The organism is Trinickia symbiotica, from assembly GCF_002934455.1.
Taxonomy (GTDB): Bacteria; Pseudomonadota; Gammaproteobacteria; order Burkholderiales; family Burkholderiaceae; genus Trinickia; species Trinickia symbiotica.
The window spans coordinates 1-57,671 of sequence record NZ_PTIR01000017.1 but is presented as its reverse complement, the minus strand read 5'-3'; the positions used below and the strand labels follow the sequence as shown (position 1 = coordinate 57,671).

The 57,671-nt window shown below is 61.8% G+C and carries 51 protein-coding genes and 1 pseudogene (1 of these 52 running past the window's edge); 14 read left to right on the top strand and 38 right to left on the bottom strand.

From position 1 onward, the window contains the following. A protein-coding gene (gene treY, locus B0G57_RS22025; RefSeq protein ID WP_018439779.1) for a malto-oligosyltrehalose synthase crosses the window boundary here: on the top strand, positions 1-42 show its end. Its footprint begins 2,958 nt before the window's first position; 42 of the gene's 3,000 nt are visible here — the last part of the coding sequence; its start codon lies beyond the left edge, outside the window; its stop codon occupies positions 40-42. A gap of 36 nt (positions 43-78) precedes the next feature. On the opposite strand, the gene B0G57_RS22020 is transcribed toward treY, so the two are convergent. Next, positions 79-855, bottom strand: coding sequence for a sensor histidine kinase (locus B0G57_RS22020; RefSeq protein ID WP_026229512.1), 777 nt, complete (start codon positions 853-855; stop codon positions 79-81). 187 nt (positions 856-1,042) lie between these two features. Here B0G57_RS22020 and B0G57_RS22015 point away from each other — a divergent pair, with 187 nt between their 5' ends. Together B0G57_RS22015 and B0G57_RS22010 are read left to right on the top strand one after the other, a co-directional pair. Further along, on the top strand, positions 1,043-1,384 hold the full coding sequence (locus tag B0G57_RS22015) for an FKBP-type peptidyl-prolyl cis-trans isomerase (protein WP_018439781.1): 342 nt from the start codon (positions 1,043-1,045) through the stop codon (positions 1,382-1,384). Positions 1,385-1,449: 65 nt separating this feature from the next. Next, positions 1,450-2,232: an AraC family transcriptional regulator gene (locus B0G57_RS22010; RefSeq protein WP_018439782.1), complete on the top strand. Its 783-nt coding sequence runs from the start codon at positions 1,450-1,452 to the stop codon at positions 2,230-2,232. Between the two features lie 82 nt (positions 2,233-2,314). On the opposite strand, the gene B0G57_RS22005 is transcribed toward B0G57_RS22010, so the two are convergent. From B0G57_RS22005 to B0G57_RS21995, 3 genes are all read right to left on the bottom strand, one after another. Further along, entirely contained in the window at positions 2,315-3,505 is a 1,191-nt protein-coding gene (locus tag B0G57_RS22005; protein WP_026229513.1) for an O-succinylhomoserine sulfhydrylase, read from the bottom strand. Positions 3,506-3,623: 118 nt separating this feature from the next. Continuing rightward, positions 3,624-4,484, bottom strand: coding sequence for a 2OG-Fe(II) oxygenase (locus B0G57_RS22000; protein WP_018439784.1), 861 nt, complete (start codon positions 4,482-4,484; stop codon positions 3,624-3,626). A gap of 55 nt (positions 4,485-4,539) precedes the next feature. Then, on the bottom strand, positions 4,540-5,220 hold the full coding sequence (locus B0G57_RS21995) for a hypothetical protein (protein ID WP_146013338.1): 681 nt from the start codon (positions 5,218-5,220) through the stop codon (positions 4,540-4,542). A 292-nt stretch (positions 5,221-5,512) separates the two neighbouring features. Between B0G57_RS21995 and B0G57_RS21990 the strand changes: the two genes are divergently transcribed. After that, positions 5,513-6,472, top strand: coding sequence for a cupin-like domain-containing protein (locus tag B0G57_RS21990; protein WP_223258597.1), 960 nt, complete (start codon positions 5,513-5,515; stop codon positions 6,470-6,472). Between the two features lie 57 nt (positions 6,473-6,529). On the opposite strand, the gene B0G57_RS21985 is transcribed toward B0G57_RS21990, so the two are convergent. From B0G57_RS21985 to leuC, 24 genes are all read right to left on the bottom strand, one after another. Beyond that, on the bottom strand, positions 6,530-7,624 hold the full coding sequence (locus tag B0G57_RS21985; RefSeq protein WP_026229514.1) for an S-adenosylmethionine:tRNA ribosyltransferase-isomerase: 1,095 nt from the start codon (positions 7,622-7,624) through the stop codon (positions 6,530-6,532). Positions 7,625-7,772: 148 nt separating this feature from the next. Next, the gene (locus B0G57_RS31445) at positions 7,773-8,606 is read right to left on the bottom strand and encodes a hypothetical protein (RefSeq protein WP_102606787.1); all 834 of its coding nucleotides are present in this window, start codon (positions 8,604-8,606) and stop codon (positions 7,773-7,775) included. A gap of 87 nt (positions 8,607-8,693) precedes the next feature. Further along, entirely contained in the window at positions 8,694-9,884 is a 1,191-nt protein-coding gene (locus tag B0G57_RS21975) for a hypothetical protein (protein ID WP_018439790.1), read from the bottom strand. 36 nt (positions 9,885-9,920) lie between these two features. After that, complete coding sequence (locus B0G57_RS21970) at positions 9,921-13,421, bottom strand: autotransporter outer membrane beta-barrel domain-containing protein (protein ID WP_018439791.1); 3,501 nt, start codon at positions 13,419-13,421, stop codon at positions 9,921-9,923. Positions 13,422-14,824: 1,403 nt separating this feature from the next. Beyond that, complete coding sequence (locus B0G57_RS21965) at positions 14,825-15,562, bottom strand: hypothetical protein (protein WP_018439794.1); 738 nt, start codon at positions 15,560-15,562, stop codon at positions 14,825-14,827. Beyond that, positions 15,550-17,247 (bottom strand): hypothetical protein, encoded by a 1,698-nt coding sequence (locus B0G57_RS21960; protein ID WP_018439795.1) that lies wholly within the window; start codon positions 17,245-17,247, stop codon positions 15,550-15,552. Before B0G57_RS21960 ends, B0G57_RS21965 begins: the two co-directional genes overlap by 13 nt. A 63-nt stretch (positions 17,248-17,310) precedes the next feature. Continuing rightward, positions 17,311-18,078, bottom strand: coding sequence for a hypothetical protein (locus tag B0G57_RS21955; protein ID WP_018439796.1), 768 nt, complete (start codon positions 18,076-18,078; stop codon positions 17,311-17,313). A gap of 89 nt (positions 18,079-18,167) precedes the next feature. Then, entirely contained in the window at positions 18,168-19,817 is a 1,650-nt protein-coding gene (locus B0G57_RS21950) for a hypothetical protein (protein WP_018439797.1), read from the bottom strand. A 626-nt stretch (positions 19,818-20,443) separates the two neighbouring features. Then, on the bottom strand, positions 20,444-21,991 hold the full coding sequence (purF, locus tag B0G57_RS21945; protein WP_018439798.1) for an amidophosphoribosyltransferase: 1,548 nt from the start codon (positions 21,989-21,991) through the stop codon (positions 20,444-20,446). Between the two features lie 83 nt (positions 21,992-22,074). Further along, positions 22,075-22,569, bottom strand: a complete 495-nt coding sequence (locus tag B0G57_RS21940; protein ID WP_018439799.1) for a CvpA family protein — start codon at positions 22,567-22,569, stop codon at positions 22,075-22,077. Positions 22,570-22,578: 9 nt separating this feature from the next. Continuing rightward, positions 22,579-23,514, bottom strand: coding sequence for an SPOR domain-containing protein (locus B0G57_RS21935; RefSeq protein WP_018439800.1), 936 nt, complete (start codon positions 23,512-23,514; stop codon positions 22,579-22,581). Positions 23,515-23,547: 33 nt separating this feature from the next. Next, on the bottom strand, positions 23,548-24,858 hold the full coding sequence (folC, locus tag B0G57_RS21930; protein WP_018439801.1) for a bifunctional tetrahydrofolate synthase/dihydrofolate synthase: 1,311 nt from the start codon (positions 24,856-24,858) through the stop codon (positions 23,548-23,550). 12 nt (positions 24,859-24,870) lie between these two features. After that, complete coding sequence (gene accD, locus B0G57_RS21925) at positions 24,871-25,743, bottom strand: acetyl-CoA carboxylase, carboxyltransferase subunit beta (RefSeq protein ID WP_020566089.1); 873 nt, start codon at positions 25,741-25,743, stop codon at positions 24,871-24,873. Between the two features lie 28 nt (positions 25,744-25,771). Beyond that, positions 25,772-26,572, bottom strand: coding sequence for a tryptophan synthase subunit alpha (gene trpA / locus B0G57_RS21920; RefSeq protein WP_018439803.1), 801 nt, complete (start codon positions 26,570-26,572; stop codon positions 25,772-25,774). Between the two features lie 77 nt (positions 26,573-26,649). After that, the gene (locus B0G57_RS21915; RefSeq protein ID WP_018439804.1) at positions 26,650-27,504 is read right to left on the bottom strand and encodes a DNA-methyltransferase; all 855 of its coding nucleotides are present in this window, start codon (positions 27,502-27,504) and stop codon (positions 26,650-26,652) included. A gap of 11 nt (positions 27,505-27,515) precedes the next feature. Further along, on the bottom strand, positions 27,516-28,709 hold the full coding sequence (gene trpB / locus B0G57_RS21910; protein WP_018439805.1) for a tryptophan synthase subunit beta: 1,194 nt from the start codon (positions 28,707-28,709) through the stop codon (positions 27,516-27,518). Positions 28,710-28,776: 67 nt separating this feature from the next. Further along, entirely contained in the window at positions 28,777-29,487 is a 711-nt protein-coding gene (locus tag B0G57_RS21905; RefSeq protein WP_018439806.1) for a phosphoribosylanthranilate isomerase, read from the bottom strand. A 55-nt stretch (positions 29,488-29,542) separates the two neighbouring features. Then, positions 29,543-30,340 (bottom strand): tRNA pseudouridine(38-40) synthase TruA, encoded by a 798-nt coding sequence (gene truA / locus B0G57_RS21900; protein ID WP_018439807.1) that lies wholly within the window; start codon positions 30,338-30,340, stop codon positions 29,543-29,545. A gap of 20 nt (positions 30,341-30,360) precedes the next feature. Beyond that, positions 30,361-33,096, bottom strand: a complete 2,736-nt coding sequence (locus B0G57_RS21895) for a FimV/HubP family polar landmark protein (RefSeq protein ID WP_018439808.1) — start codon at positions 33,094-33,096, stop codon at positions 30,361-30,363. 167 nt (positions 33,097-33,263) lie between these two features. After that, positions 33,264-34,385: an aspartate-semialdehyde dehydrogenase gene (gene asd / locus B0G57_RS21890; protein ID WP_018439809.1), complete on the bottom strand. Its 1,122-nt coding sequence runs from the start codon at positions 34,383-34,385 to the stop codon at positions 33,264-33,266. A gap of 340 nt (positions 34,386-34,725) precedes the next feature. Then, entirely contained in the window at positions 34,726-35,793 is a 1,068-nt protein-coding gene (leuB, locus tag B0G57_RS21885) for a 3-isopropylmalate dehydrogenase (RefSeq protein WP_018439811.1), read from the bottom strand. A gap of 135 nt (positions 35,794-35,928) precedes the next feature. Then, positions 35,929-36,579: a 3-isopropylmalate dehydratase small subunit gene (gene leuD / locus B0G57_RS21880; protein ID WP_018439812.1), complete on the bottom strand. Its 651-nt coding sequence runs from the start codon at positions 36,577-36,579 to the stop codon at positions 35,929-35,931. A gap of 100 nt (positions 36,580-36,679) precedes the next feature. After that, on the bottom strand, positions 36,680-36,820 hold the full coding sequence (locus tag B0G57_RS31440; protein ID WP_018439813.1) for a hypothetical protein: 141 nt from the start codon (positions 36,818-36,820) through the stop codon (positions 36,680-36,682). A 3-nt stretch (positions 36,821-36,823) separates the two neighbouring features. Then, on the bottom strand, positions 36,824-38,233 hold the full coding sequence (leuC, locus tag B0G57_RS21875) for a 3-isopropylmalate dehydratase large subunit (RefSeq protein WP_018439814.1): 1,410 nt from the start codon (positions 38,231-38,233) through the stop codon (positions 36,824-36,826). 402 nt (positions 38,234-38,635) lie between these two features. Between leuC and B0G57_RS30965 the strand changes: the two genes are divergently transcribed. The 4 genes and pseudogenes from B0G57_RS30965 to B0G57_RS32390 form a co-directional block, all read left to right on the top strand. After that, positions 38,636-38,869 carry a hypothetical protein gene (locus B0G57_RS30965; protein WP_102606788.1) on the top strand — a complete coding sequence of 78 codons (234 nt, stop codon included), beginning with the start codon at positions 38,636-38,638 and terminating at the stop codon, positions 38,867-38,869. A 768-nt stretch (positions 38,870-39,637) separates the two neighbouring features. After that, complete coding sequence (locus B0G57_RS21865) at positions 39,638-40,918, top strand: YqcI/YcgG family protein (RefSeq protein ID WP_020566092.1); 1,281 nt, start codon at positions 39,638-39,640, stop codon at positions 40,916-40,918. 97 nt (positions 40,919-41,015) lie between these two features. Further along, on the top strand, positions 41,016-41,633 hold the full coding sequence (locus B0G57_RS21860) for an HD domain-containing protein (protein WP_020566093.1): 618 nt from the start codon (positions 41,016-41,018) through the stop codon (positions 41,631-41,633). A 214-nt stretch (positions 41,634-41,847) separates the two neighbouring features. Beyond that, a pseudogene (locus B0G57_RS32390) lies at positions 41,848-42,261 on the top strand (hypothetical protein); the annotation flags it as partial. A 116-nt stretch (positions 42,262-42,377) separates the two neighbouring features. Here B0G57_RS32390 and B0G57_RS21850 read toward each other — a convergent pair. Genes B0G57_RS21850 through B0G57_RS21840 form a run of 3 tightly spaced genes read right to left on the bottom strand, consistent with a single transcriptional unit; the run spans position 42,378 to position 45,421 of the window. Next, positions 42,378-43,484 (bottom strand): MBL fold metallo-hydrolase, encoded by a 1,107-nt coding sequence (locus B0G57_RS21850; protein WP_018439820.1) that lies wholly within the window; start codon positions 43,482-43,484, stop codon positions 42,378-42,380. Positions 43,485-43,493: 9 nt separating this feature from the next. Then, positions 43,494-44,387, bottom strand: coding sequence for a quinoprotein dehydrogenase-associated SoxYZ-like carrier (locus tag B0G57_RS21845; protein WP_018439821.1), 894 nt, complete (start codon positions 44,385-44,387; stop codon positions 43,494-43,496). Positions 44,388-44,431: 44 nt separating this feature from the next. Beyond that, complete coding sequence (locus tag B0G57_RS21840; protein ID WP_018439822.1) at positions 44,432-45,421, bottom strand: quinoprotein relay system zinc metallohydrolase 2; 990 nt, start codon at positions 45,419-45,421, stop codon at positions 44,432-44,434. A gap of 224 nt (positions 45,422-45,645) precedes the next feature. On the opposite strand from B0G57_RS21840, the gene B0G57_RS21835 reads away from it, so the two are divergent. The 3 genes from B0G57_RS21835 to B0G57_RS21825 all read left to right on the top strand — a co-directional run bounded on the left by B0G57_RS21835 (position 45,646) and on the right by B0G57_RS21825 (position 48,779). Continuing rightward, positions 45,646-47,022, top strand: a complete 1,377-nt coding sequence (locus B0G57_RS21835) for a protoporphyrinogen/coproporphyrinogen oxidase (protein ID WP_035468401.1) — start codon at positions 45,646-45,648, stop codon at positions 47,020-47,022. 57 nt (positions 47,023-47,079) lie between these two features. Then, complete coding sequence (locus B0G57_RS21830; protein ID WP_018439824.1) at positions 47,080-47,667, top strand: AfsA-related hotdog domain-containing protein; 588 nt, start codon at positions 47,080-47,082, stop codon at positions 47,665-47,667. A 302-nt stretch (positions 47,668-47,969) separates the two neighbouring features. Then, on the top strand, positions 47,970-48,779 hold the full coding sequence (locus B0G57_RS21825) for a hypothetical protein (protein WP_018439825.1): 810 nt from the start codon (positions 47,970-47,972) through the stop codon (positions 48,777-48,779). A 99-nt stretch (positions 48,780-48,878) separates the two neighbouring features. Here B0G57_RS21825 and gltA read toward each other — a convergent pair whose 3' ends face one another. The 7 genes from gltA to B0G57_RS21790 all read right to left on the bottom strand — a co-directional run bounded on the left by gltA (position 48,879) and on the right by B0G57_RS21790 (position 54,779). Further along, on the bottom strand, positions 48,879-50,180 hold the full coding sequence (gene gltA, locus B0G57_RS21820) for a citrate synthase (protein WP_018439826.1): 1,302 nt from the start codon (positions 50,178-50,180) through the stop codon (positions 48,879-48,881). Positions 50,181-50,246: 66 nt separating this feature from the next. Next, positions 50,247-50,516, bottom strand: coding sequence for an FAD assembly factor SdhE (locus B0G57_RS21815; protein WP_018439827.1), 270 nt, complete (start codon positions 50,514-50,516; stop codon positions 50,247-50,249). A 12-nt stretch (positions 50,517-50,528) separates the two neighbouring features. Then, positions 50,529-51,230: a succinate dehydrogenase iron-sulfur subunit gene (locus tag B0G57_RS21810; RefSeq protein ID WP_018439828.1), complete on the bottom strand. Its 702-nt coding sequence runs from the start codon at positions 51,228-51,230 to the stop codon at positions 50,529-50,531. Positions 51,231-51,258: 28 nt separating this feature from the next. After that, a complete protein-coding gene (gene sdhA, locus B0G57_RS21805) occupies positions 51,259-53,034 on the bottom strand; it encodes a succinate dehydrogenase flavoprotein subunit (RefSeq protein WP_018439829.1) in 1,776 nt (591 codons plus the stop codon). Between the two features lie 4 nt (positions 53,035-53,038). Then, positions 53,039-53,407: a succinate dehydrogenase, hydrophobic membrane anchor protein gene (gene sdhD / locus B0G57_RS21800; RefSeq protein ID WP_018439830.1), complete on the bottom strand. Its 369-nt coding sequence runs from the start codon at positions 53,405-53,407 to the stop codon at positions 53,039-53,041. A 4-nt stretch (positions 53,408-53,411) separates the two neighbouring features. Further along, on the bottom strand, positions 53,412-53,825 hold the full coding sequence (gene sdhC, locus B0G57_RS21795; RefSeq protein ID WP_018439831.1) for a succinate dehydrogenase, cytochrome b556 subunit: 414 nt from the start codon (positions 53,823-53,825) through the stop codon (positions 53,412-53,414). A gap of 156 nt (positions 53,826-53,981) precedes the next feature. Then, positions 53,982-54,779 carry a GntR family transcriptional regulator gene (locus B0G57_RS21790; RefSeq protein ID WP_018439832.1) on the bottom strand — a complete coding sequence of 266 codons (798 nt, stop codon included), beginning with the start codon at positions 54,777-54,779 and terminating at the stop codon, positions 53,982-53,984. A gap of 334 nt (positions 54,780-55,113) precedes the next feature. Between B0G57_RS21790 and B0G57_RS21785 the strand changes: the two genes are divergently transcribed. The 3 genes from B0G57_RS21785 to B0G57_RS21775 form a co-directional block, all read left to right on the top strand. Continuing rightward, on the top strand, positions 55,114-56,097 hold the full coding sequence (locus B0G57_RS21785; protein ID WP_018439833.1) for a malate dehydrogenase: 984 nt from the start codon (positions 55,114-55,116) through the stop codon (positions 56,095-56,097). Between the two features lie 72 nt (positions 56,098-56,169). Next, on the top strand, positions 56,170-57,171 hold the full coding sequence (locus tag B0G57_RS21780) for an HpcH/HpaI aldolase/citrate lyase family protein (protein WP_018439834.1): 1,002 nt from the start codon (positions 56,170-56,172) through the stop codon (positions 57,169-57,171). A gap of 27 nt (positions 57,172-57,198) precedes the next feature. Then, positions 57,199-57,671: citrate/2-methylcitrate synthase (locus B0G57_RS21775; protein ID WP_332888233.1), on the top strand; the 473-nt coding region annotated here is incomplete at its 3' end.

The window sequence follows — 57,671 nt, the reverse complement described above, 5'->3', positions numbered from 1 at the left end:
CCCGTCGCACTACTCGTCGAGGAGGGCGTGCCGGGGCGGTGACGTTGTGAGCTATCCGCTTCGCCCTGCCCGCGAACATCAAACCGCCACGAGCGGCACGCGTAGAGAAAGCGTCGACGGTTGCCCGTCGAGCGTGTCGCCTTGCTCGAACATCCCGCCATGCGCCGAGGCTACGCGCTGCGGCAGCGCAAGCACCCAGGCGATGCGCCCCGCTTCGCGCGCAAGCATCGCCTGCTTGCGGGAGAAAGCGTCGAACGCGTGCGGCAGCTCCGCATCGCTCAACGCGGCGAAACTCGTCGTATAGGCGACGTCGACACGCCACGAACCGGACTCGACACTGCTCGCGAGCGCCACGGAGCTCCCCGGCGCGCTGGCTTCGACGGCAAATGCCAGCATCACCCATATCGCCTGCGAAAGCCGCTCGCGGTCGCCATCGCACTGCTCGGCATCGAGCTGCGAATCGAGCTTGATCGTGACCCCGCGCGCATCGGCCAGCGCGCGCCGGACATCGTCGAGCGAGCGGTCGAGAGCCTGCCTCATGGCGAACGGCGCACGCGTGAGCGGCAGCGCTTTCGTCTCGGCGCGCGTGCTGTCGACGGCTTCCTCCAGCAGCTTCACTTGTTGATCGACGCCCGACCGGATGCCTGCCAGCGCGCGTTGCGCCGCGGCGTCGTTCGGGTCCAGCTTGCGTTCGAGCACATACGCCCAGCTATGGATTGCGTTCAGAGGACTCCGCAGATCGTGGGATACGATCGACAGCACGTGGTCGCGCATAAAAAGCGCCGTCTCGGCGCGCATACGCGCAAAGCGTTCGTCGGATGTGGCAGCGGCAACGGCACTGAAAGACGTCGACACGATCGGCCCCTCGTATGAAGCGCTCGACGGCCCATTGATCGCCGCGCCGTCGGGGCACGGCATTTGCTCAGCCTCGCGGCGATGGGCAGGACCGGGTAGCACGTTGATGAGACTGACATTATAGGCACCGATGCCAACGGTGAGCGCCTACAATGGCGCTTTTAACCGTGATTCGAGGAGTTCTCCCATGTCGATCGTGACAACCGCTTCCGGCCTCAAGTATGAAGACCTGACCGAGGGCGCCGGCGCCGAAGCCACCGCCGGCCGCACCGTCAGCGTCCACTACACGGGCTGGCTCACCGACGGGCAGAAGTTCGATTCGAGCAAGGACCGCAACGATCCGTTCGCGTTCGTGCTCGGCGGCGGCATGGTCATCAAGGGCTGGGACGAAGGCGTGCAGGGCATGAAGGTGGGCGGCGTGCGGCGGCTCACCATCCCGCCTCAGCTCGGGTACGGTGCGCGCGGCGCGGGCGGCGTCATTCCGCCGAATGCGACGCTCGTGTTCGAAGTCGAATTGCTCGAAGCGTGATTGAGCACGCGGGGCCGGAATGCCAGCCGCGCGTGAAGACGTAACGTGAAGAGACTGAGAGACGCATGAGCAGGCAGGCGATCCGTGCGCCGAGCGTGACGCTGCGCTGCTTCGAGGAAGCGAGCGCGGCTGACGAGCACGATTTCCATCAAGTCGTGCTCGGGCTCGACGGCGCAATGGAGATGGCCGTGGACGGTGTTGCGCAACGCATCGACAAGCGCTATGCGTGGCTGATACCGGCGGGTTCGCGGCACGAATACGCGGGAATCGGCGAGAACCGACAAGTCGTGCTCGATTTGTCGCCCGCCTCGCTCGCGATACCCGAGCGGCTTTTTGCTCGCCCGCTCGTGGTCACCCTCGATGACGCGTTTGCCCGACTCGTCATGGACGTGGCAACGGGCGGTGCGCCGATGGCGAAACCCGCGTCGACGCTCGGGGCGTCGCACGCCCGACAATTCGCGTGGGATACCGCGACGCGTCTCGCTGCCGCACTCGCCACGGCAATCGGCATCGAACCACCCGCTGTCGGGCTCGATTTTCCTCGTATCGACAAGTGGCTGCGGACGAATTTGTCCGAGCCATTGCGGGTGCCCGATCTTGCGGCACATTGCGGATTCGGCACGCGGCGCTTCCATCAGTTGTTCGAAGAAGCGTTCGGCACGACACCGCATCGCTATTTGCAGCGCCTGCGGCTCGACACGGCCCTCGCGTTGCTGCGCGATCCTCGCAACACGCTGACTGACGTCGCGCTGGCCGTCGGCTTTGGCGATCAGAGCGCGTTCACGCATGCGTTCACGCGTCGATTCGGGCTTGCACCCGGGCAGTGGCGGGCGATGCGCGCTCATTGAGCGCGCACGCGTCGCTGTGCGCTCCTTTGTTGACACCGAGGCTAATCGGGGCCGGTTGACACAGCGTCGTCAGCAGTCCAAATCAGCGGTTCAGTCCTCGACCGAGGTCCGCGCAGATATCGTCCGCATCCTCGAGCCCCACCGCCACGCGCAGCAGCGCTTCGGTAATGCCGGCCTGCGCGCGCGCTTCCGGGGTGATGCGGCTGTGCGTCGTCGTTGCCGGATGCGTAATCGTCGTACGCGTATCGCCGACGTTGGCCGTGATCGAGCAGAGCTTCGTGTTGTCGATCACACGCCAAGCATTTTCACGTTGTTGCTCGGGTGTCTCGCCGACCACCTCGAATGCCAGCACCGAACCGCCCGAGCGTTGCTGCCGCTTTGCCAGTTCATACTGCGGATGCGATTCGAGCCCGGGATAAAAAACGCGCTTCACCGTGGGATGCGCCTCGAGCCACCGGGCGACGGTCAACGAGGAGGCGGAATGGCGCTCCGCACGCAGTGCAAGCGTCTCCATCCCTTTGAGCAGGATCCATGCGTTGAACGCGGACATCGTCGGCCCAGCGGTGCGGACGAACGGGAACACTTTCTCGATGATGAACTGGCGCGTGCCGACGAGGGCGCCACCCAGCACCCTGCCCTGCCCATCGATGAGCTTCGTGGCCGAATGCATGACGACGTCGGCGCCGAGCTTCAACGGTTGCTGAACGGCCGGACTGCAAAACGTGTTGTCTACCACGTAAATCGCGCCCGCCGCTTTCGCGATCTTGCCGACGGCTTCGATATCGCAAAGCTCCGTCATTGGATTCGAAGGCGTTTCGACGAAGAACATCTTCGTTTCAGGCCGTACGGCGGCTTTCCATGCATCGAGGTCGACGGGGTCGACGTACGTCGTTGTAATCCCGAAGCGCGAGAAAATCTGCGAGAACATGCCGAGCGTCGAGCCGAAAAGCGCGCGCGAGCTGACGATATGGTCGCCCGCCTGCATCGCGGCCATGACGACGGAGAGAATCGCGCTCATGCCCGAGGCGGTCGCGATGCAAGCCTCGCCGCCTTCAAGCGCGGCGAGGCGCTCCTGGAACATCGTGACCGTCGGGTTCGTGAAGCGGGAATACGTGTAGTAGTCCTCGGAATGCTTGAAGCGCTCGGCAGCTTCGGCGGCGCTTGTAAAGCAAAAACTCGAGGTTAGAAATAGCGCTTCCGAGTGCTCGTTGAAGTCTGTCCGCACCGTGCCGGCGCGCACGGCAAGGGTGTCGAAATTGAAAGAGTCGTCCATGTTCTCAATGCCTGCGAGGTCCGTTTGGTTCGGAGAGCGAAGTGCCTTGCCGTCCGGCAGCAAACCCGAAATCGCTCAATGCGCCGATTTTGACACAGTCCGCGCTTGGATCGTGCCGCTAAACGTACGCTCGCTCCCGTACCCACTTCGTCATGATCCATTTTTCGCCGGCAATGACGGGGGCGCCCCCGTGCAACGTCGTCGGATCGACCTGCCGCGAGCCGTTCGCATACCGGAAATAGACGGCGCAGCCGCGGCGCGGCGCCACCGATAGTCCGACTTCGGGAAAGATCGTTTCCCCGCCGGCTTCGACGTCATTCAGATAAACGATGAGCGTGGCGACACGCTGCCCTCCGTGAGCCAGGTGGACGTTGCTGCCTGCTTGCCCCGGCGGGAAATAATCGAAATGAGGACGATATTCGTCGCCGATGCCGTATCGGAGAACCTGCAGGCCTTCGCCGTTCTCGACGGGCCAATTCATCAAGCTGGCGAAACGCTGCTCGATTCGCGAGATAAAGGCGTCCTCCCCGCGCTGAAAGCAAATTCCCTTGCTCGACCGATTGGGGATGACGTCGAAGGTGCCGGTCGTGGGGTTGACCGTTGTCGAAGGTCGCAGGCGATCGCGCGAGCGCACAATCAATTCTTCGCATTCGTCATCAGCGAGCAAATCTGCAAACGTCATCAGCTGCGGTCGCTTGCAACGCATCAGCACTTTGACGTCACGATCGCTCGCGCGGACAACATTGCCGCTTCCAACGGGCGATGGGTCGTATTGATACTCGGCCGAAACCAGCTCCGCGGGCAATGAGTCGGTATGGTCTTCGCGACCGTGCAAGTCCATGAGCCGATGCACCGCCGCATTCGCCGCATTGGGATCGAAACCGGCCTGCATCATGGCCTCGATCATCGATTCCGGCGTGCAGCCACGATTCTTGTTGAGCGTCAGCCAATTTTTCCAAGTCTCGTCCAAAACGGCCATATTTCCTCCTTTTCCACATCGCATGCTCGCAGCGCTATCTTCAGTGCTGCCACCGTTATGCCTGACACCACGGTAGCCGTTCAAAAAATGCGCGCTCGTTGCCCGAATAATAGTGCGCCAGCACGGCATCATGTGGTGCCAGACACTCGCCACCCTGAACGACATCGCTTGGCGAAAAAGTATCGTGCGTCAAACCGCGGACGCCCCCAAGCGTCAACCAAATCGCGACCTGCTCGACAATCCACGCGTTACGCGACGGATACGGCAAGGCTTCCCGCCAGTCGTTGGAAGTGACGTGTGCGCGCAGAATCGACAGCGGCAACTCATACTGGCACTCGTAAGCTCGAGGCCAACGACACTGTCCCAACAAGAGGCGCCAAGTGAAGGCGAGGATGTCGTTCGCATGCTCGAGAAGGGATTCCCATAGCCGGTGGTTCATCAGGAAGCAACCCGTGCTGTACGGCATGACGGGCTCGCGAAGTACGGTCCGCGCGACTTGCTCCAGCAGCGATTCGTCGACATAGTCGCGATCGTAGCCGAACGGGCCGCGCGACGAGCTGGGTTCTTCACGGGCGTACCACTGCGCTCCCGAATACCGATCGAAAAGCTGCGCCACGTCGCTAAAGAAATATGTGTCGCAATCGAGGTAAAGAATCTGCTCGGCGTTTTCCAGCGGACAATGTCGCAGCGACAATATGCGCTCGTTATAGCGCCGCAAACTGCGAATGCTTTCCATGCACTGCGTCTCACACCGGGATCCCGCCATGCAGGCGATCGAATAGTAGACGAGTCGCATCGTTGTGTTGTGCAACCAGTATGGCAAATGCGGTATCGATTCGCGTTTCGCTTATCATTGGCTTCGAGCTCGAATGATGCCAGTAAACGACGCGCGCTTGCCTATCAGTTCTGATAGGCAATTAGCGTCGTCGGCTCCGATAGAGTCATCAATGCGAACTCACACCCAATGGACGAAATAGATGCCGCACGGGACAGTAGATGATGAGTGGCGGCGTTGGATTGCCGAGAACTTGACGCTCGGCCGCTCGGAAGAGTCGATCGTCCGCGAGATGGTTTCGAATGGCGTCGCTTCCGACGACGCACGACATGAAGTCAGAGCGGCGCTGATACATCCCTATGTGCAGGGGAGCAGGCGTTTGCGCGAGCGCTTAAAAAAGCGCGACTGGATTCTCGGCGTGTACCGTAGGCTATCGGTGATGCACAGGGAGGCCACCGATATAGAGCGCCGGGACGGGCTTGATCGGGAGGAGTTCTTCGAGCGCTTTTACTATGCGAATCGTCCCGTGATTATTGCCGGCATGTTGGACGAATGGCCTGCGCTCAGGCGGTGGAGCTGCGCCATTTTCCGCGAGCGTTGGGGCGAGCGGGAGGTGGAAGTCCAATTCGGTCGGGAAAGCGATCCCGACTTCGAGATCAACAAAGGCTTATTGACGAAGAAGATGCGCTTTGGCGATTACGTCGATCTCATCGAGCGGTCATCGCCCACCAACGATTTCTATATGACGGCGAGCAATCATTCGCTTAACCGCCGAGCGCTCGCCGAGCTTTGGGATGACCTCAAGCCGCTGCCGCCTTACCTGGATCCAAGGTCGCCCGACGATGGCTTTCTTTGGTTCGGCCCTGCGGGAACGATCACGCCGTTCCATCATGACCTGACGAACAATTTACTAGCGCAGGTTGTGGGCCGCAAGCGCATTCTGCTCGTGCCGCTTCACGATACGCCGTTCATGTATAACCATCTGCACTGCTTTTCAACGGTTGACGGCAAACGGCCGAACCTCGAGGTGACACCCGCGTTCGCCAATGCTCGATTCATGCAATGCACGCTCGAGCCGGGTGAACTGCTGTTTCTGCCCATCGGCTGGTGGCACTATGTGGAGGCGATTGAAGTATCGATAACCGTGGCCTTTACGAACTTTGCCGCACCGAACGATTTCTTTGTCGACTACACAACGTTCGGAGGTGTTTGAATCCGTCGTCGGCCTTCGCATTGAGAACGCGTTTCGCGTGTTGGCGCTATCGGGCCACTAAACGATCAGCATGCTGTCGCCGAACATATCGAACTCGTAGCCGCCCGCGGCAATCATCTCGGCATAGCTTTTCATCACCAGGTCGTAGCCGCCAAACGCCGCCGTCAGTACGAGGTGAGTCGACCTGGGCCGGTGAAGATTCGTGAGCAATGCATCCGCGACGTTGAAGCGAAAACCGGGGTAAATGTAAAGACCGGTCCATCCCGTCTGCGGTTCTATTGCCGCCTTTGACGTGTTGCCGACCGCCAATGTTTCCAGAGTCCGCAAAACGGTCGTCCCGACCGCAACAACGCGCCGCCCTTCGTCCATCGCCCGGTTGATCTGAGCCGCGGCTATTGGACCGACAGAGAAAAACTCCGGTCTCACCTGGTGCTGTTCGATTTCAGGCTCGCCAATGGCACGCACGGAGAGAAGTTCAGTCGCGCCCACGTGCAGCGTGATGTACGCGATTTCGACACCCTTGCCCGCTAAGCGCCCCAGCAACGCCTCGGAAAAGTGAAGGCCCGCCGATGGAATGTGCAGCGAGCCCGGCGTCTTCGCATAGACCGAACGATATGCAGCGGGCGTCGAACGCCAGGACGACGGCACGGGGCTTGTATCCACCATGCCGCGCTCCGCCGGCAAGGCCGAGCGGTAAAAGCGCTGCCCGTACTGCTCCAACGTCTGCGTCAGTCGGTCCATAGGATCGAACGTAGCCCTCCAAAGCCCACGCGGCAGCGGCGCGGTCAAAGTGCATCGAAGCCGGTCGTCGTCCGCCGACACCAGAACAAGGCCGGATTCGGGTACGTCGATCGGCCGGATGGCGACGATGGCCGTAGCCTCCGGCTCATGACCGCAGATGATCACCCACGCCGCATGATTGCCGTTCTGGAACAAAAGCATGTTCGGCAATACGTAGCTGTCGTTCAGAACGAGAAGGTCGCCACCGCGAACATGATCGCAAATGGACGAAAACACCTCATGCGCGATTGTCCCGCATTCCCTGTCGAGCACGATCATCCTCCCGCTATCGCGCTGGTGGCCGCGCAATTCGACAGGGAACTCTGGTACGAGGGCCGGCTCGAGTGTGAAGTAGAAGTCCTCGGTTCTCACAATGCACCCCTCTCTATCGTCCGCAGCCGATCATTCGCGCAGGGCACAGCGCGCGAACGTGTCGCGCGCTGCCCGCCCTTCACCACGCCCGGATACGACGTGGTTGGGCGGTGGAGCGCATCAGCTCGAAGATGTTGCAGCATCTTCGTCAGTACAAGACTGCGGTTTGCGAAGCATGTGCCAGCACCGTGTGCTGACCGTCGTCAGGCGGATACGACACAGTGATGTTGCATGTCTCCCCATCGCCCTTGCTATCGGACACGTCCGAAGGGTTGTAAAAGATCGTAAAGGACACCTGTCCTTTGTCGTCGGTCACCTGTTGCGGTAGCAGACATTGCAATGGGCTCTCGTAGTGAATTCCGCACAAAACGCCCTTCACAGGATCACCGAAAAGCCCCCCGTCCTTCAAAGTCGCCGTCACCGTGTAGCTATGGTTTTCATCAAACTGCGGAAAAAGCGGCCATAGCGTCAAGGAATAGCTTGGCGTTGGCGTTGGCGTTGGTGTCGGCGTTGGTGTCGGCGTTGGTGTCGGTGTCGGTGTCGGTGTCGGTGTCGGTGTCGGTGTCGGTGTCGGTGTCGGTGTCGGTGTCGGTGTCGGCACCTCCGTGAACGCGAAAGGTTTTTTGTCCGACACCCCTGTTTGCACCCATACGCCCTTTACATTTACATCATTTCCGTCCTCTGCGGTCCGACTGCAAAGCAACACATCGGGCTTGACAGTAGATCCAGTGGCGCTGTCGCAATCCCTTGTTGCAGTCTTGCTAGGTCCCCCGTCCTCGTTGAAGTATGCGAACCCCGAGTCTTCGATGGTGAACTGAACTTGCTGGCCGTCCCCCGGTAAATTAAGCACGCCGCCGTCGTCATACGCAATTTTGGCACTGACGACGATCGAGCTATTACCATCCGCTGGCTGTGGACTGCCCTTCACCTTGACGACAATCTCAGGCGTCTGGTTTTTCTGGTTCTTCTGATTCTTCCCCATGGCAATCTCCCAGCAGTATGCGGTCAATCACAATGTCAAAACGAAAACCTGCTGTCTGATGCGCGACGACGCCTGTCACCTACCTCTTCACCACGCGCCGCTCACCTTGGGAGGGGAGACAAACGACGGATACGCATAGATGCTATCTTCCTGTCCCGTCGGATCTGAAATCTGCACCTCCACCGCGCCCGGCAACTGACTGCCATCGCCTTTCACGCCAACAATTACCCAACCCGAGGGGTTTAGCTGCGGGGTAAAGGATTTCTGTCCGTTTTCGAATACGCCCGGGCCTGAGTTGATTGCCATCTTGACTGAGCCGTTCTCCGGACCGAAGACGCTGATTTGGCATTGCGATGTGCCATCGCATGGTGCGGCACGCGTATAGCCGTAGCTCAAGACGTAATCCACATCCATACCCGCAGACTGCATCGGGAGGAAGGGCACCATTTTTTGCACTGGCGTGATCGACCCCAACATCGCCAACGCGTTTTTATCTGCGCTGCCCTGATAGAACGGCGCAACGGCAACCGTTGCGAGCCAGCTCTTAGCGGTACCAGGCATCTGAATACTGCGTTGCCAAGTCCCATCGTCACCGATCGTGAAGTTCTCCTTGGTCGGCTCGACGTCCTGCCCGACAATTGTGGCGCCGTTGCCGACCACCAGCACACAGCGCAACTTGGGCGGGCCATACACCGTCAGCACACTCGATGGTTGCCAGTCCGGATGATGGGCTTCGTCGAGCGGAGGACTGCCGTAAGCAGCCACCACGTCGAGCAAAAGCGCCGTCTGCGTGGACGCATGGCTGTCGACATACGCCTTGGAGACCAAGCTGTCGGAGCCCGACGGGTTCGAGGGATTATCGATGCGGCCGATTAGGTTTCCATCGACATAGAAGTCGTAAGTGAATCCGGTCTGTACGGCCCAGTTGAGCGCAGAGCTGGACAGGTTGAGTCCGTTCGTGTTCTTCGTGGGCGGTTTCCATGGAGTCTTCACCGAAAAATTGACATCGCTCTTGAAGTTGACATCGCTCTTGAAGAAATGTGGATTGGTCCACTGCGGCGAAATGCTCTGATCCAAGCCCGGCGTCGCATCCGAGCGCATGTACGTCGTCGCGCTACCGTCTTTGGGCTCCAGGTTCACGTAACCTGTCGGAGCGCCGGGTTTGACGCTGCCCCCGCTCGACCCTCCCTTGACATGCAGTGTGCCGTCGGGGTCCATGGTGAAGTCATCACTTAGCTTGATGGCACCCAAATCTTCGTTCGTGGCTACCGGCAACATTTGCTTTCTCCTTGAATCGCCTCTGGCTGTTAAGCGTTAGAACGTATAGCGCAACCCCAGCGTCGCTCCGATGCTGTCGAAGCCATGACCGAGCCGCTGTTTTCCGCTCACTTCTCCATACGCCGACAGATTCGGCGTAATCATCCCGGCGGCGCCAATACCGAGTTGCACGGCACTGCCCGGCGTGGCAACCTCGAACGTCTGACCCGACATCGTTAGATTGGGCGAGTTCATCCAGGTGTGCAGGAAATCGACGCGCATGTACGGCTTCCACGAAACCGTCCAAGGAACAGGCATCGACATCCGCACTCCAAGAAGCCCCGTGAAAGCGAACAAGTCGCCTGTATTGACGTTGATGCCGTCGTTGTCTTGCCTGCCCTCGAAGTGCAGCAATTGCGCGAGCACCTGCGCATGCGGCTCAATCTCGAGACCATTGTTGAGCGTGATGCTGCGGCCGCTCTCCATCGAAACATCAAAGCCGTTGGCTGCGATGCGACCTATCTCTCCACGCTGCGATGTACTAATGGCCCCGCTATAACGCCCTGCCGAAACGACGCCATCGACGTACCAGCCATTGCGGTTCTGCCACGTTCCCGTCAATGCGAGGTTGTAAGTGTCGATCGAGGCGGAGCTCGACTCGACGGCAGCCGCCTGCGGATCCACCGATGTGTGCCCCAGCGTGACCGCGCCTCCGAGACGCAGCTCGTGATCTCCGCTGACTCGCTTCAGCCAATTGCCGCCGAACTGAAGTGCTTCGATGTCCTGATTGAAGTCGTAGCCGTAATTTTGAAAACCGAGGTTGCTGTGGTAAAAGCTGCGACTGTCGATCGTTCTCGCAAAGACCTCCTCGGTCTGCCCCGATGAGTCCGAGATGCCGTGACGAACATCGCCGAGGCGGCGATAGAGATTGTCGATTACCGTTGCTTCATAGTTTTGCAGAGCCAACGGAGCAGTCAGATAGGTGCTGCCTTGCGGAACGATCGCGGGGCGCCCACCTCCGCCGCCGTCGGGCTCTCCCGGGTGCGGCAGCCCGCTCGAATCAATGTAGGACGTCTGAAGACGATAGTCCCATTGCGGCGTCTGCCCGTTCGGCAAGAGGCTTTGCGAGGGGTCAGGCGTCGCGTTGCTGCCAGGACCGTATGCAAAGAGTCGATACTGATAGGGACTCCCAGACGCAACAACGTACCCCCCGGCCAGCGAAAACGCAATTGCCGTGGATTGTGCGCCTACCTGCACCAACGAAATCCCCTCGGTCGGAATAGGCTGATTGTTGAGCGCCGTGTTGGTGTTCGCGCCGGTGCCGGACGTCGTCAAATTCAATGACGTCTGTCCGCTAGCATTGCCCGTAACGAGGAGACGATCGGTATTCTGATTCGCAAGAGCGCCGCCGACATTCAGTTCGGTACGCATCTTCACTGTGCCGCCGCCCTGGTAATTGCCGTTGACCGTCAGCGTCTGGTAGTTGGTCACACCCGCCGCGCGCGCCGACACGCCGCTCGCGGCCTGCGACCCGAAGACGATCGTTCCTTGGTTAGTCAACTGGGTGAGCAACGCATCGCCCGTCATGTTCCAGGTGCTCGTGCTGTCAGTCGTCAGCGCCGCCGTTGCGCCGCCCTGCAGTTCGGGCACACCGGTATAGGAACTGCCGTTCGACAAGTTGACATTGAGCTGCGTGCCTGCACCATCCGCGCGCAAGCCGCCCGACAATACCTCCTGCGAGGCATTGAGCGTACCGGTACCGTTAATGACGTGATAAAGGGCGCTGCCTGCTCCTACCGAGACACTCGTTCCGTTCGCGAGGTTCAAGGTACTCGTATCGTTCGCGAGAATGCCGTCGCCGTTGCTCGACACCGCACCGCCCGAAAGACTGACAGTCGTGCCGACTTCCTGCGTGATTGCCGGCGCAGCCGTAGTAGTCGTCGTTGCGTCGACGGTCGCGCGACCCAGATCGAGCGTGCCTTGCTTCACGTCGGCGCCCGCCAGCTTGCTCACGCCCGTGAACGTCAGCGAACCGTTGCCCAATTTCGTCAGCGTGGCGTTAGCACCCGGCGATTGATCGACGATGCTGTCCCACGTCGTCGAAACACCGTCGTCGACGATCACCCCGCCGCTCGTCGGCTGAGTGCCGTTGGCCTGTAACTGAATCTGCCGGTGCGAGGCAAAGCTGCCGGCAACCTCGAGGTTGCCGCCGTTGAGCACCACTTCACGCTCACAAGCCGAATGTCCGGCGCAGTCGGTCTCGCCGAGGTTGCTATCCTGGGAGACCTTCAAGGTTCCGCCTAGAATGCGCGTCGATCCCACGTAGTGATTGACGCCGGTCAACCAGAGTGTATTGGTGCCTGTCTTTACGACGTAGACACCTTGTCGACCAACAACGGTTCCGTCTCCGCCTATCTGCGCCTCTGCAGTTTGATCGTCACCGTTCTCGCCGAGCCAAATGCCGTCGTCGCCGCCGATGATGCCGCCGTTTTTCGCGTCCTTTCCGTACTTCAAGTGCAGTTGTTGCCATTGATTCGCCGAAGCACCCGTCGAATCGAACGCTGTCGGATCGGAAAGATCAAGCCAGCCGCCGTTCAACTCGAAGTCATGGTTGAACTGCGAAGCGTCTCCCATATTGCGGATCAACAGCGTTCCGCCCTCGATGAACGTTGTGCCCGTAAATCCGAATGCCGAGGTACCCGACAAGGTCTGATTACCCGCGTTTTGCTTGATGACGTTGCCGTAACCCGAGATCGAACCATGAAAGACGTAGGTCCCGTTGCCGGCGAGTTTGAGATCGGCCGTCGATCCGCTGCTGGTTCCGAGTCGAACGGCCGCAGTCGTCGTAACTGGGTTCTGTGCGATGAGGCCTGCCAACGTAAAGCCGCCGTTGCTGACGTCGAGCGTGCCGCCGGTGTGCGATCCGTCGTCGAAAGTGAACCGATCGTTGTGAACGTTGCTTCCGCTCGCTCCGCCCACCGCCAACGTGCCGGATGAAATCGTCGTATCGCCCGCGTAGTCGAAGACGTTCGAGCCGGACAGCGTCTGCGTGCCGCTGCCGACCATCGTCAGACCGCCGCTGCCCGTAATGGAGCCCGAGAATGTCTGCGACCCCGAGCCTTCCAGGACGAGGTCCGAACTCGAGCCGCTGCTTGCGGTCTTGACCGTGCCGCTTCCCGAAATGCCGCCCAGCTGAAAGCTGCCGCCGTTCGCGCTGATATCGAGGGTGCCGGACGCGTCGATGGTGAAGGTCTTCCACGTGCTGCGAACGTCGCGCCCGACAGCGCCGCCGGCGACAGCCAGCGTTCCGCCGTTGACATTCGTCGCCCCCGTGTAGTCGAAGACATGCGCGCCCGATAGCACCTGCGTGCCCGTGCCGTTCAGTGTGAGTCCGCCCGATCCTTGGATATTGCCGGAATAGGTCGTGGAGCCTCCGCTTGCGCCATCGAGGATGAGATCGTTCGCACCAAGATTGACCGTGCCGGCATTCGTACCGCTGCCGCCGGACTCGAGCAATCCCGCCGTCAGTGTCGAGGTCCTGCCGCTCAGGTCGAGCAATCCTCCGGTCGCGCCGGCGTCGATCCTGATGATCGATCCTGACGCATCGGAGGTGCTGTCGTTGAAAGTGCGCGCCGACGCCGTTTGTCGTAATTGAGTTCTGCTGCGGTATGCCCGAGGTCGGGTCGCACGCCGTCGGACTAGCGCCGCCATTGGTTCCGCAAAAGAGCACGGGACTGCTCGACGGATTGTCGTCGATGAGAAGACCATACACGTTGTCGCGATTGGTTACGATCTGGACGCCGGAGGCCTTCACGCTACCGCCGCTGGTATCGATGGCCGCGGCGTAGTTTCCGGAACCGCTGTGCGGAGGCGCGCTCGTGTTTGTGGAGTTGTCGGAACTCAACTGCACGTCGTCGAGCACGACAGCGCCAGTCGTATCTATGCTGAATGCGGCTGACGCCGCGCTCGGGCCCGAATTCTGCAACGTGACCGTCGCATGCTTCAGCGTCAACGACGCATCGTTGATGACCACAAATACCGATTGAAGGCGATCTGCTCCCAGCGGGGTATTTGCCCCCTGCGAGACAAAGTGACTGAGACTTCCCGCTCCGAGACCGCTCCCGTCGAGCGTCACTGTACCGCCTTGCGCCAGAACGCTCACGGCACTCGTGTAGAGAGAGACAGGGCCGGTGAGTGCCACCGAGGTCGCGATTTGCGTCCAAATACCAATTCCCTGCGAAACGTCGCCGGCGGATACTCCAACATTCAGCGCCCCGCTTCCGGAAACCTGGGCTCCGTTTTGCACATAGAGCGCGATGCTTGGACTTGCCGTTGCGCTTGGCGACGCCAACTGGATGCTCAACGTTCCGTCCAATTGCAGCTTCGCCAGCGAGCCAGTGGCCGCTCTAATGAGCGTAATGCCCTCCTGATAGGCGGCTTCTGCAGGACCGAAGATCGCCACGTTTGCCTGAGAATCGATGGTGAATTGCGCCACGGCCTGCGCGGAGTTCGACGACTGGACCAGCACTCCTCGCCAGTTGTTCTTGTACGCACCCGTCTCCTGTATCGTCTGGTTTCCGTCGACGGCGAACACAAGTGTGGATGGCTGCGCATTGCCGATCACAATGGTGCTCATATTGCTGCCATTTCCGTGATCGTCATAAGCGTTATCGCCGGCGGCTGAGACGGTTACGTTCGATGACTGCCCTTGCAGATTGACGACCGGATTGCCGCCGAGCGTGTTGCTCCCATCGATATTGGTGCATGTGGGGATGTTGTTGCCTTGGGCGGCAATCGTCCACGGCGCAGTGACCGAGTTCGGCGACGTGCAAACCGCGTGTGCGGTTGCCGGTACCGCGCCGCCAAAGAGGATAAGGAGCGCGCCATAGACCGCTTTCAGGCGCGCAGGAGGTAAGTCAAGATCGGAAGACAAACAACGAATTGCCATTCTATGGAATTGGTTATAACGAAACTGAGAATGCAAGCCACGCGGGCGGGCCCGGTGGCACTTCGATCGAAAGGAGGTCTCCTGTTTGGAGATCGACATCGTCGAAGATATCGATCTTCCATTCATGGACATCCGCGTCGAACGTGATTTCGCCGATTTGCGACGTCTGATCCGTCGGCGTTCGCCTTCCGATCGGGAGTGTCGGGGGATTGGAAACGCGTGCCGCGGGACCCATGGTGCGAATGACGGGCGCATCCCTCAGCAGACGGCAATCGGTCGGCAACACCCATGCATCTAGGAAACCGGAAACATACGTCCCGTAGAAGCTGCCTGCATGCATGCACGAAGCCGATGCCGACGAAGAGTCGCGCAACGCAATCGTCACCTGCGACGAAAGGTCCCGGAATGAGCACGACACGACGCACGAATCGGAAAGCGCCGGCAGTTCGTTCCTTTGAAAAAGGACATCGTTGACAAAGCGACGCGCACTTCCCGCTTTCGCATCTTTCTCTGTGTCTCCAAACGTCACGACGAAGTGCTCATCGGCGACGGCATCGGGCAACAGCACGCTGACCACAACCGGGTCGCGAGGATCGATATTGATCAAGTCGAGCACCAGGTCGGGCGCTTGAAACAGCCATGGGGACACAAGCGTTTGCGCTTGATTCACTGCAACGTTCAATCGCGTGCCCTCGAATCGCGTGCCCTCGGGCAGCAACGAATGGCTGTACTTGCCGCTTACATTTCGCATATGGAAGCCTCGGAAAACCTCTGACTCCTGCCGTCATCCCAACCCGCCGGCGCAATGGTGTCCAAAGGCAGCAACAGAATCTCCGACGTATAAAGCGGCGTTGCTGCATCGACGCTGACCAACGCCGGCTGCGTCAAGGAAGACTCGTATATTCGGTATTGCGCCTGAAATGTCCCCAGATCACCCTCACTTGATTGCCCGTAGCCCATCAACGTGCGACTGGGAAACCACCATTCGGCATAGCCGAGCTGCAGCATCTTTCCATTCAAACGCCATCCAACCGGTCCGTTGGCGATGGCGCCCCTCGGCTGATCGTCGAAAGGATCCGGGCGGGAGCCGTTCAGGTAGACCGTGAGCCAAACGGTATAGCCAAGCCCGACATTGAGGCCGCCGAGCGGTATCCGCAGTCGTATGCCTTTCGATACGCGGTCACAATTGAGCGGGAGCCCCAATTCGTCTCCAACCACGTATGGAGCAGGCGCCGTGAATATGGCCTCCGGCGGCGTAGCGCAAGGTAGCGGTCCCTTTGCTCGGAACCAGTTAGTCATCGAATAAAACGCTTGGTCAGCTTGCGAGACGACGTAGGCAACGCTGTTTTCCGGCTGAACCTCGTCGTAATCGATACTCCTCAAGGCAAAACACCCAGCTTGGATCTTCCCAACAGGATCCTTGGTCGCATCCTGCACGAGCAGGTCCCCCTGATATTCGCCATTGCAAAACAGATAGACATGGTCGTTCTTATTGACTCCTTGATAATGCGGAATCTGCACGTCAAATGTCGTCGAGGTGCCGTCGAGCGTCAGCTCGTCGCCGTCCTGTAAAATCGGCTGGGGGCCGGCGACGGTGCCGCCTCCACCGTCTGGCACGTTGGCAACGACGAATATCGTCAAGCTGTTCATACCGTACGCTCCGACGGTGGATTGCAACGTGCCCAACGCAGGCAAGCTCGCCTTTGCACATACGAAGACGTCCGCGCATCCGAATTCGTCAGTGCATATATCGGCGCCCCAGCCGAGTGCCGAGTCTTTGTAGACAGGCAGCGCGTGCGAAACATCGGCATCGTATTCGCGGTATAAAAGCAGTTGTGTCACCCACCATGCGTCGATGTCATCGCCCCGTGCGCCGAGCCGTACACGCATGTTCGTCAACGGACCGCCATCTCCGTCGAGTACGCAAACCGAGCAATAGGCAAAGCTCCCATCGGACGGGACGGTATTCCTCTGCGACAATGGCACGAAACGCCCCGAGCGACCGGTCGTGGCGAACACGATCGGCTTCGATACAGTGAACTCCAGCGGATCGGAAGTCACATCGCCTATCCACGTTTTCGCGGAGACCTGATACGGCCCGCCGGTCGCGCCGCCCACCCATACGCTCAACTGAGCCACGCCTCGACCGTAACCCGTGCGCTGCAATGTGACGGAGACGCTCCCCGTCTTCGAATCTGGCGCGCAATTCTGGTCAGCCGGAAAAACGACAAACTCGAAAGTCGAGTTCTGAATCGACTGCTGCGGCGAAGCGATCTTGGAGAAGACGATTTCTTGTCCATTCAGCACATCCGCGCCGCCCCCCTTCGTCAGCGTCGCCGTAAGAACAACAACCTGGCTGGAGTAGAACGTATACGCGCCGCCCTCTCCAGACGTCGCCCCCACATCGGCCGTAAGCGTCAAGGTGTCGCCCGACATCCCATTACCTCCTTTCGATTCAAGCGCGGAAGCGTCGGGCAACTCGCGAAGAAAGACTAACCGCTACATCGCCAGTGCCACATAGATTGCCGCGTCCTTCTGGTTCTCGAGCCTGACGGTAACGAGATCGGAACGCTCAAATTGCATCGTGCCGTTGCGATCCGGTGTCCAGTGCGCGCCATCGGCCGAACTGAAATTCGCGAACAACTGATCACCAGCATTGGGCGGCGTTCGATAGACGCCGAGCGTGACATTCGAATCGGATCGCTTATCACCAATCGACCGAATAATGAAGTCGTTAGGAGCCAGCGTCCGCTCGTTCGCCACCACCCCGCTCGCAATCACTCCCGGCACATAGGTCCCATAAAAGCCCGCCTGGAAAACCCATCCCGCCGCGCCCGGCGTACCTACAACTTCGACGGGCACCCGTTCGGACAACGACGAATTGCCAGACCGACTCGTGACCATATAAAAAACCTCGTACTCGCACGACGGCAGCGACTGAAGCGGTTGTAAGAACACCGAATACTCATAGTCGGGTGGATCCGCCCGCGGGTCCGCGAGATATCGATACCTGTGGATCTTGTGCGCCAAGCCCTCGTTTGCCTGCGCATCCACGCGGTCGAAAACGACCGTGATCGAATCGCCCAGGCTACGCTCGCTGTACCGCGGGACCCGTATCTCCACCGCGCCTGCGGAGGCGACAGCCTCCGACCCGAGATCGAGCCTATACGTGCCACCGGCCTGCTGCTCTGCTTGCGGCAGACGAGGGCCTTTGAGGACCGCCTGCCCTGTCTCGCCCACCGCGATACCCACACTCTTCAGCGACATCGACCCGCCTCCCGTCGCGCGGCATGCAAAGCAATGACTTTCGTTAGGGGACCTTGCGTGACTGTCGCATGCCGGATAGGACTGATTTCTCAGCCAATCCCTGTTCCCACCGAAATCGTGTTGAACTGAAATTCAAAGACACCCGAGTACACGGCTGTACTCGGAGCAGCGCCGTCATGGACTACGCTGTATTGAACGGACATCGTGGGTTCGTCACCGCTACTCTTGAAATCCTGACCGTACTCGGCAAACCGGTCCGGAGGAACCGGCAGCGTAATGCTTCTCTTGTTGCCATCGATGTCGTTGGTCTGATCCAGAACATGAGATAACGAAGGCGTTCCCAGCGGCTTTGGTGCACCGGTCGCATCCCACCCGTTCAGGTAGAAGGTCACGGTAATCTGATCCTTGTCCTGCGGTGTCCAGTCGCTTCCATCGGTGCTCCACGGCACCTCAACGTTGAGTCCCTGCGCGATGATGTTCGCGGTCAGGATGGCAACCGAGGCAGTCTGGGGAATCTTGGGCGCTCCGTACTTTGAATTGGTTTGAGGCGGTATGCCCTGCGTAAATCCCGGGTCAATGGAGTACCAAAGCGTGCTCGGCGTCGAGAGAACCGGGGCCGACGGCAAGCCAGCTTGATTACGCCATGCGACGTATTGAACGGTGTTCTCCGTCGGTTGATCCGATGTTGGAGGGATCAGTCGGAAATCATTCGACGGAATGGTGAATACAGTAACGTAATCGTTTGGTGTATAGCTAATAGTTGGCACCGTGGAAGGCGACTGGCCATTCACGAGCAACACCAGACTGTCGCCGCTTTCGAGCGCTCCCTGCTCGGGGGTCGGAATATAGAAGTGCAAGTAGTACATATCCTGTGTGACATGAACGACCTCGTCCGACGCCTCTTTAACTTTTGGCCCAGGCAAATACCCAGAAGCCTCCCCGGTGATGAGATCCGCAATCACTATCGTCCCGACTGGCGCATCGACATCATTGCCCAGCTTCATATTGAGTCGATAGACAGCGTTATCGTTCGTCGCAGCAACTACCCAAACTTTCAATTGTTGGTTGTCGCTAGTCAAGGTGTCCAGCGCGATGGTTTTACCATCCGATGAAACTGTGGAAACTTGCGTGGATGCCGTTTCGTTGTCGCCCGAGTAAAATGCGACGCCGGACAACGCTTGGCCATTCTGATCGGTAACCAAGGGGGCGAATTTGCCGGTAATTGCCGTTGCGGAATTGGCCTTGTCCTGGATCCTGGCACTAATGCCCAACTGTTGGGTACCATCTACGGTTGGCTGCGACGGTGACGAGACGCTTTGCAACAGGACCGTTCTTGGAACTACGGCGTCCTGGAGCTTGACTGGCTTGCCCCTTCCGACGTCAGGCAGCGCCCCCCTCGGATTGCTCGAATCTTGGAGATTGCTGTCATAGATCATGCCTCGCATGGTAATCGAATCCTGGCCATTCGGATTGACGATGCCATCACAGGTCCAAGGGCCAGAGAGGTTCGAACTGATATCCTGCGTGAGCTGACTTTCCGCGGATGGATAGGCGATGATTCCAACAAACGGGGAACTTATTTGGAACTGCAGATTTTTTCCGTATGTCGGCAAATCGACCGCCTTGCTCGGCGTAATGGACATCTTCACCTTTTGGCCACTGTAAGGTGTGGATTGATCCAGCGATGCAGTGATTTTCAAGTCACCTTTCACAGGCTTCGGATTTTCTCTCACGTCCATACCCACCTCCGCGTTCTCATTCAATCAGTAAGCGCACGCACACCGAGGGGCTCTATTGTAAAAAATCGCCCAGCACCCATAAAGCTGCCCCAAGAACTCTGGCCTGCGCCGCTCGGCGCATACCGCCAGAAAAAAATATCACTCCATAGAAAGGATACCAATCCTAAATCAATCATCAAAAAACGATACGATCGATAGACATTCCGAGCTCATTATTGCATTGCATCAATTATCTGGGAATGCGAAAGTTCTCATCATGAGTTTCGCAATTCACCGTCCTGCGATAAAGGATACTACCGGCTCGCTTGGCAATACCTGATAGTTCTGATAGTGGGAGGCAGTGGAGCCGCGTGTTAATGCGACTCCGGAGGAGTGGGATTCGCCTTAGCGGGTGCGACGATCCCGCCGTCGAGTCTCGCCGACTGGGCGCCGCTGAACAGATCGGAATGGAATACCCACCCCCGATTGGCTCGCTTGGATATCATGGGTACCGCATCGAGCATAGGCACGTAGCTCAACGAGGATGCCCGAATAACGACAAGCCCGCTCGGCATAAGCCGAAGCGGGCTTGCAAAAAAGACAGCGCCTGATTACGCGCGCTCGGTTGCGCTGCTAAAAGCTGCCAACTACTCCACCGACAACTGCAAATGCAGCTGAGACCGCGTCACCGTACTATCGGTGACATCGCCGGCCGAATCACGATCGGCTTGAGAAGCCGGCGCTGTACGGGCGCGTTCGATGACGTCGAGATATTCAGTCGTCACGTCGCCAGTGATGTAATCGCCATCGAAGCAGGACGCCTCGAACCGCGACAGCGACGGATTGATATCGCGCACCGCCTGCTTCAGCGCATCGACGTCCTGATACACGAGGTAATCGGCGCCGATGATCTTCGCGACCTCATCATCCGTCCGCCCATGCGCGACCAGCTCGCCGCGCGTCGGCATATCGATGCCATAGACATTCGGAAACTTCACGGGCGGCGCCGCCGAAGCGAAGATCACCTTGTTCGCGCCCGCATCGCGCGCCATCTGGACGATCTCGTGCGAAGTCGTGCCGCGCACGATCGAATCGTCGACGATCAGTACATTCTTACCCTTGAACTCGATCGCCATCGCATTGAGCTTCTGGCGTACCGACTTCTTGCGCACAGCCTGTCCCGGCATGATGAACGTGCGGCCGACATAGCGGTTCTTGAAAAACCCTTCCCGGTATTCAACGCCAAGCTTCGCCGCCACCTGCATGGCAGCGGGACGCGATGAATCGGGAATCGGCATCACCACATCGATCTTCACGTCGGGCAGCTCACGCTTGATCTTCTCGGCGAGATAGTCGCCCATGCGCAGCCGCACGTTGTAGACGGGCACGCCGTCGAGCACCGAATCGGGACGCGCGAGATAGACGTACTCGAAGATGCAGGGGTTCAGGCTCGGCTTCTCCGCGCATTGCTGGCTATGCAGGTGGCCGTCGTTGTCGATGAAGATCGCCTCGCCCGGCGCGACGTCGCGCACGAACTCGAAACCGATGCCTTCCACGGCCACCGATTCGGACGCCACGATCCACTCCACGCCCTCGTTCGTTTCCTGCTTGCCGATACAAAGCGGCCGGATGCCGAACGGATCACGGAATGCAAGCAAACCGTAGCCCGCAATCAGCGAAACGATCGCATAGGAGCCGCGCACTCGCCGATGAACACCGGCCACCGCCTTGAACACGGTCTCGGGATCGAGTTGGAGACCCGAAGTCGCAAGCTGCATCTCGTGGGCGAGCACGTTCAGCAATACTTCAGTGTCCGAATCGGTGTTCACATGACGGCGGTCGATACGGAACATTTCGTCCTTCAACTGCCGCCAATTCGTGAGATTGCCGTTATGCGCGAGGATGATGCCGAACGGCGCGTTCACGTAAAACGGCTGCGCTTCCTCTTCGCTCGTCGCCGAGCCAGCCGTCGGGTAGCGCACCTGGCCGATGCCCACGGTGCCGGGCAGGCTGCGCATGTTGCGCGTGCGGAACACATCGCGCACCATGCCGTTCGCCTTGTACATGTGGAATGTGCTGCCGTTCGCCGTGGCGATGCCGGCTGCATCCTGACCCCGATGCTGCAACAGCAGGAGGCTGTCGTAGATCAGCTGGTTGACCGGGGAGTGGGAGACTACGCCTACGATGCCGCACATGGCAGGTCCTTCAAGAATACGAAAATCAGGTTGGCGCACGCGCCTCGGAGCCCTGAGGCCCGGAGGGCCCGCCCGTCACCGCCTCAGATCCGCACGTACTCGGCGAGCGCCTGAGGCAGGAACGGTTTCAGCTTGTGCACGCCGTCCACGGCATAGGGCCGCAGCAGCGCGTCACGCCAGAATTCCTTTGTCGGCAGCTCGGTCAGCCCCGCCAGCGCGACGAGCACGAGCACCATCGCCACGCCGCGCGCAAAGCCGAACATCAGGCCGAGCGACCGATCGACGCCGTTCAGCCCGCTAGCCGCCACGACGCGCGTGACGAGCGCGCCGAGCACGCCCGCGACGATCACCACGCCGACCATGACCGCGGCGAAAGCCAGCAGCCACTGCGTCAACGCACCGCCGGGCCAGTCAGCTGGAATATAGGGCACCAAACGGTCGACGTAACGGCACGCCACAAAAAAAGCCGCGATCCAGCCGATCAGGCCAAAAATCTCCGACAGCAACCCGCGCCAGGCTCCGCGCAGCGCCGAGAGCAAGATGACGGCCAGTGCGGCGTAGTCGAACGCGGTCAGCATGCTCACGCGTTACTGCGCCGCATTGGCCGTGAGCCCCGCCTCGCGCACTTTGGCGATGGCGGCCGAGGCCGCGGCGCGGTCGGGGAACGGCCCGGCGCGCAACAGTGCGCGCGTGGATCCGTCGGCTTGCTTGCGGTTTTCGATGTATGCCGGAACGCCCGCCGCCTTCAGCTTGCTTTCCCAGCGGCGCGCGCTTGCGTCGTCGGAGAAGATACCGAGCTGAACGGCAAAACGCGCGCCGGGAGGCGCCGCCGGCGTGCCCGAATCGGCATTTGCCGCGCTCGGCGCGGGCATCGGAGTGGGCTTCGCGGTCTGCGCTTGCGTCTGAGCCTGCGGTTTCGCGGCCGGCGCAACGGGCGCCTGCTGCGCGGGCTGCCCGGCTCGGGCAGTGGCACGCGGCGGCGTTGCCGCCTTGGCCGATTGCGTCGATTCAGTCGATTTGGTCGATTGGGCTGCGGAGTGCGCTGACTGTTCCGCCTTCGATTGAGTCGATGCCTGGGCTTCCGATGCCTTTCCCGCATCGGCGCTCGGCGGCGTCACGCCTGCCGCGGCCTGCGCGCCGGTATCGGAATCGGGCGCGACGCCTGCCTGCGTGTCGGCCTGGTCGTCCGCCGCGCGGCGCGGCACGCTGATGGGCCGGTTTGGAATATCGATGGCGATGTCGTCGGTTACGGGCTTCGGGTGCGAATCGAGCACCATCGGCAGCACGACCACCGCCGCAATCACGAGCGCGATCGCGCCAACCAGCCGGCGGCGCGCACGCTGCTTTTCAGGCAGCGTCGGGTCGAGCAGCATCGCATCGGCGTCGTAACCGGTATTGCCCGAGGCGCTCTCGCCGCTGCGCTCCGTGCGGCGACGACGCGGCTCGCCGCGCGCGGAGGATTTGGCATTGCCGCCGCGCCGGCGCGGCGCGTCGTCTTTATTGCCGAACGAGAAAAATCCCATGAATCGCTGAATTCCTGGCGCGCCTCGGAACCGTCAATGTTGCCGCGACTTGCGGTAGGCCATCACGCCGCCCACCGTATAGAAACTGCCGAAAACCAAGATTCTATCATCGTCTGTCGCTCGGCTCATGGCATCCTGGAAGGCGTCGGCGGGGGTCGCGAAGCGCGTCACGCTGCTGTCGGACTCATCCGTGACGCCGGCGCGGCGCAATTCGGCCTCGAGCAGCTCCGCTGAAGCCGCGCGCCCGATCGGCAAATCCGTCACACACCAGTGATCGATTTCGCCCTTCAACAGTCCGACGATACCCTCGATGTCCTTGTCACGCATGGCGCCGAAGACGGCGTACGTGTACCGGTAAAAGCCCATGCTACCGAGGTTCTGGGCAAGAACCGCGGCCGCATGCGGATTGTGGGCCACGTCGAGAATGATCGCCGGTCGGCCCGGCAGCACCTGGAAGCGCCCAGGCAATTCGACATTGGCAAGACCCAGCCGCACGTCCTGCGCGGAAACCGGCAGTTGCCCGCGCAGTGCTTCGAGCGCCGCGAGCGCCGCCGACGTATTGATGAGCTGGTTCGCGCCGCGCAGCGCCGGATAAGCGAGCGACGATCGCCGCAGACCACGCCCGACGTAGCTCCATTGTTGCCGCTCGCTGCCGGCCTGGCCTTCGTAGCGGAAGTCCCGTCCGAAGAGCCACAGATCGGCGCCGATCGCGTCAGCGTGGTCGACGAGCGTGTGCGGGGCGGCGGGATCGGCGCAAATCGCCGGCTTCCCCGACCGGAAAATCCCGGCCTTCTCGAGCGCGATCTTTTCGCGCGTGTCGCCGAGGTACTCGGTATGGTCGAGATCGATGCTCGTCACAATCGCACAGTCGGTATCGATGACGTTCACCGCATCGAGCCGGCCGCCCAAGCCTACTTCGAGAATGACCGCGTCGAGCCCGCGCGACGCGAAAAGGTGGAGGATCGCCAGCGTCGTGAACTCGAAATAAGTCAGCGAAACGGGCTCCGGCAGGCTTCGGCGCGCGGCTTCGACGGCTTCGAAATGCGGGAGCAACTCGGCATCGGTGGCGTTTTGCCCGTCGATGCGCGCGCGCTCGTTGAACTCGAGCAGGTGCGGCGAAGTGTGGCAGCCGATATGGTAGCCGGCGGCGAGCAGGATCGATTCGAGGATCGCGCAGGTCGAGCCCTTGCCGTTCGTGCCGCCGACGGTGATGACCGGACATGGGAGCGTCAACCGCAGCGCATCCTTCACCTTGCCGATGCGGGCGAGCCCCATGTCGATGCCGACTGGGTGCGCCGACTCGAGATGCGCGAGCCAGGCGTCGAGCGTCGAAAAAGTAGTCACAACGTCGTCGATTTACGCCACTGCGTCGGCCGGCTGCCGTGTCATCAGCGCGATGAGTCTGGCGATCTCTTCGCGCAGCTTGCGGCGATCGACGATCATGTCGATCGCTCCCTTTTGCAGCAGGAATTCGGCGCGCTGGAAGCCCTCGGGTAGCTTCTCACGCACGGTCTGCTCGATCACGCGCGGTCCGGCGAAGCCGATCAGCGCCTTCGGCTCGGCGATGACGACATCGCCGAGGAACGCGAAGCTCGCCGAGACACCGCCCATCGTCGGATCGGTCAGCACGGAAATGAACGGCAGCTTCGCATCGGAGAGCTTCGTCAGCAACGCCGTGGTCTTCGCCATCTGCATCAGCGAAAGCAGGCTTTCCTGCATGCGCGCGCCGCCCGAAGCCGTGACGCAGATAAAAGGCACCTGTTGCTCGAGCGCATTCGTCGCGCCGCGCACGAAGCGCTCGCCGACCACCGAGCCCATCGAGCCGCCCATGAACGAGAATTCGAAGCAGGCCACGACGACGGGCAGCGTATGAATCGCGCCGCCCATGACGACCATGGCGTCGGTTTCTCCCGTCTCGTCCATCGCATCCTTGATGCGATCGGGATATTTGCGGCTGTCCTTGAACTTGAGCGCGTCGACGGGCACGATTTCCTGGCCGATCTCGTAGCGTCCTTCTGCGTCGAGCAGCGCGTCGAGCCGCGCGCGTGCGCCGATCCGCATGTGGTGGCTGCATTTCGGGCACACATGCAGATTCGCCTCGACGTCGTTGCGGTAGAGCACCGCCTCGCACGACGGACACTTGACCCACAGGCCCTCGGGGATCCCCTTGCGGCTTTTCGGGTCGGTCTGCTTGATCTTCGGCGGCAGCAGTTTATCGAGCCAGCTCATCGTCGTTCCTTTTAATTGGTCTTGGAAGTCACGCCCCGTCGAGCGCACGCCGCACTTCGGCGATGAATTCCGTCAGCGTCGTCACGGCCGCTTCGGGCGGCGTTTCTTCCAGCAGCTGCACGATACGGCTGCCGATCACCACGGCATCGGCCACTTCGGCCACCGCGCGCGCCGTTCGCGCGTCGCGAATACCGAAACCGACGCCCACCGGCAGGGGCACATGCGACTTGATGGCCGGGATTTTACTCGCGATGCTGGAAACGTCCAGATGCGCCGCGCCCGTCACCCCTTTGAGCGACACATAGTAGACGTAACCGCTCGCCACCTGGCTGACGGCCGCGATGCGCGCGTCGGTCGACGTCGGCGCGAGCAGGAAGATCGGATCGACGCCGGCCGCGCGCATGCGCTCGGCGAAATCGGCCGATTCCTCAGGCGGATAGTCGACGACAAGGACCCCGTCGACACCCGCGTCCACCGCCGCGGCCGCGAAGGCGTCGATGCCCATGCATTCGATCGGGTTCGCATAGCCCATCAGCACGACGGGCGTCTTGTCATCGCGCTCGCGAAAGCGCTTGACGTCGGCCAGCACCTGGCGCAACGAGACGCCGCGCGCGAGCGCCCGCTCCGACGAACGCTGGATCACCGGACCGTCCGCCATCGGATCGGAAAACGGCACGCCGAGTTCAATGACGTCGGCGCCGCCCGCGGCGAGCGCGTGCATGAAGTCGACCGTTTTCGACGGGTCCGGATCGCCGGCCGTGATGAACGGGATCAACCCTTTTCTCTGTTGCGCGGCGAGCGCCGCAAAAGTCTTTTCGATACGGGACATGATTTTTTCTCTTGAATCAAGATTGCATCGGCCGAGCCTTCGGTCGTCGGGCTCTTTGCATCGAGCCCGCGTCCAGTTCAGGCGACGGCACTCGCGCCGGAGCGCTCGCCGCAGGCCGCGGCCACGCGCTCGCGCGCGATCGCGCAATAGCTTTCGTTGATCTCGTAGCCGACGAACGCGCGCCCATGACGCGCGCATGCGACAGCCGTCGTACCGCTGCCCATGAACGGATCGAGCACGCGGCCGCCCGGCGGGCAGCTTGAGAGCACCATCCGTTCGACGATCTCGAGCGGCTTTTGCGTCGGGTGGTCGACGCGCTCGGCATGTTGCCGATGCAAGCGCGAAACCGACCAGACGTCCTTCGGGTTGTAGCCGAGCTCGAGCCATCTGCTGCCCTCGAAGAGCTTGCGCGAGCGCGCCTTCTTCGTTGCGGCGTCGTACGGGATGCGCACCGGATCGAGATCGAAGTAGTAATCCCTCGAAACCGCGAAGAAGCCGATGTTGTCGTGCACCGACGTGAAGCGGCGCGTCGTGCCACCCATGCTCGGCACGCGACGGTCCCAGATGATCTCGTTCACCATCTTCAGCTTCGTCTTCAGGAACGAGAAGATCTCGGGCGCGTACTGCCACGTGCAGAAAACATAGAGCGACCCGCTCTCCTTCAGCTTCGGAATCGCCAGCTCGAGCCATTGGCGCGTCCACGACAAAAACGCCTCCCCTGCCAGCATGTCCGAATCGTTGCCGTAGTCCTTGCCGAGCCCATAGGGCGGGTCGGCAACGATCAGGTCGATCGAGGCATCGGCGACGTTCGCGGCATCGGCTAGAAAATCGCGATGACGCAAATCGATCCGGGCAGGCACGGCCGCGACCCGCGCGGGCGCACTGCCCGCGGCCGGCTGCGGTTCGTCGAAGTCGTCGAGGACGTCGCGCATCGCGGCGAGGCTCAGAAGTGAATACCCGAACGCTCGGCGACGGTATGCATGTCTTTGTCGCCACGCCCCGAGAGGTTCACGAGCAGATGCTTGTCGCGTCCGAGCGTCGGCGCGAGCTTTGCCGCATACGCCAGCGCATGGCTCGACTCGAGCGCTGGAATGATGCCCTCGATGCGACAGCAATCGTGAAAAGCCTTCAGCGCCTCTTCGTCCGTGATCGTCACGTACTGAGCACGCCCGCTATCCTTGAGCCACGCGTGCTCGGGACCGACGCCCGGATAGTCGAGCCCTGCCGAAACCGAATGCGTCTCGATGATCTGCCCGTTCTCGTCTTGCAGAAGGTACGTCCGGTTGCCGTGCAGCACGCCAGGGCGGCCGCCCGTCAGCGACGCCGCGTGACGCCCCGTCTCGAGCCCATCCCCGGCCGCCTCGACGCCGACGAGCTTGACCGCCTCGTCATCGATGTACGGATAGAAGATGCCCATCGCGTTCGATCCACCGCCGACGCAGGCAATGACGATGTCGGGCTGACGCCCCGTCATCTCGGGCATCTGCACGCGGCACTCGTCGCCGATCACGCGTTGGAAGTCGCGCACCATCATCGGATATGGATGTGGTCCCGCCACGGTGCCAATGATGTAAAACGTGCTTTCGACGTTGGTCACCCAGTCGCGCATCGCTTCGTTGAGCGCGTCCTTGAGCGTGCGCGAGCCGGACTCTACCGGTACCACCGTCGCGCCGAGCAGCTTCATCCGGTAGACGTTGGCCGCCTGCCGGCGCACGTCCTCGGCGCCCATGTAGACGACGCACTCCATGCCGAAGCGGGCGGCGATCGTCGCCGTCGCGACGCCGTGCTGGCCCGCGCCAGTCTCGGCGATCACGCGCGGCTTGCCCATGCGCTTGGCGAGCAGCGCCTGACCGATGACGTTGTTGACCTTGTGCGCGCCCGTGTGATTGAGGTCTTCACGCTTCAGATAGACTTTCGCGCCGCCGAGCAGCTCGCTCCAACGCTGCGCGTGATAGATCGGCGACGGCCGGCCGACGAAGTGCTTCAGCTCGCGCTCGTATTCGGCGACGAACGCCGGATCCACGCGGAACTTCTCATAGGCGAGGCGCAGTTCGTCGAGGGCATGGACGAGCGTTTCCGCCACGAACGTGCCGCCGTAGGGGCCGAAATGGCCTCTTTGATCGGGAAGGTTGTACATATTCGTCACTCCGATGAGCGGCGGCGCCGGCGCTCTGCCGGGACATCCGTGCCGCGCCGCCTTCGATTCATCCGGCGTCCGCGTCGCGCACCGCGCGTACGAACGCCGCCATCCGGGCGGGATCCTTCACGCCCTTGGCGCCCGGCACTTCGATGCCGCTCGAGACATCGACAGCGAACGGGCGCACGCGACGAATCGCGTCACCGACGTTTTGCGCGTTCAAGCCACCACTCAAAACGGCCCGACGCCCGAGCTCTTCGGGGATAAGTGACCAATCGAAAATCTTCCCGCCGCCGCCGTACCCTTCGACGTGCGTATCGAAGAGCAGGCCGCCGGCTGCTGAATAATTAAGCGCCGATTCTACCAAATCGGCGCGCTTCGTATCGGCGCCGACGCGCAGCGCCCGCAGCCACGGCAGGCCGGCGAGGTTGGCAAGCGCCTCGCATTGCGCGGGCGTCTCGTCGCCGTGGAACTGCAGCATCGCGAGCGGCACGTTGCTCGTCACCTCGCTCATCCATTCGGGCGATGCGTTGACGAAGAGGCCGACCGCGGAAACGAACGGCGGCAGCCGCTTCACGAGATCGATGGCTTCGGCCACGCCGACGAAACGCGGGCTCTGCGGATAGAAGACGAGGCCGATCGCATCGGCGCCGAGCTCGACGGCCAGCTCGACATCGGATTCGCGCGAAAGGCCGCATAGCTTGACCCGCGTGCGGTGCGGGATGTCGCCGGCAAACGGCGACGGTGAGGGTGTCGATGAGGGGGCGGTTGCGTTCATGGTCTCGTCTTCGCGGGCTTCAGATTACCTTGCTTTCGATGGGATTGCGTCAGCATCAGTCGGTCCAAACAACGCTCCACGGCACGCTGCCGAGGTTCGCGGCCGGCACGCCGAACGTTTCCGGATAGCCGACGTGCGCGAGATAGAGCCCCTCGGGCATGAACGTCGGCGCGGCGCGGTCCCGGTCGCGGCTGGCCAGGACCTCGGCGAGCCACGACACGGGGTAGCGCCCTCGGCCCACCGCGACGAGGCATCCCATCAGGTTGCGCACCATATGATGCAGGAACGCATTGGCCCGGAAGCGGAAGTGGATCAGGTCGCCGGCACGACGGATGTCGATCTGATACAGGTGCTTGACGGGTGTCTTCGCCTGACATTCGGACGAGCGGAACGCCGAGAAGTCGTGCTCGCCGATGAGGCAGGCCGCCGCCGCGCGCATCGCGTCGATATCGAGCGGCGTATGGACCCAGCCGGCGCGGCCCGCGAGCATCGGCGAGCGGACCGGGTGCACGTGCAGCGCGTAGTAGTAGGTCCGCTCGAATGCCGAAAACCGCGCATGAAACGTCTCCGGCATCGGCTTCGCCCACTGCACCGCCACCTCGGGCGGCAGGAACGCATTCGTTCCGCGCACCCACGAAAAATCGGCGCGCTCAAGCTCGGTGTCGAAATGCACGACTTGGCCAAGCCCGTGCACGCCTGTGTCGGTGCGTCCGGCCACGATCGTGTGGATCGGCGTGCACGCGAAATCGGCGAGCGCGCGCTCGAGCACATCCTGCACCGTCTTGCCGTGCGGCTGCGATTGCCAGCCGCAGAACGCCGTGCCGTCGTATTGGATGCCTAAGGCGATGCGCATCGGGCGGCCGTCTTTGCCGATCAGGACAGTGGAGCGAGCGTGGCGAGCAGCGCATGCGCTTCGGCGCGCGTGCCCGCGTCGTTCGATTCGATCACTTCGTGGATCAACGTCCGCGCGCCGCCCACGTCGCCGAGCGCGATGTACTCGTGCGCCAGCTCGAGCTTATTGCGGGCGATTTTGGCGATCTCCTCGGCCGAGAACATCGGTTGCGCGGGCGTGGCCACCGTCGTCGGCGAGCCCTGCCCGTCACCGGGCAAATCGAGGTCGAACGCCAGGTTCAGGCCGCCGAAGCGTGCAGCGCCGAGGCCCGCTACCGCGGGCGGCGGGGGCATCGGCTCGCCTTCAGGCTCGCCGTGGGGCTCGTGCGCCTCGTGTACCTCACGCGCCTCGTGCGCATTCTGGCCATCGTGCATCCGGTTTACGTCGGGCGCCTCGTGTGCGGGAGCGGCGGCGTGATCCTCGCCGGAATCGGAGGCTCGAGCCCTCTCGATCTCACTATCGCCAAGGTGCGACTGCTCCTCGGGGAGCGGGCTATGCAAGAACTCGTCGAGCTCCAGCTCCTCGTCAGCCGAGTCTGCCGCACCGGCGCCAGCTGCCGGGTCCGGCGCCGAGGCAACATCGTCTACCTGAGACCGATCGTAGCCTTCAGCGCGAGGCGGCAAGGCCATATCGAGATCGTTCAGCGCATCGACGGCCTCCACAGGCAGTACAGTGTGCGGCGGTTCGGATTCGCTGACATTTGCGACCGGCGGATTGTCCGCCTCGGCTTGCGCGGCGTGCTCCGTCGCGTCGCGCCCGTCGGGCGTCACCGCTGCCGCCTCGGCCCCTGCCGCGGCATCGGCGGTTGATGCATCGACGGTTGACGCGTCATCAGCAATGGCAGCAGCACTCGTCTCGTGCGTTTCTTCACGTACAGGCGACCCCTGCTCATCGCGCTGCGCAATGGCTTCGCTTGCACGCGCAGCGGGCGGCTCGTCCTCCGCCGCCGGCGGCGTTGCGCGAACCTCATCTCGAACCGGCGAATGAGACGTCTGCTCATGCGAGGTCGAAGTATCGGGAAGGCCTTCCTCGGCGACGGGCGGCCCTGCGTCCTGATCGGCGGACTGACGTTGCACGGCGGCGGCCGAATGCTCGGGCAACGCACCTTCCTCGCGCTCATCGAGCACTGCCGGCGCAGCCGCTTCCCGCCCCTCGTCCGAAGGCGCGAACAGTGGGTTGTCGGGGTCGAGCTGGCGCCCGAGCAAGGCAATATGCAACCAATTGGGACCCTGACCGCCCGACAGATGCCAGATTCGCTGTGCGATTTCGTCGAAGCCCTTGATATTGCGACGCTCGGCGTAATGGCCGGCGAGCCCCATCAGCGCGCGTTTGCTCGTCGGTGTCCGCGCTAGAGCGGCGAGGTACTCGGCTTCGACGGGATCCTGGCTCGATGTATCGGCCACGAAGGGCTTCGCGGCGTCGCTTCCTTGCGGCGATGCTGCGCCGCCGGCGGCGGCCACTTCCGCCGACGCTGCCGCGCGTGCCGCTCGGCGTTTGCGGCCACCGATCGAAAAGCCGACGGCGAGCACGAGCAACGCCGCGACGACGGCCGAAGCCACGGCTGCGACGACCGGAATAGAACCGTGAGGGACGCGGATGCCGTAGTCCCCAATGCCGATGAACTGCTCGCCAACGGCCGACCCGCGAGCATTCGGGACATGAACGGGCGCCGGCGGCATGCCCGCCTGCGGCGCCGAGCCGCCTTGCGGCGCGCCTGTTGCTCCGCTCGCCGCATTCTCGCTGCTCGCCGATGATTCATGGGATTGCTTGGAAGCAAATCCATGCCGCTGCAGGTCCATCAGCACGCGGTTCTTCAGCGCGAGCAACTGCTGCAAACTCGAAAAACGCGGATGCGGCGTGCTGGCGGGTGATGCACCCGAGACTGGCGCGGCGGCTGCACCTGTGGCGGATGACGCCGCTCCGGGCGTCGGCGCAACGGCGGTGCTGCCTGTTGCACTAACCGGCGCTGGCGCGGCGACCGCGGGTGCTTCGCCGGTTCCGCTTGCTGGGGCCTGCGCGGAAGTGGCGGGCGCCGACTGGATCGTGCCGGTCCAGGCATGTCCCGTTGTGCCACTTGCTGCCAGCGGCGCGCTTGCCGAAGCAGCCGCCGCTTGCGAATGCGGTGTCGATTGCGCGGCGCTGCTGGCCGCCGCGGCAGTCGTCGCCGCGGCCGTAGTGGAAGCCGGCGCAAGGCTCGCATCCACGGATTGGCCTGCCGATGCCCCCGCGGCTTTCTGCGCTGCGCTCGCTGACGCGCCAGCGGCCACACCCGCGGACGCCGGATGCGAGGCGGTAGCCGAGGCCGTGCCAGCCGCCCCGGCACTCGCGCCTGCCGCCGCAGGCGCCGATGCGCCGCCAGCCACGGGTGCGCCCGACGCATCGAGCGGCGGCACGTTGAGCACGGCGCCGAGCTTCATGAGGCTCGGATCGCCGCGCATGAACGCGGACGGATTGGCGTCGAAAATCGCTTTCGCGGCGCGTGCGAGGATGGCTTTGTCGTGCGATTGCGTCGCGGCGATGGCGACATCGTTGAGCGATTGCCCGGGCTTGACCGTGTATTGCGTCGTGGCGGTGGCGGAGGCTGCAGCAGCGGCGCTCGCCGCATCGTCGGCGCGCGCGGCCGACGCGCCGAGCGCGCCCAAGAGCGCGCACGCGGCGACAGTCGAACGGCCAACAACACGCACGGCCCGCAGGCGGAGCGTCGAACGTACCGTCATGAATGCATTCCGCGCCACGAAGCGCGGCCTTGATTGGCGTTGTGGGAAGACAAGATTCGGTTCGGAGCGGCATCGAAAAAGGCGCCGCGGTGCGGCGCCTTTGCGGCTTTACGCGCCAGTCAGCGCGTAGTTTACGCGAGGACGGCCGGCAAGGCCACGCCATCGCCTCACTTGTCGAGCAGGATGCGCAGCATGCGGCGCAGCGGCTCGGCGGCGCCCCACAGCAATTGATCGCCGACGGTAAAGGCGGACAGATACTCGCCGCCCATCGCGAGCTTGCGCAACCGGCCGACCGGCACCGTCAGCGTGCCCGTCACGACGGCCGGCGACAAATCACGCATCGAGGCTTCGCGTTCGTTCGGCACGACCTTCACCCAATCGTTGCCCGAGGCGAGAATCGCGTTCACTTCGTCAAGCGGCACGTCCTTCGTGAGCTTGATCGTGAGCGCCTGCGAGTGGCAGCGCATCGCGCCGATCCGCACGCAGAGGCCATCGACGGGAATCGAGCCCGGCGCGCCCATAGCCGGCCTGCCGAGGATTTTGTTCGTCTCGGCGCCGCCCTTCCATTCCTCCTTCGACATGCCGTTGCCGAGGTCCTTGTCGATCCAGGGGATCAACGAGCCCGCGAGCGGCACGCCGAAGTGCTCGGTCGGCATCGCATCGCCATTCATGGCGGCGAGCACGCGGCGGTCGATATCGAGAATCGCCGAGGACGGATCCTTGAGCTCGTCCTTCACGGCGCCGTTGAGCGTGCCCATCTGCGCGAGCAGCTCGCGCATGTTTTGTGCGCCGGCGCCCGAGGCCGCCTGATAGGTCATCGCCGTCATCCACTCGATGAGGTTCTCGCGGAAGAGCCCGCCGAGCGCCATCAACATCAAGCTGACCGTGCAGTTGCCGCCGATGAAGTTCTTCGTGCCCTTGACGAGCGCGTCCTTGATCACGTTCAGGTTGACCGGATCGAGCACGATGACCGCATCGTCCTTCATCCGCAGCGACGAAGCTGCATCAATCCAATAGCCGTTCCAGCCCGCCGCGCGCAGCTTCGGGAACACTTCGTTCGTGTAGTCGCCACCCTGGCAGGTGATGATGACGTCGCACTTCTTCAGATCGTCGATGCTGGCGGCGTCTTTGAGCTTGGTCTCGTTCTTGGCGAACGACGGGGCGGCGCCGCCCGCATTGCTCGTGCTGAAGAACACCGGTTCGATCAGGTCGAAGTCGCCCTCCTGCTGCATCCGCTGCATCAGGACGCTGCCGACCATGCCGCGCCAACCTACGAGACCTACATTCATGATTTACCCTTCGAGTGGACGCTTCCCCGCAATCTTGCCCGGCGTGACCGCGCGGGGAAGACGGGCGGGCACGGCGGTCGATCAGCGTTTCGTCGTGATCGTTTTGGGGGTAATCGATTTGATCGAAATAATGCCGGCCGCGCCGATGGCGCCGGCAATGGCGAACCCGCCCGCACGAACAGTCATGCCGTGCAGGTTTGAAATCGAGGGGATTTGGGGGATTCGCGCCATCGCGACAGTCTACACGAAAATGCCGATTTTGCGTCGATTTTACGCAAAATCGGCATTAGATTCCGATCATCCGGCGCGCACCCGCACCGGTTTCGACTGGCGTCGGCTCCTACAGAGCAGCGAGAACAGCATCGCCCATTTCGACGGTGCCGACCTGCTTGCCTCCGGGCGTCGCGATATCGGCCGTGCGGTAGCCCGCTTCGAGCACTTTTTGCACCGCTTTCTCGATCCGATCGGCCTGCTCGGCCTTATTGAGCGAGTAACGCAGCATCATCGCGGCCGAGAGAATCGTCGCGAGCGGATTCGCGATGCCCTTGCCGGCAATGTCGGGCGCGGAGCCGTGCGACGGTTCGTAGAGGCCCTTGTTATTCTTGTCGAGCGAGGCCGACGGCAACATGCCGATCGAACCCGTCAACATGGCGGCTTCATCGGAGAGAATGTCGCCGAACATATTGCCCGTCACGATGACGTCGAACGATTTTGGCGCCTTGACGAGTTGCATGGCCGCGTTGTCGACGTACATGTGTGAGAGCTCGACGTCGGCGTACTCCTTCGCCACGTCGATCATCGCCTCTTTCCAGAGCTGCGACGTTTCGAGCACATTCGCCTTGTCGACCGACGTCAACCGCTTGCCGCGCTTTTGCGCCGCCTGGAAGGCAACGTGCGCGATACGGCGCACTTCAGGCTCCGAATAGCGCATCGTATCGAATCCTTCGCGCGCGCCTTCGAAGGCGCCGTCCGGCGCCTGGCGGATTCCACGCGGCGAGCCGAAATAGATGTCCCCGTTCAGCTCGCGCACGATCAGAATGTCGAGCCCCGAAACGATCTCGGGCTTCAACGACGAAGCGCCCGTCAACTGCGGATAGCAGATCGCCGGACGGAAGTTCGCGAAGAGCTGCAGATGCTTGCGCAGGCCAAGAATGGCCTGCTCGGGGCGCAGTGCGCGCTCGAGCGAGTCGTACTTCCAGTCTCCGACGGCGCCGAACAGGATAGCGTCCGCTTCCTTCGCGAGCGCGAGCGTCGAATCGGGCAGCGGGTGCCCCTTCGCTTCATAACCGGCACCGCCGACGGGCGCCTCCTCGAGCTCAAACTTCTCACCGAGCGCGTTGAGTACCTTTACCGCTTCCTTGACGATTTCGGGGCCGATGCCGTCGCCGGGCAGCACTGCGATCTTCATGCGTAATTCCTGTATTGCGTTGTTCGTTGAGATTCCGTAGTCAATCTCGAACCAGAGACGGCAGCAGCGGAGCAAGTAACGACCGCTTCGATCCGAGCCGCGGACATCGACCGACGAGCCCGCCGAGGATGTGCGTCAGCGGACGATCCGATGGCCGAGCCACGGCTGCTTCGCGATCCGCTCCGCTTCGAAGGCGCGAATCTTGTCCGCGTGCCGAAGCGTCAGGCCGATGTCGTCGAAGCCGTTCAGCAAGCAGTACTTGCGGAATGCGTCCACTTCGAACGGGTATTCGCGACCATCAGGACTCCGAACGACTTGCGCGGCGAGATCGATGGTCAACTGATAGCCGTTGAAGGCATACGTCTCGTTGAACAGATGATCGACCTGCTGCTCCGAAAGCACGATCGGCAGCAAGCCGTTCTTGAAGCAGTTGTTATAGAAGATGTCCGCGAAGCTCGGCGCGATCAACGCGCGAAAGCCATACTGCTGCAGCGCCCAGGGCGCATGCTCGCGCGAGCTCCCGCAACCGAAGTTCTTGCGCGCAAGCAGCACCGACGCGCCTTGGTAGCGCGGCTGATTGAGCACGAAGTCGGGATTGAGCGGGCGACACGAGTTGTCCTGGCCCGGCTCGCCATGATCGAGGTAGCGCCACTCGTCGAAGAGATTGGGGCCGAAGCCCGAGCGCTTGATCGATTTCAGAAACTGCTTCGGAATGATCGCGTCCGTATCGACGTTCTCGCGATCGAGCGGCGCGGCAACGCCGGTATGCACGATGAATTTTTCCATGATCCGTCATCCAGATGGATATCGCCTCGGTTATGCAAGGCACCGCCAGCCCGGGCGTTGCCGGACCGGCGCGAGAATAAGCAACGTCAAATCGGGAACGTCATAGGGCGTGCTGAACGGTGCGGGCCGAATCGTGGATGTCCTGGCCGAAGCCCGCCACGGTATTGCAGCCCGCCATCGACATCAACGCTGCCAGCAGCAGAATCAGCGCTGCGCCGCGACCGAAAACACGAGCCTTCATCTGTCACCCCAGCCTGCGAATGTCGACGAAATGCCCTTCGATCGCCGCTGCCGCCGCCATCGCCGGGCTCACGAGATGCGTGCGCCCGCCCGCGCCCTGGCGCCCTTCGAAATTGCGGTTCGACGTCGATGCGCAGCGCTCGCCGGGCTCGAGCCGATCCGCGTTCATCGCGAGGCACATCGAGCACCCCGGTTCGCGCCATTCGAAGCCCGCCTCCGCGAAGACCTTGTCGAGTCCTTCGCGCTCGGCCTGTGCCTTGACGAGCCCGGAGCCCGGCACGACCAGCGCGAGCCGAATGTTCGAGGCGACGCGGCGCCCCAGCTTCTTCACGACGTAGGCCGCTGCGCGCAGATCTTCGATACGCGCGTTCGTGCAGGAACCGATGAATATCTTGTCGAGCTTGATCGACTCGATGGGCGTATTCGGCTCGAGCGCCATGTATTGCAGCGCGCGCTCCATCGCGCCGCGCTTGACCGCGTCTTTCTCGCGCTCGGGATCGGGCACGCGGCCATCGACCGATGTGACCATTTCCGGTGAGGTGCCCCAGGTGACCTGCGGCACGATCTCAGCCGCATTGAGCTCGACGACGCGATCGAAATGCGCATCCGGGTCGGACGTGAACGTCTTCCAGTATTCGACCGCCTGATCCCACTCGACACCCTGCGGCGAGAACGGACGCCCCTTCAGGTACTCGATCGTCGTATCGTCGACGGCGACCATGCCTGCGCGCGCGCCCGCTTCGATCGCCATGTTGCAGACGGTCATGCGGCCCTCCATCGAGAGCGCGCGGATCGTCGAGCCGCCGAACTCGATGGCGTAGCCCGTACCGCCGGCTGTACCGATCTTGCCGATGATCGCGAGCACGATGTCCTTCGCCGTACAGCCGCGCGGCAGCGAGCCCTCGACCTTCACGAGCATGTTCTTGCTCTTCTTCTGCAAGAGCGTTTGCGTGGCCAGCACGTGCTCGACCTCGGATGTGCCGATGCCGTGCGCGAGCGCGCCGAAGGCACCGTGCGTCGAGGTGTGGGAATCGCCGCAGACGATCGTCATGCCCGGCAGCGTCGCGCCCTGCTCGGGACCGATGATATGGACGATGCCCTGGCGCATGTCGTTCATCTTGAACTGCGTGATGCCGTAGGCGTCGCAGTTCGCGTCGAGCGTGTCGACCTGCAGCTTCGAGATCGGGTCGGCGATGCCGTGGCTGCGATCCGTCGTCGGCACGTTATGGTCCGAGACGGCGAGGTTTGCGCTGACGCGCCAGAGCGGCCGCTCGTTGAGCTTCAGGCCTTCGAACGCCTGTGGGCTCGTGACTTCGTGCAGGAGATGGCGATCGATGTAGAGCAACGTGGTGCCGTCGTCTTCCGTGTGGACGACGTGCGAATCCCACAGCTTGTCGTAGAGGGTCTTTGGCATGGCTATGCGGGGTGGTTATACGACGGTTCGACTGTGGTCGATTATGCCACCGTATTCGGCCACATGCATCCCCGACGCGAAAAAACCCTGAAAAAACAGAGAGTTGGGTGGTAGTTTCACTACCTGGATATGGTGACTGGTGATGATTAGTCGCACCCAAGTCGATTGCAGTGATGCAGCGACCAGATCAGGTTGACACCCAAAACTGTTCGCGCCAGAAGCTAGCCAACTGTAGCGGCCGCGAGCGCTTGCGTCGACTAGTCGTCCTCATGTTCCATAGCTTCTTTAACCCTTCGCTGACGCGCTATTGCGTAACGCGCGTCCTTGAGGAGTGCGTCATACAGGTCAAAGGCAGGCTCGGCTCTCTATTCCGGTCTGTGACCTTCGATCGCTGGAGGCGCCATGGCGCACAACTCACGCTCGAACCGCGGCAGAGGGGTGTCAGGCCGCTCCTCGCCTGACGACCCGTATTGCGGTTTTACTGATGATCGTGAGCGCCGCCATGCGCTGGTGTCCCGTGACGTCCGCATCGTCGGTTGCCGATTCGTCACCGTGGTCGGGCTCGTTACGCTCGCGCTCTACGCTCCAGCCAGCAGCATTGTCGCGCTCATTGTTCGTCTGCTCGGGCGCTTCTAGCCTAAACGCCCTGCCGCTCGGTGACACCGTATGGCAACTCGTTCTTCTCGGACGCCCACAGGGACAAAGTCCTTCGCAACGCAATCGAAGGTTACGTCCGCCTGCTCAATCACGACGGCCTAGTCAAGACGTGTGGCATGCCGTGGAAAGATCCACGCCTCTACTTTCGCGGCTGAAAGCAGCCGGGCTTTGTGCTCCGGTCCCGGTATCCACAACTGATCGCGCATGCAGCGGCGGGGCAGGCTGCCATTGCCCCAATTTCGCCTTCGTTCCTTGACCTAGCGGTCACCGCCAGATTTCCTTTGCAAGTGAAACGCTTGCGCCAATGCATCTACACGTGAATGCGGCTTGTATCCGGATCTGATCTGTTCGAAAGGGCTGGCCCCGCTTCGCGCGAAGAAGCCCCCTCCCGAGCGCCGTCATCGTTTTACCCCACTAAGCCGTCCTGATGTCGCGCCAAATTTGTCAGCATGTCGGCCGCGACCTCGCATGTCGTCGGTCTGCGTCTATCGAGACCGGGTTCCCTTCCTCTTCCGTTGGTCCGAAAAATCGCGTCAAGAGATCGCCGCCCTGGAAGGCCGCCATACCTTCCGACGACGGGCGAAGCTGGCACGCATCTCTCCGCGCTTCCGCCCGTGAGAGGCCTTCAGCGCAACTGGTTGCTTCTGCTGTTTGGAGCGATGCGGGAACCGCTGCAGACGAATTAACGCAGACCGTCCTGGATCCTGTCCAACAGAGGATAAGTAGCGGTCGAATCGAGGAATGCGTATGAACATGGACGTCACATCCATTTCTGCCGAAATGGAAAACCTCCAGTTTGAGGTAAGAGATACGGTCTTGACATTGGGCGGCTATTGGCGCCCATTATCAGCCGTTGCCCGACTGCTCGAAGAGCTAGGAGAGATCGGCGAGATTCTGACCAACGACGATCTTGACCTCAATTCCCTAAACATGGAATTGGCGGATGTCTTTATAATAGCTACTTGCATCGCTGATCAATATTGCGCAAATCTAGCCCGCAGCTACCGGCATCTAGATTTTGATGTAAGCGAGGCCGCCCTGTCGCATGCATGCCCTGCAACACTTCGCATCACGCTATCCCGACTGATCGACCGCGCAGGCCATTTGGCGCGCCTAATAAACCATCTAGAAGGAGATAAACCGATCAAGAAAACTGAGACCGTCTCTAACGTGGAAGCTGAAGTCACCCGTATTCACGCTACGTTGCTTCATGTTACTACCCTGATCGGCCATGACCTATTCCGCGCGGTCCGCGACGCGCTGGAAGCTAGCGCTCGACGAGATTGCAACAGGTTCAGCGTGTGCTGGGACCCCTCGACCGCAACATCGTTGATTCGATTTCGACAAGTCATCAGAGTCACGCCGTGCCCATTTTCAGAGAGGGCTCGCGTCTGGGGCGCCCCAGACTATGACAACTCAAAATCAATCCATCAAAATGCTTTTGCCATTTCGAATGTGTTGGCGAGGTTCTGTAGAGTCGCCCCGTACGAGGGACTCGATGGTTACGTAATAGAGCTCAACGAGCCTAGTCAAATCAATGATGTGCGATCACTGTCGCGCACTCTACTGACCGTGCTGACAGTTCTCGGCGAAATCGACAAAGCGGCTGGTCGCATCAACTGTATGGAAGGTGATTTGCTTTCCCCCGATTGGCGGTTCAGTTTCGCAAACCTAACATTCTTCATCTCCACCTTTGCGCCGTTCTACGATCCTAAGCATCCCCGTTATTCTCAGATGGCCGACGCGGCCTTTATCTTTATGCAACCCGAATTCTCTTTTTATCTGCACGGCATCCATCGTGGAAACTCAAATCGAGATTCGATAAAGATCGCGATTCGACATGCGTTCGACAGGCATACCTTGGGCTACTCGACCGCTCTCGTGGAGCAACCTGTCGAAGCGCTCAAATACATCAAGCCTCTTGACAAATACGCTGCCCCGGTGCGGTGGTGGCAAATGGATGAACTGTCCTCTTCTACCAATCCTCCCAAACAGGTAGACAGTCCCTCCGGCAGTCGTCAAAACTGAGCCCACATCTATAGAGGGGCACTGGCGTGCACATACTTCGACATCGACCGGCGCCCCTTCGTTTGGAAATCCCAGACTATGAGAAGGAGCAATAGAGATGCAAGCAGTTAAGCAAATATTATCGGTGATCCGATTAGCCGAGCAACTGAAACGGACGTTACGACATAGCTGGTTGTCAGATGGGCGCGCAGAGAGTGTTGCCGAGCATACGTGGCGTGTATCGTTGATGGCGCTCCTCGTCGCTCCGCACCTTGACGAGCAGGTCGATGTTGAGCGCTTGCTCAAGATCGTCATTATTCATGACCTCGTGGAAGCTATCGCAGGAGACATTCCGGCATTCGAACTTATGCGTAGCGCAGAAAGCCGTACCACAAAGAGAGATGAAGAACAAGCGGCGATATCCGCAATTGCTGAAATGCTACCCGATGTCAACGGCATTGAGATCCTCTCACTTTGGAGAGAATTCGAGTCAAAAAACACTCTCGAATCAAAGGTGGCCAATGCTCTAGATAAGTTGGAGGCACAAATTCAGCATAATGAGGCTTCTCTCGCAACGTGGCTAGACATTGAGAAGGGGCTCATGCATCTTCTCGATCAACATACATTTTTTGATACTTTTCTCGACGAATTGCGGAACCAGGTGGTGCAGGAAACGACGCGGAAGCTCGCATCCGAAGGACCAGCTACTACCTTCCCGGAGGATCGAAAGATATGAGTGGCACCGTCACACACTGGGAATCTGGATATGCACTTCCCGTCGAGGACATTCCATGGGAAATAGGTACGCCCCCGCAAGAACTGCTGGACCTCCTGAGCGATGCAGACTGTCCTCAATGCGGGCGCGCCTTAGACGTGGCGTGCGGCACTGGAAATTACTCGCGGTATCTGGCATCTCGCGGATTTGATGTAATTGGGGTGACTTCTCGTCGCGAGCATTGAGTATCGCTCGTGCGAGAAGTACGGAATACCTATCGAGGGTAAAATTCATCGAAGGCGACGTGACGCGATTATCCGATCACATTGACGATGAGTTCAAGTTCGATTTGATACTTGATTACAGCTTTCTTCACCACCTCCCGCCTGCGTCGATAGTGGACTATGCAAGTCAATTCCGCGCTAAGTTGAGTCCTTTGGGAAGATTATTGCTCGTGTGCTACTCCGAGAATGACCCCTTCGCGCGTGGTCAAAAGAGTGCGAGAGGCACGTTAGGGAACGAAATGTTTTATCGGACGAGACGATGCATTGAGGAGGCCTATTCAACGCTCAAGGTGGTCTCTTACCGCGAAACCACCCTTGGGAAGCAACGCCATCACCTCGGACATTGCTTCGTCTTCCGAAGGTAGTGGCTCAACGGCCGTCCTATCGTATGAACCGTTGACTTGCTGACTACGCGAACGAACTCGCAAGGAGGTTGGCGTTCGTTCGCATGACGCTGGCGCATACGTCACTACCGCCGCTTCTATTGACGTTCCAACTCAAGATATACCCGCTGCACGTTTTGCGGATGCACTGTCGAATACAGCTTCCACGTGCGGAAATCCGGGGTCTCGGCATGCTCTCTCGCACTGACGAGTCCCCTGCCCGACGCGTACGCGCGGCGTACCGACGCATCTAGCGCGCGCAAATAGTCGCCCGTCGCACCGATGCGCTCCAGTCCGACGACTGGACCGAACCCCGGCACGACCTTCGTGATTTCGAGCCCACCGAGTCGGTCGAGCGCCGCGATCCAGCCGTGGATCGACTCATTGCGAAGCTCGGGAATGCGTCCGATGCTGACGAGCGCGCCCGCGAACAACACACCCGTCCGCTCGTCGCGCACGGCAAGATCGCCGGGCGTCGCGGCAACACCGAAGTTAAGCAGTTCGATCGCACGGCCACCGGCTTCGATACGCGTTGTGCCGTCGACCGTGCGATCCGGCACGGTCACGCGCGAGCCGCTCATCTCTTCCTCGCCCAGCGTGCGACGCAGGTTCGCGAGGCAGATCGAGCAGCGCTCACGGATCAATTCAGCCGTGCGCCGATGCGCGAGAATCGGTATCCCCGCGTCCCGGAACGCCGATGCGCCAAAGACGAACTCGGGCGCCTGGTGCGTGAGGATGACAAGCTCGATCGGCAGAGGCGTCACGCGATGAATCGTCTCGATCATCGCGCGACCATAGCGATAGGACGAGCCTGTGTCCACGACGACGACGCCGCTCGTTCCAACGAGAAACCCGCTGTTGGCGACGATGCCATGATTGCACGGCGCAACGGCATCGCCATTGCCGAGCATGACGTAGACGCCGGGCGCGACTTGCAGCGGATGCGGAATGTCCTGCTCCGTCGCTACCGCGGGTAACGTGGCAATGCCCGCCGCATTTCGGGTTGCCTGCGCCGTGGCGGATGCAACGCGGTCAGTCGCGATCGGCGCCTGAGCCGCCCCGAGACGGGGTGCGAGCAGCAAAAACGCCGCAAGCAAGGCAAGCAACGATCGCGTCGCGCACGCGCCCCCGAGCGAGGCCCTCGCGCCATACTTGCCAAGCGCGGATCGAGATCGAGCCAGGCGCGTTTGCGGGCCTTCGTCCATGCTCGCCGATCACTTCGGCGCGGGCGCCTGCGATATCGTCGCCCCTTGCCCGGGAACGCTGATCGCACTTTCGAAGAGGTGGTTCTGCGAATCCTCCACGGTCGCCTTGAGCTCGCCGCTGCCGCGCGGCATGAAGAAGAACCGGAAGTTCGGATTCTCGCTGATAGTGAAGTTGACGTTCGCCGTCATTACCGGCTTGCCAGCGTAGGTCACCTCGACCTTGCGAACGAAGTACGCCGACGCATACCTCCGCGTGATCTGGTTCATCGCCATGCCGGTGCGGTTCGGATGGCTGATCATCAATTGCGCGAGCTGCGGTCCGCCCGACTGCGCTTGGCCTACGGTGGCAAGGCGCATCTTGCCCGCGTTGGCGGCAGCCGCTTCGTCGTCTTTGCCGGCCGGCGCGGAGCAGCCGCCCGACGCCTTGATGAAACGCACCGCGCTGTAGAGGCGGCCGTCGTTCGTTTCCGCGATGACGCGCATGAACGTGTAGTCCTCGACCCGAACGCGCGTTTCGATGCTCGCGCGCCCCGAGTCGGGCGTGAACTCGAACCAGCCGGCGTACGGCTCGGGATTCTGGTCGATGAAGAGATAAATCTTGCGGATGTAGTGCGTCGGCGTTTGCGGGAACTGCGCGGTAATGGAAATAGGAACGATGGCCGCATCGGCCGCTCGAGCGGGCGCATCCAGCTTGATCACTGCGTCGCCGTGCGCTTCGATCGGTCGGTTCTGGAAGAGTCCGGCGCGGAAATCGGTCCAGCGCTCGACCTTGTTCGGATCGTCGTCCGGGGAAGCCATCGCCGCTCGGGCCAGGTTCGCCCCGGTGAGCACGCCGACGAGCGCGATAGCGACCCATGTCGCCATACGAATCGTCTGGAATTTCATCGGATTGAGGTCGTTCATGACCCTTCCCTCCATCGAGTGACATCCGCGCGCATCGTCCGGCGCTACGGCTCCCACTCGAGCTCAGCATAGGCCGCCGTCACGTTACGGCGCTGGTAGACGTCGAAGAGCCGCCATCGGCTGCGTTCGTCGAGACCGATCGTGTCCACCGCCTGCTGCATCGTTTTCCCCGCGCGAATAGCCGCACGTACATCATGCGCCAGTCGAGTCAGGTAGGCATTCTCTTTATCGAGCGTCCTCGGCCACGGCACGCGAAGCGGGCCGTGCCCCGGCACCGCGCGCCGCACGCCCGGCAGCGCCCGGATCGTCGCGAGGTCGTCGATCCAGCCGAGTACGCTGCCGTCGATGACCGGGAGGCAGCCGGCGAACAGGAGGTCGGCAAGCCACAAGGTACCCGTGTTTACATCGTAGACCGTCAGGTCGTTGTTCGTATGTGCCGTTTTCCAGGTGCGCAACGTCAACACGCGTGAACCGAGGTCCAGGTCGAGCGTGCCGTGAACGAGCAACGTCGGAGGAATGACGCGGCTGCCGGCGGCGACGTCGCCGAGCTCTCTCGTCAGCACGCGCAGGTAACTTTCCGAATGAGAAAGCTCCGCTTCAGGCAGTTTGGCGCTGCCGACGAATTGCGGATGATCGTCGACGAACGCCGCGTTGCCGAAGATGTGATCCGGATGCATATGGGTATTGATCACATAGCAAATCGGCAACGGCGTAACGGCACGAATCGCGGCACGCAAGGCGCGCCCCTCGGCGAGCGTGCCGCCCGTATCGATCACCGCGACGCATCGCGCACCGATCACGAAGCCGATGTTGGCAATGTCGCCGCCGTTCTGACGCGTCGCAACGTCGTCGTGGCCGCGATGGGCGAAGAGGCCCGGCGCAATTTCAGTCACGCTCAACGGCTGCGCGCGAGCCGCGGATGAGCCGATGGACGAGGCCGGCTGCGCGGCGCTCAACGCGGCACACCATAGCAGCCCCACGGCAAGCAACCGCTTGCTCGAAAGAACAGTCACGCAGCGTGGCGGGATCGACATCGGCACATCCAGGCAACGGAGGAGGAAGTCGGATTCCAATCAGCTTGAGCGTTTCGTTCGGCGAAGGCAAGCCAGGCTCGCTCCGAGACGGTTTCGCCACTATTTGGGAATTGCCTAGCAAAAGCGACAGGTTTTAAAGCGGTTTGGGGCGACCTATCGTATGAACAATCAACGCACAGAGCACGGCTCGATCGACGGGTCGAGGTGCGCAAGGAGCGCCAGCCATGACAGAGATCGAGCGGCACCCACGTTGCGCAGTGGTCGGTGGTGGCATTTCGGGCATCGCCGCCGCGCATTTTCTGCGCTTGCGCCATTTCGACGTCGAAATCCTCGAGCAAGACGACTCGCTGGGCGGCCGCGTCGGATCGGCGAGGCTCGGGAATCGAACCATCGATCTCGGCGGCAAGAACATCGGGCACAAGTACGCCGTGTTTCGGGCGTTCGCCGCATCTCTCGGCCATTGCGATTACGAACCGTTCGGCATCAACACCTCGCGCGTGCGTGAAGGCCGTATCGTCACACTCGACAGCTCGCGCCGCTGGCGCTCGACCATCGATTTTTTTCGGGATTGCCCAAAGGCCGACGTTCTCCGGTTCGCACATCTGTGCGCGCGCGTCCTGCTCCGAGATCGAAACCGATACCTCGGCTCCGCGTTTTTCAATTCGCTCGCGCGGCGCCTCGACGATGCTCCGCTCGGCCCGCGGTTCAGCCCACATTTCCGCAACGCGGTGCTGCGCCCCATGTGGGTTCGAATGAACGGCGCGGAGCCCGACGAGGTCTATGCGGGCAATATCGGCACGAATCTCGGGATGTGGCTCGACAGCTACGATCAGCTTCGCGGCGGCATGGCGGCGCTACTGAGCGATTTCGCGCGAACGATGCCGGTGCGGCTCTCCTCGCGCGTCGATGCATTGATCGTCCGCAACGGTCGCATCGCGGGCTTGTGCGTGACTGATTCCGACGGCAAAACGAGCACGCGCCACTACGACGCCGTCGTGCTCGCCACGCCGGCCAGCGTGTCAGCGTGTCTAATTCGCGACGCATTACCGAAGACCGCCGCGCTGCTCGATCAGGTGCGTTATTTTCCGGTCGCGGTAGTCGTCGCCGAGTACAAGCGGGAAATTTTCTCGGAGACGGTGCGTGCATTGACGTTCGGGCCCGAACAACCGCTCAGCAACGCCGGCGCCTACGGCATCGACGATCGTCACATCGTGCGCTATACCTTCAGCGGCCGCGCGGCGCGGCCGCTGATCGAGCAACGGGTAACCGCCGAAGCACTGCTCGATACCGCTGAAAACATTCTCAATCGTCACATCGGCGTCAGGCGAAATGAACGCCGCGCATTCGTCGCCCGCACTTTCGACCCGGGGCTGACCGCCTATGCGCCGCATCACGAACGCGTGCTCGAAGCAATCGATGCGGTACCGCACTCTATAGGAGGCCTTCACCTCACGGGAGATTACGTGCGGGGCGCATCCATCGAAGCGTGCCTGCGCGCGGCCCGCGAAACCGCCGCGCAGATCGTCGACGCAAGTCCCCGCCGTCAGCGTCGATCTACGTCGCCGGGCGAGCACCCCATTGAAGACATCGCCTCACATTAGAACGAACACGTCGGCGTCTTCTCGCCCCCATCCTCAGACGAAGTAAGAGGAAACACCATGAGCAGTCTCGAGCGATCGCTCGAATTCGGAAGCGAATTCGACGCAGACAACCGCAAGCACATTCATCGCAAGCTCGTGCACAAAGCCGAACTGGCACATGTCTTCGTCGAGCACATCGAGGCCTTGCCGCGAACCGACGACGGCTTCGACCGCTTCCTGGCACCGCTCGTCATCGACAGCCGTCATCCGTTTTTCTTCGAGCACCCGCTCGACCATGTGCCCGGGCTCATGCTGATCGAAGGCACGCGCCAAGTCGGGACCGCGATTTCGCATCTTTTCTATGACGTCTCGTTCGACCTCAGCTTCGTATTGAATTGGCTCGAAGTGCGCTTCACGAACTTCGCGGAGCTGACGAGCCCCGTGGCCGTTCAAATGACGATTACCGAGAAGGCCTACCGGCATCGGCGCCTCAACGGTCTCGCGTGCAAAAGTCAATGGCTGCAGGACGGACGATCGCTCGGAACGATGGATGCCGAGTGGAGCTTTTCATCGCCGGCCATCCTTTCGCGCTTGCGTCATAGCGCGATTTTTGTGATGAAGCGCGAATTTCGTCGTGTACATGCCCGTTTGAAGGAACATCAGTAGACTATCACGTCATCCGGATCGGGCTGAAACACCGTCATCTTCTACTTCAATGCGCGCTGCAGGTCGTGTCGACCTACGCCGTGGTCGCGGCGCTCATCTATGCCAAACCCGTTTTCACGGCCATCATCAGCATTACCGCAATCCCAAGCTCGATCCGTCCACGTGGGTGAAGGCGGACGGCGCTGCAATGTCGCGGCTGGTCTATATCGCGCACTACTTCTTCAGCTACAAAGCCGCCCGCTTCGAGCCTCGCCCGAATCGATGCGGCACTCGTCGTCGACGCCAGCGGACGATCGTCGCATATGCCCGTCTGGCTGCGCGATCTCGGCTGCGAGACGCCGCAAGAAACCGTCGTCAATGCATTCGTCGGCTATGCAAGCCGCATTTATCGCATTCCGTCGAAGCGCGCGGATGCGGCTTGGAAAGCGCTCGTCGTTCACAGCCGACCGCCGCTCTGCCTGCGCAGCGGCACGATCTTTCCCATGGAAGGCAAGCGCTGGATCGTCACGCTGACAGGCGCCTCGAGGGACTACCCGCCCGCCGACGATGCGGGCTTTCTCGAGTTCGCGCGCAGCCTCCGCTCGCAAGCGCTCTACGAATCGATCGTTGCCGCCGAGCCGCTCAGCGCCGTGCATCACTATCGGCGCATGGAAAACCGGCTACGCCACTACGAGCGCGTCGCACGCTGGCCCGAAGGAATCGCCGTCGTCGGCGACGCGGTCTGTGGATTCAATCCCGTCTATGGTCAAGGCATGACCATCGCGGCGATCGACGCACAATTGCTCGACACGCATCTGAGGGAGGCCGCGGGCAAGCACGCGATCGGGCATGCGTTTCAACGCGAGGTGGCCGCCGCGCGTCGCGCCGCGTGGACGCTTTCGACCGGCGTCGACTACCGATACGACAAAACGCAGGGACCGAAGCGCGCCTGGCACATGCGTGTCATGCAGCGCTATATGGATCACGTCGTCGCGCTCGCTGCCGAACGCGGCGACGTTTACCGGCGACTGCTCCACGTCATGCATATGCTCGCGCCGCCGTTCTCTCTGCTCGCGCCGGACATTGCGACGCGCATCGCGCTCCGGTCCATGCTCGGAACGACGTCCCGATAAACAATGCGCCCCGACGGTTGTACCCGCCGGGGCGCAATGTGCTTCAATCCGTCGCCGCCACCGCCGAAGCACGCGGCGGCTACGAACCGACCATTCCGATCAACGCTGCGAGATCGGCTTCGCCTCGCGAGCCGTGTGGCCGACGAAGAGCTGACGCGGACGACCGATCTTTTGCTCGTCGTCAGCGATCATCTCGTTCCATTGCGCGATCCAGCCGACCGTGCGCGCCATCGCGAAGATGCAGGTGAACATCGACGTCGGAATGCCGAGCGCGCGTTGCACGATGCCCGAGTAGAAGTCGACGTTCGGGTAGAGCTTGCGTGATACGAAGTATTCGTCTTCGAGCGCGATCTTCTCGAGCTGCATGGCGAGCGCGAAGAGCGGATCGTCGTGCAGGCCGAGCTCCTCGAGCACTTCGTGGCATGTTTCGCGCATGAGCTTCGCGCGCGGATCGTAGTTCTTGTAGACGCGGTGGCCGAAGCCCATCAGCTTCACGCCCGAGTTCTTGTCCTTGACCTGCTTGATGAACGAGCTGATGTTGTCCGGCGAGCCGATCTGCTCGAGCATGTTGAGCGCCGCTTCGTTCGCGCCGCCATGCGCAGGGCCCCACAGACACGCGATGCCGGCCGCGATACAGGCAAACGGATTCGCACCCGACGAGCCGGCGAGACGCACGGTCGAGGTCGACGCGTTCTGCTCATGATCGGCGTGCAGGATCAGGATGCGATCGAGCGCGCGCACGAGCACGTCGTTGACGTGATAATCCTCGCACGGGTTCGAGAACATCATCCGCATGAAGTTCGCGGTGTACGAAAGGTCGTTCTTCGGATAGACGAACGGCTGACCGATGCTGTACTTGTACGCCATCGCCACGAGCGTCGGCAGCTTCGCGATCATGCGAATCGCCGAGATGTCGCGGTGACGCGGATCGGTGATGTCGAGCGAATCGTGGTAGAACGCCGACAGCGCCCCAACGGTGCCGACGAGCGTCGCCATCGGGTGCGAATCGCGACGGAAGCCGCGGAAGAAGTACTGCATCTGCTCGTGCACCATCGTGTGACGCGTGACCGTATCCACGAACTCCTTCTTCTGCGCCTCGTTCGGCAGGTCGCCCTTCAGCAGCAAGTAGCAGGTCTCGGGGAAATCCGCGACCTTGGCGAGTTCGTCGATCGGATAGCCGCGGTAGAGCAGCTCGCCCTTGTCACCGTCGATGTAGGTGATCGCGGAATTGCACGACGCGGTCGACATGAAGCCGGGGTCGTACGTGAATTTGCCCGTCTGCCCGTAGAGCTTGCGGATGTCGATCACGTCCGGGCCCATCGTGCCCTTGTAGATCGGCAGTTCGACGCTCGGCGAGTTGTCGCTGAAGGACAGCGTGGCTTTAACATCTGACGGAGTCATAGCATCCTCAATCGAAGTTGGAACGGGTTTCCGTGTCATGCGCGCGCGGCGCCCGAGATGCGCCGCTCAAACGGCGCGCAACAGCCCCAGCACCCGGACAATGGCCGGGTCGGAAAGCTCGCCTTCCGGTTCCTTGCGAGCGAGAAGCAAGTCCATCAGGTCGTTATCGCTCAGCTCGAAGAGGCGCGTGAGCGCCCCCACGTCGTCATCGCTGAGGCTATCCTCGTAACGGCTGAAAAAACGCTCGAAGATGAGGTCGTTTTCCAGCAAGCCGCGCCGCGCGCGCCAGCGCAGACGCGCGCGGCGCAGCGGATCGGACTGATGCGAGGTTTCCATACGTCTAAAGCGTCAAACGGTACGGCGTACCATCAGTTCCTTGATCTTGCCGATCGCCTTCGTCGGATTGAGCCCCTTCGGGCACACGTCGACGCAGTTCATGATCGTATGGCAACGGAAGAGACGATACGGGTCTTCAAGGTTGTCGAGACGTTCGCCCGTCGCGGTATCGCGGCTGTCCGCAATGAAGCGATAGGCCTGCAACAGCCCGGCCGGTCCGACGAACTTGTCCGGGTTCCACCAGAAGCTCGGGCACGACGTCGAGCAGCTTGCACACAAGATACACTCATAAAGCCCGTCGAGTTCGTCGCGCTCTTCGGGCGACTGCAGACGCTCCTTCTCGGGCGGCGGCGCATCGTTGATCAGGTACGGCTTGATCGAGTGGTACTGATTGAAGAACTGCGTGAAATCGCAGATCAGGTCGCGTACGACGGGCAGGCCCGGCAACGGACGCAGCACGATCTTCTGGGGCAGCTCGTTCAGATTCGTCAGACAAGCCAAGCCGTTTTTGCCGTTGATGTTCATCGCGTCCGAGCCGCAAACGCCTTCGCGGCACGAGCGACGGAACGACAGCGTCTCGTCGATCGACTTCAACTTCACGAGCGCATCGAGCAGCATACGCTCGTGTTCAATTTCGAGCTCGTAAGTCTGCATGCGCGGCGCCGCGTCCTTGTCCGGGTCGTAGCGGTAGATTTCGAAAATGCGTTTTGCCATTTCTGCTGTCCTTGGAATGCCGTCCGTCTCAGAAAGTACGCGCCTTCGGCGGCACCGATTCGACCGTCAGCGGCTTCATGTGCACCGGCTTGTAATCGAGGCGATCCCCCTCGCTGAACCAAAGCGTGTGACGCAGCCAGTTCTCGTCGTCGCGGTGTTCGTAGTCGCTTTGCGCGTGCGCGCCGCGGCTTTCCTTGCGCGCTTCGGCCGAGACTATCGTCGCGCGCGCCACCTCGATCAGGTTGGCGAGCTCGAGCGCCTCGACGCGAGCCGTGTTGAACACCTTCGACTTGTCCTTCAGATGGACATGCTCGACGCGCTCGCTGAGCTCCTTCACCTTCGTGACGCCTTCGGCGAGCAGCTTCGACGTGCGGAATACACCGGCGTGCGACTGCATCGTGGAGCGGATATCGCCGGCGATTGCCTGCGTGTACTCGCCCGAGCTCGAGCTGTCGAGCTTCGCCAAGCGCGCGAGCGACAAATCGGCCGCATCGGCCGGCAGCGGCTTATGCTCCTTGATGTCCTTCACGTGCTTGACGATATGGTTGCCGGCCGCGCGGCCGAAGACCACGAGGTCGAGCAGCGAGTTCGTGCCGAGGCGGTTCGCGCCGTGCACCGAGACGCACGAGCACTCGCCCACGGCGTAAAAGCCGTTGACGGGCTCTTCGTGATCGCGCGACGTCCCGACGACCTGGCCGTGCATGTTCGTCGGAATGCCGCCCATCTGATAGTGGATGGTCGGCACGACGGGGATCGGCTCCTTGATGCAGTCGACGTTGGCGAACTTCAGCGCGATCTCGCGGATCGACGGCAGACGCTTCATGATCGTCTCGGCGCCGATATGCGAGAGGTCGAGCAGCACGTGGTCCTTGTTCGGACCCACGCCGCGGCCTTCCTTGATTTCCTGGTCCATCGAGCGCGAGACGAAGTCGCGCGGCGCGAGGTCCTTCAGCGTCGGCGCATAACGCTCCATGAAGCGCTCGCCGTTCGCGTTGCGCAAAATGCCGCCTTCGCCGCGCACGCCTTCGGTGATCAGCACGCCCGCACCCGCCACGCCCGTCGGGTGGAACTGCCAGAACTCCATGTCCTGCAGCGCGATGCCCGCGCGCGCCGCCATGCCGAGGCCGTCACCCGTATTGATGAACGCGTTCGTCGATGCGGCGAAGATGCGGCCCGCGCCGCCCGTGGCGAAGAGCGTCGTCTTGCCTTCGAGGATGTAGACGTCGCCCGTCTCCATTTCGAGCGCCGTGACGCCGAGGACGTCGCCGTCCGCGTCGCGAATCAGGTCGAGCGCCATCCACTCGACGAAGAATTGCGTCTTCGCCGCGACGTTCTGCTGGTAGAGCGTGTGCAGCAGCGCGTGACCGGTACGGTCGGCCGCCGCACAGGCCCGCTGCACGGGCTTTTCGCCGTAGTTCGCGGTGTGGCCGCCGAACGGGCGCTGATAGATCGTACCGTCGGCATTGCGGTCGAACGGCATGCCGAAGTGCTCGAGCTCGTAGACGGCGTTCGGCGCCTCGCGGCACATGAATTCAATCGCGTCCTGATCGCCGAGCCAGTCGGAACCCTTGATCGTGTCGTAGAAGTGGTAGTGCCAGTTGTCTTCGCTCATGTTGCCGAGCGAAGCGCCGATCCCGCCTTGCGCGGCGACCGTGTGCGAGCGCGTCGGGAACACTTTGGAGAGCACGCAAACGGACAGGCCCGCGCGCGCGAGTTGCAGCGAAGCACGCATTCCCGAGCCGCCCGCGCCGACGATGACCACGTCGAAGCGGCGACGCGGCAGAGAATTCTTGATTGCAGCCATTCTTTTACACTCTCCAGAGAATCTGTGCGGCGTAGCCCGCGCACGCGAGCAGCCAGGCGATCGTCAGCGCTTGCAGGAAGAGGCGCACACCGACGGGCTTCACATAGTCCATCCAGATGTCGCGCACACCGACCCACGCGTGATAGAAGAGCGACAGCAGCGTGACGAACGTCGCGAGCTTCATCCATTGCGTGGCGAAGATCGACGCCCAGCCTTCGTAGGAGAATGCCTGCGCGCCGAAAAACCAGACGAGCAGAATGATCGTGTAGATCGCCATGATGGTGGCGGTGACACGTTGCGCGAGCCAGTCGCGCAAGCCGTAATGCGCGCCGACGACGAGACGCTTCGGGCCGATTCGATTGTTGGCTGCCATGTTGTCAGAAAGCTCCGAACAGTTTGAGCGCGAAAGCGATCGTCAGCACCGAGGACACGACGAAGACGACGAGCGACGTTTGCCGACCGCCTTCCTTCGTCACCGAGTGGTGCAAGTCCATCAAGAGGTGGCGGATGCCGGCGCAAAAATGGAAAAGGAAAGCCCACGCGAGCACGAGCGTGATGAGCTTGACGACGATGTTGGAGAGGAACGCCTTGAAGACCTCGAAGCTCAATTCGGAAGTGAGGCTTCGATCGAAGAGGTAAAGCAGGAACGGAAGAAAGAGAAAGAGCAGCGCGCCGCTGACTCGGTGGAGGATGGACACCTTCGCCGCCAGCGGTAGGCGATACGTCATCGTGATGTCACCCAATCCGATGTTCCGGAACTCCGGCCTCGGCTTTCTTACGGCTTCTGCCATGCTAGACCCCTACTGTGTAGTCAACTAACCCGCGATTTTAGCGCCATTTCATACCGCAGCGCAGCGAATGAAGTGCAAAGACCGTTGCGCAGTCAGCAAAAGAAACGCTTCTGTCATATTCCGGCGCGGCGCTCGCGGACGCCTCCCCGCCGGCTTTCAGCTCAAATCGTTCTGATAGTAGTACCCGGTTGTGACATACCAACCGCGGCGCACTTCGACGGGCCGATCGCCGTACGTGTAAGACACACGGTCGACCGACAACAACGGAAATCCCTCGGGCACGCCGAGCAATTCGGCGACGGCCGGCTCCGCTGCGATCGCCCGGATCTTCTCGGACGCGCGAATCATGCGCGTGCCGAACTCCGCTTCGAACATCGCGTACATCGGCCCCTTGTACTCCGAGAGCCGCTCGAACGTCAGGCCGCGGAATATGGCGCCCGGCAGCCAGATCTCGTCGAAGACGGTCGTGACGCCGTCGAACTGCAAGAGCCGCTTGATCTGCACCACCGGGTCGGCCGGCTTCAGCTCCAGCTGGCGCGCGATCTCGGCCGGCGCGCGCAGCCGCTTGCATTCGAGCAGCTTGCTGACGTGCGGATGCTCGATTCCGTCATCGGCCAGCAATCTGAGGAAGCGAAACTGGGCGCGATCCTCGTTGTGCGTTGCAACGAACGTGCCTTTCCCCTGACGGCGCACGAGCAGGTTCTCGGCGGCGAGCTCGTCGATCGCCTTTCTGACCGTGCCCTGGCTGACTTTATAGCGCGCGGCGAGCTCAAGCTCGCTCGGTATGATCTCGCCCGGCTTCCACTCGCCCGACACGAGGCTTTGCGTGATGAGCCCCTTGATCTGCTGGTAAAGCGGGCTGAACGTCGGCGAAGGCGCGCTCCCAGCCGTCCCGTCGCCGGTCTGGCCGTTCGGATTCGCGTTGCTCGCCTGGTTCGCATTCATGGCGCGCATTTCAACACAAACGCGGCTCGCGCGTCCAGATTTTCCCGGCCAATTCCTGTGTCTTATATAAGACATAAGATACGGTTGACTTTTGTAGGGACGCGATCCTAAACTCCGTCGCGAGCAACGGTTCCGGGCCGGCCTCGCACCCGCGGGCGCGCGAGCTTCGCATGATTTATGCAGATCATCGCGAAGCAATGCCAGCCGGGTCCTCGCGGCACTCCGCCGAGGTGGCCGCCGGTCCCGCTTCGGCCCCACGTTTCGCGTAACGCGCATAAAATGGCGTTTCCCCTAGCGTAAGACTGCACCAAACGCATCAACGCATCGTCCTGGAGAGTTCTCAATGGCTAAGCCCGCAAAGCGCGTTGCCGTCACCGGCGCCGCAGGTCAAATCGGTTACTCGCTGCTCTTTCGCATCGCCAACGGCGATCTGCTCGGCAAAGACCAGCCCGTCATCCTGCAACTGCTCGATCTGCCGCAAGCGCAAGCCGCCGTCAAAGGCGTCGTGATGGAGCTGGAAGATTGCGCATTCCCGCTTCTTTCCGGCGTCGTCGTCACGGACGATCCGAAAGTCGCCTTCAAGGACGTCGACTACGCCCTGCTCGTCGGCGCTCGCCCGCGTTCGAAGGGCATGGAGCGCAAGGATCTGCTGTCGGCCAACGCCGAAATCTTCACGGTGCAAGGCCGCGCGCTCAATGAAGTGGCGAGCCGCGACGTGAAGGTGCTCGTCGTCGGCAACCCGGCGAACACGAACGCCTATATCGCGATGAAGTCGGCACCCGATTTGCCGAAGAAGAATTTCACGGCGATGCTGCGCCTCGACCACAACCGCGCACTCTCGCAGCTTGCGGCCAAGTCGGGCAAGCCCGTCGCCGCGATCGAGAAGCTTGCCGTCTGGGGTAACCACTCGCCGACGATGTATCCGGACTTCCGCTTCGCCACGATCGAAGGCCAGTCGCTCACGAAGCTCATCAACGACGACGAGTGGAATCGCAACGTCTTCATTCCGACGGTCGGCAAGCGCGGCGCGGCGATCATCGAGGCGCGCGGCCTCTCGTCGGCAGCGTCGGCGGCCAACGCGGCGATCGATCACGTGCGCGACTGGGTGCTCGGCACGAACGGCAAGTGGGTCACGATGGGCGTACCGTCGGACGGTTCGTACGGCATCCCCGAAGATATCGTCTACGGCGTGCCGGTGACTTGCGAGAACGGCGAGTACAAGCGCGTGACGGGGCTTGAAATCGACGCTTTCTCGCGCGAGAAAATGGACTTCACGCTGCAAGAGCTGCTCGAGGAGCGTGACGGCGTGCAGCATCTGCTCGGCTGATGCATCGTATGCCGGCCGCCGTCGCATCGCGCTAGCGCGGCGGCCAGGCCGGCATGCCCGTCGACGCCGAACATGCGCGCCCTCATTCCCGCCGAAGTCCTGTTTGACGGCGAAGCCCCTCCCACCGTTCTGCCCGTTTGCGATCACTACGCGGGCAGCGAGAAGCTGATGTCGAAGTCGCTCGCGCTGCAGGCGCAGCTCGGGCCCGTCTTCGACGTCACGCTCGATTGCGAAGACGGCGCGCAGGTCGGCCGCGAGCAAGAGCATGCCGAGCTCGTCGCCTCGATGATCGGCGGCGAGCACGATCGGTTCGGTCGCGTCGGCGTGCGCATCCACGGCTTCGATCACCCGCATTGGCGCGACGACGTCCGCCTGATTCTGCGCGCCGCGAAGCGCGCCCCCGCCTACATTACGCTGCCGAAGATCCGCCGCACGGCCGACGCGGCCGAAATGTGCGCGTTCATCGAAGGCATGCGGCGCGAGCTCGGCATCGCTAAGCCGATACCGCTGCAATTGCTGATCGAGACGCACGGCGCGCTCGCCAATGTATTCCAGCTCGCGGCACTGCCAACGGTCGAATCACTTTCGTTCGGCCTCATGGATTTCGTTTCGGCGCACGACGGCGCGATTCCCGACACGGCGATGCGCTCGCCGGGCCAGTTCGATCATCCGCTCGTGCGGCGGGCCAAGCTCGAAATCGCGGCGGCGTCTCATGCACATGGGCGCGTTCCTTCGCACAACGTGAGCACGGAAGTGCGGGACATGGAAGTTGTCGCGAACGACGCCGCGCGCGCACGCGATGAATTCGGCTATACGAGGATGTGGAGCATCCATCCCGCTCAGGTGCCCGTCATCGTCGCCGCATTCGCCCCACGCGACGACGCGATCGCGACGGCTTCCGCTATCCTGCTCGCCGCTCAAGGCGCGCAGTGGGGTCCGATACGCCACGGCGACACGCTGCACGATCGCGCGAGCTATCGCTACTACTGGTCCGTGCTGCGCAGGGCGCGCGCCACAGGCAAGGCGCTGCCGCCCGAGACGGCGCCGCTTTTCGGCATGGGCTCGTCCGAATAGCCGAGTACGAGGAGACGGTCAAACACCATGAGTGAAGCCGATAACACGACACCAAGCCCGTCAGGCTTCAAACCGAAGAAATCCGTCGCGCTTTCGGGCGTGACGGCCGGCAACACGGCGCTTTGCACGGTCGGGCGCACGGGCAACGATCTGCACTATCGCGGCTACGACATCCTCGATATCGCCACCACCTGCGAGTTCGAGGAGATTGCCTATCTGCTCGTGCACGAAAAGCTGCCGACGGCCACCGAGCTCAGCGCCTACAAGACGAAGCTCAAAGCGCTGCGCGGGCTGCCCGCGAACGTGAAAGCGGCGCTCGAATGGGTGCCGGCAAGCGCCCATCCGATGGACGTCATGCGCACGGGCGTCTCCGTGCTCGGCACAGTCCTGCCCGAGAAGGACGACCACTCGATCGCCGGCGCGCGCGCGATCGCCGATCGCCTGATGGCCTCGCTCGGCTCGATGCTGCTCTACTGGTACCACTACTCGCACAACGGCCG

What these genes read in the sequence shown, in the direction of transcription:
- B0G57_RS22015 (WP_018439781.1), top strand. Translation starts at nt 1,043, where the DNA reads ATGTCGATCGTGACAACCGCTTCCGGCCTCAAGTATGAAGACCTGACC.
- B0G57_RS22010 (WP_018439782.1), top strand. Translation starts at nt 1,450, where the DNA reads ATGAGCAGGCAGGCGATCCGTGCGCCGAGCGTGACGCTGCGCTGCTTC.
- B0G57_RS22005 (WP_026229513.1), bottom strand. Translation starts at nt 3,505, where the DNA reads ATGGACGACTCTTTCAATTTCGACACCCTTGCCGTGCGCGCCGGCACG.
- B0G57_RS22000 (WP_018439784.1), bottom strand. Translation starts at nt 4,484, where the DNA reads ATGGCCGTTTTGGACGAGACTTGGAAAAATTGGCTGACGCTCAACAAG.
- B0G57_RS21995 (WP_146013338.1), bottom strand. Translation starts at nt 5,220, where the DNA reads ATGGAAAGCATTCGCAGTTTGCGGCGCTATAACGAGCGCATATTGTCG.
- B0G57_RS31445 (WP_102606787.1), bottom strand. Translation starts at nt 8,606, where the DNA reads ATGGGGAAGAATCAGAAGAACCAGAAAAACCAGACGCCTGAGATTGTC.
- B0G57_RS21975 (WP_018439790.1), bottom strand. Translation starts at nt 9,884, where the DNA reads ATGTTGCCGGTAGCCACGAACGAAGATTTGGGTGCCATCAAGCTAAGT.
- B0G57_RS21965 (WP_018439794.1), bottom strand. Translation starts at nt 15,562, where the DNA reads ATGCGAAATGTAAGCGGCAAGTACAGCCATTCGTTGCTGCCCGAGGGC.
- B0G57_RS21960 (WP_018439795.1), bottom strand. Translation starts at nt 17,247, where the DNA reads ATGTCGGGCGACACCTTGACGCTTACGGCCGATGTGGGGGCGACGTCT.
- B0G57_RS21955 (WP_018439796.1), bottom strand. Translation starts at nt 18,078, where the DNA reads ATGTCGCTGAAGAGTGTGGGTATCGCGGTGGGCGAGACAGGGCAGGCG.
- B0G57_RS21950 (WP_018439797.1), bottom strand. Translation starts at nt 19,817, where the DNA reads ATGGACGTGAGAGAAAATCCGAAGCCTGTGAAAGGTGACTTGAAAATC.
- purF (WP_018439798.1), bottom strand. Translation starts at nt 21,991, where the DNA reads ATGTGCGGCATCGTAGGCGTAGTCTCCCACTCCCCGGTCAACCAGCTG.
- B0G57_RS21940 (WP_018439799.1), bottom strand. Translation starts at nt 22,569, where the DNA reads ATGCTGACCGCGTTCGACTACGCCGCACTGGCCGTCATCTTGCTCTCG.
- B0G57_RS21935 (WP_018439800.1), bottom strand. Translation starts at nt 23,514, where the DNA reads ATGGGATTTTTCTCGTTCGGCAATAAAGACGACGCGCCGCGCCGGCGC.
- accD (WP_020566089.1), bottom strand. Translation starts at nt 25,743, where the DNA reads ATGAGCTGGCTCGATAAACTGCTGCCGCCGAAGATCAAGCAGACCGAC.
- trpA (WP_018439803.1), bottom strand. Translation starts at nt 26,572, where the DNA reads ATGTCCCGTATCGAAAAGACTTTTGCGGCGCTCGCCGCGCAACAGAGA.
- B0G57_RS21915 (WP_018439804.1), bottom strand. Translation starts at nt 27,504, where the DNA reads ATGCGCGACGTCCTCGACGACTTCGACGAACCGCAGCCGGCCGCGGGC.
- trpB (WP_018439805.1), bottom strand. Translation starts at nt 28,709, where the DNA reads ATGTACAACCTTCCCGATCAAAGAGGCCATTTCGGCCCCTACGGCGGC.
- B0G57_RS21905 (WP_018439806.1), bottom strand. Translation starts at nt 29,487, where the DNA reads ATGAACGCAACCGCCCCCTCATCGACACCCTCACCGTCGCCGTTTGCC.
- truA (WP_018439807.1), bottom strand. Translation starts at nt 30,340, where the DNA reads ATGCGCATCGCCTTAGGCATCCAATACGACGGCACGGCGTTCTGCGGC.
- B0G57_RS21895 (WP_018439808.1), bottom strand. Translation starts at nt 33,096, where the DNA reads ATGACGGTACGTTCGACGCTCCGCCTGCGGGCCGTGCGTGTTGTTGGC.
- asd (WP_018439809.1), bottom strand. Translation starts at nt 34,385, where the DNA reads ATGAATGTAGGTCTCGTAGGTTGGCGCGGCATGGTCGGCAGCGTCCTG.
- leuB (WP_018439811.1), bottom strand. Translation starts at nt 35,793, where the DNA reads ATGAAGATCGCAGTGCTGCCCGGCGACGGCATCGGCCCCGAAATCGTC.
- leuD (WP_018439812.1), bottom strand. Translation starts at nt 36,579, where the DNA reads ATGGAAAAATTCATCGTGCATACCGGCGTTGCCGCGCCGCTCGATCGC.
- B0G57_RS31440 (WP_018439813.1), bottom strand. Translation starts at nt 36,820, where the DNA reads ATGAAGGCTCGTGTTTTCGGTCGCGGCGCAGCGCTGATTCTGCTGCTG.
- leuC (WP_018439814.1), bottom strand. Translation starts at nt 38,233, where the DNA reads ATGCCAAAGACCCTCTACGACAAGCTGTGGGATTCGCACGTCGTCCAC.
- B0G57_RS30965 (WP_102606788.1), top strand. Translation starts at nt 38,636, where the DNA reads ATGGCGCACAACTCACGCTCGAACCGCGGCAGAGGGGTGTCAGGCCGC.
- B0G57_RS21865 (WP_020566092.1), top strand. Translation starts at nt 39,638, where the DNA reads ATGAACATGGACGTCACATCCATTTCTGCCGAAATGGAAAACCTCCAG.
- B0G57_RS21860 (WP_020566093.1), top strand. Translation starts at nt 41,016, where the DNA reads ATGCAAGCAGTTAAGCAAATATTATCGGTGATCCGATTAGCCGAGCAA.
- B0G57_RS21850 (WP_018439820.1), bottom strand. Translation starts at nt 43,484, where the DNA reads ATGGACGAAGGCCCGCAAACGCGCCTGGCTCGATCTCGATCCGCGCTT.
- B0G57_RS21845 (WP_018439821.1), bottom strand. Translation starts at nt 44,387, where the DNA reads ATGAACGACCTCAATCCGATGAAATTCCAGACGATTCGTATGGCGACA.
- B0G57_RS21840 (WP_018439822.1), bottom strand. Translation starts at nt 45,421, where the DNA reads ATGTCGATCCCGCCACGCTGCGTGACTGTTCTTTCGAGCAAGCGGTTG.
- B0G57_RS21835 (WP_035468401.1), top strand. Translation starts at nt 45,646, where the DNA reads ATGACAGAGATCGAGCGGCACCCACGTTGCGCAGTGGTCGGTGGTGGC.
- B0G57_RS21830 (WP_018439824.1), top strand. Translation starts at nt 47,080, where the DNA reads ATGAGCAGTCTCGAGCGATCGCTCGAATTCGGAAGCGAATTCGACGCA.
- B0G57_RS21825 (WP_018439825.1), top strand. Translation starts at nt 47,970, where the DNA reads ATGCCCGTCTGGCTGCGCGATCTCGGCTGCGAGACGCCGCAAGAAACC.
- gltA (WP_018439826.1), bottom strand. Translation starts at nt 50,180, where the DNA reads ATGACTCCGTCAGATGTTAAAGCCACGCTGTCCTTCAGCGACAACTCG.
- B0G57_RS21815 (WP_018439827.1), bottom strand. Translation starts at nt 50,516, where the DNA reads ATGGAAACCTCGCATCAGTCCGATCCGCTGCGCCGCGCGCGTCTGCGC.
- B0G57_RS21810 (WP_018439828.1), bottom strand. Translation starts at nt 51,230, where the DNA reads ATGGCAAAACGCATTTTCGAAATCTACCGCTACGACCCGGACAAGGAC.
- sdhA (WP_018439829.1), bottom strand. Translation starts at nt 53,034, where the DNA reads ATGGCTGCAATCAAGAATTCTCTGCCGCGTCGCCGCTTCGACGTGGTC.
- sdhD (WP_018439830.1), bottom strand. Translation starts at nt 53,407, where the DNA reads ATGGCAGCCAACAATCGAATCGGCCCGAAGCGTCTCGTCGTCGGCGCG.
- sdhC (WP_018439831.1), bottom strand. Translation starts at nt 53,825, where the DNA reads ATGGCAGAAGCCGTAAGAAAGCCGAGGCCGGAGTTCCGGAACATCGGA.
- B0G57_RS21790 (WP_018439832.1), bottom strand. Translation starts at nt 54,779, where the DNA reads ATGCGCGCCATGAATGCGAACCAGGCGAGCAACGCGAATCCGAACGGC.
- B0G57_RS21785 (WP_018439833.1), top strand. Translation starts at nt 55,114, where the DNA reads ATGGCTAAGCCCGCAAAGCGCGTTGCCGTCACCGGCGCCGCAGGTCAA.
- B0G57_RS21780 (WP_018439834.1), top strand. Translation starts at nt 56,170, where the DNA reads ATGCGCGCCCTCATTCCCGCCGAAGTCCTGTTTGACGGCGAAGCCCCT.